Source organism: Mesorhizobium sp. M3A.F.Ca.ET.080.04.2.1 (assembly GCF_003952525.1).
Taxonomy (GTDB): domain Bacteria; phylum Pseudomonadota; class Alphaproteobacteria; order Rhizobiales; family Rhizobiaceae; genus Mesorhizobium.
The window spans coordinates 2,367,577-2,425,247 of the sequence record NZ_CP034451.1 but is presented as its reverse complement, the minus strand read 5'-3'; the positions used below and the strand labels follow the sequence as shown (position 1 = coordinate 2,425,247).

General features: G+C 64.2%; 41 protein-coding genes and 1 pseudogene (2 of these 42 only partly in view). 20 read left to right on the top strand and 22 right to left on the bottom strand.

Annotated features, from left to right (window positions below; all coding sequences use genetic code 11):
• From EJ074_RS11655 to EJ074_RS11645, 3 genes are all read right to left on the bottom strand, one after another.
• Window positions 1–598, bottom strand: partial view of a penicillin-binding protein activator gene (locus EJ074_RS11655; RefSeq protein WP_129553403.1) — the 5' portion only. Its footprint begins 704 nt before the window's first position; only the first 598 of its 1,302 coding nucleotides appear in the window; it begins with the start codon at window positions 596–598; its stop codon lies off the left edge, out of view.
• A 33-nt stretch (window positions 599–631) separates the two neighbouring features.
• Window positions 632–1,000 (bottom strand): hypothetical protein, encoded by a 369-nt coding sequence (locus EJ074_RS11650; protein ID WP_095807939.1) that lies wholly within the window; start codon window positions 998–1,000, stop codon window positions 632–634.
• A 72-nt stretch (window positions 1,001–1,072) separates the two neighbouring features.
• Window positions 1,073–9,394, bottom strand: coding sequence for a tandem-95 repeat protein (locus EJ074_RS11645; protein WP_129553402.1), 8,322 nt, complete (start codon window positions 9,392–9,394; stop codon window positions 1,073–1,075).
• Window positions 9,395–9,718: 324 nt separating this feature from the next.
• Here EJ074_RS11645 and EJ074_RS11640 point away from each other — a divergent pair, with 324 nt between their 5' ends.
• Complete coding sequence (locus EJ074_RS11640; RefSeq protein WP_129553401.1) at window positions 9,719–10,684, top strand: transglutaminase-like cysteine peptidase; 966 nt, start codon at window positions 9,719–9,721, stop codon at window positions 10,682–10,684.
• Here the strand turns inward: EJ074_RS11640 and EJ074_RS11635 are convergent.
• The 5 genes from EJ074_RS11635 to EJ074_RS11615 all read right to left on the bottom strand — a co-directional run bounded on the left by EJ074_RS11635 (window position 10,674) and on the right by EJ074_RS11615 (window position 17,334).
• Window positions 10,674–11,312 carry a ribbon-helix-helix domain-containing protein gene (locus tag EJ074_RS11635; RefSeq protein ID WP_129553400.1) on the bottom strand — a complete coding sequence of 213 codons (639 nt, stop codon included), beginning with the start codon at window positions 11,310–11,312 and terminating at the stop codon, window positions 10,674–10,676. The two genes, EJ074_RS11640 and EJ074_RS11635, sit on opposite strands and share 11 nt — an antisense overlap.
• Entirely contained in the window at window positions 11,302–12,591 is a 1,290-nt protein-coding gene (locus EJ074_RS11630; protein ID WP_095809237.1) for an HlyD family type I secretion periplasmic adaptor subunit, read from the bottom strand. The genes EJ074_RS11635 and EJ074_RS11630 overlap by 11 nt, the downstream gene beginning before the upstream one ends.
• Window positions 12,592–12,605: 14 nt before the next feature.
• Window positions 12,606–14,738, bottom strand: a complete 2,133-nt coding sequence (locus tag EJ074_RS11625) for a type I secretion system permease/ATPase (RefSeq protein WP_095809238.1) — start codon at window positions 14,736–14,738, stop codon at window positions 12,606–12,608.
• A 29-nt stretch (window positions 14,739–14,767) separates the two neighbouring features.
• Window positions 14,768–16,225 (bottom strand): TolC family protein, encoded by a 1,458-nt coding sequence (locus EJ074_RS11620; RefSeq protein WP_095809239.1) that lies wholly within the window; start codon window positions 16,223–16,225, stop codon window positions 14,768–14,770.
• Window positions 16,226–16,563: 338 nt separating this feature from the next.
• Complete coding sequence (locus tag EJ074_RS11615; protein WP_129553399.1) at window positions 16,564–17,334, bottom strand: 3-oxoacyl-ACP reductase family protein; 771 nt, start codon at window positions 17,332–17,334, stop codon at window positions 16,564–16,566.
• 187 nt (window positions 17,335–17,521) lie between these two features.
• Here EJ074_RS11615 and EJ074_RS11610 point away from each other — a divergent pair, with 187 nt between their 5' ends.
• Both EJ074_RS11610 and EJ074_RS11605 read left to right on the top strand, forming a co-directional pair.
• Entirely contained in the window at window positions 17,522–18,835 is a 1,314-nt protein-coding gene (locus EJ074_RS11610) for an NAD(P)H-dependent oxidoreductase (protein WP_129553398.1), read from the top strand.
• A 95-nt stretch (window positions 18,836–18,930) separates the two neighbouring features.
• Window positions 18,931–19,189, top strand: a pseudogene (locus tag EJ074_RS11605) (type II toxin-antitoxin system Phd/YefM family antitoxin).
• A 101-nt stretch (window positions 19,190–19,290) separates the two neighbouring features.
• Here the strand turns inward: EJ074_RS11605 and proC are convergent.
• The 3 genes from proC to EJ074_RS11590 all read right to left on the bottom strand — a co-directional run bounded on the left by proC (window position 19,291) and on the right by EJ074_RS11590 (window position 22,465).
• Complete coding sequence (gene proC, locus EJ074_RS11600; protein WP_129553397.1) at window positions 19,291–20,106, bottom strand: pyrroline-5-carboxylate reductase; 816 nt, start codon at window positions 20,104–20,106, stop codon at window positions 19,291–19,293.
• Between the two features lie 72 nt (window positions 20,107–20,178).
• Window positions 20,179–21,498 (bottom strand): O-antigen ligase, encoded by a 1,320-nt coding sequence (locus tag EJ074_RS11595; protein WP_129553396.1) that lies wholly within the window; start codon window positions 21,496–21,498, stop codon window positions 20,179–20,181.
• Window positions 21,467–22,465 (bottom strand): glycosyltransferase, encoded by a 999-nt coding sequence (locus EJ074_RS11590; protein WP_129553395.1) that lies wholly within the window; start codon window positions 22,463–22,465, stop codon window positions 21,467–21,469. The genes EJ074_RS11595 and EJ074_RS11590 overlap by 32 nt, the downstream gene beginning before the upstream one ends.
• Before the next feature lie 169 nt (window positions 22,466–22,634).
• On the opposite strand from EJ074_RS11590, the gene EJ074_RS11585 reads away from it, so the two are divergent.
• From EJ074_RS11585 to EJ074_RS11575, 3 genes are read left to right on the top strand one after another with little or no spacing between them, the layout of a single operon-like run.
• Entirely contained in the window at window positions 22,635–23,807 is a 1,173-nt protein-coding gene (locus EJ074_RS11585; RefSeq protein WP_129553394.1) for a glycosyltransferase family 4 protein, read from the top strand.
• Window positions 23,804–24,598 carry a WecB/TagA/CpsF family glycosyltransferase gene (locus EJ074_RS11580; protein WP_129553393.1) on the top strand — a complete coding sequence of 265 codons (795 nt, stop codon included), beginning with the start codon at window positions 23,804–23,806 and terminating at the stop codon, window positions 24,596–24,598. Before EJ074_RS11585 ends, EJ074_RS11580 begins: the two co-directional genes overlap by 4 nt.
• Window positions 24,595–25,518 carry a DUF6492 family protein gene (locus EJ074_RS11575; RefSeq protein WP_129553392.1) on the top strand — a complete coding sequence of 308 codons (924 nt, stop codon included), beginning with the start codon at window positions 24,595–24,597 and terminating at the stop codon, window positions 25,516–25,518. Before EJ074_RS11580 ends, EJ074_RS11575 begins: the two co-directional genes overlap by 4 nt.
• 18 nt (window positions 25,519–25,536) lie before the next feature.
• Here the strand turns inward: EJ074_RS11575 and EJ074_RS11570 are convergent, their stop codons facing one another.
• Window positions 25,537–26,832 (bottom strand): lipopolysaccharide biosynthesis protein, encoded by a 1,296-nt coding sequence (locus tag EJ074_RS11570; RefSeq protein WP_095809248.1) that lies wholly within the window; start codon window positions 26,830–26,832, stop codon window positions 25,537–25,539.
• Window positions 26,833–27,031: 199 nt separating this feature from the next.
• Here EJ074_RS11570 and EJ074_RS11565 point away from each other — a divergent pair, with 199 nt between their 5' ends.
• The 4 genes from EJ074_RS11565 (at window position 27,032) to EJ074_RS11550 (ending at window position 33,162) form a co-directional block, all read left to right on the top strand.
• A complete protein-coding gene (locus tag EJ074_RS11565) occupies window positions 27,032–29,350 on the top strand; it encodes a GumC family protein (protein ID WP_129553391.1) in 2,319 nt (772 codons plus the stop codon).
• A 126-nt stretch (window positions 29,351–29,476) separates the two neighbouring features.
• Window positions 29,477–30,376: a bifunctional methylenetetrahydrofolate dehydrogenase/methenyltetrahydrofolate cyclohydrolase FolD gene (gene folD, locus EJ074_RS11560; RefSeq protein WP_129553390.1), complete on the top strand. Its 900-nt coding sequence runs from the start codon at window positions 29,477–29,479 to the stop codon at window positions 30,374–30,376.
• A 49-nt stretch (window positions 30,377–30,425) separates the two neighbouring features.
• Complete coding sequence (locus EJ074_RS11555; RefSeq protein ID WP_095809285.1) at window positions 30,426–31,388, top strand: GlxA family transcriptional regulator; 963 nt, start codon at window positions 30,426–30,428, stop codon at window positions 31,386–31,388.
• 115 nt (window positions 31,389–31,503) lie between these two features.
• Window positions 31,504–33,162 (top strand): VWA domain-containing protein, encoded by a 1,659-nt coding sequence (locus EJ074_RS11550; RefSeq protein WP_129553389.1) that lies wholly within the window; start codon window positions 31,504–31,506, stop codon window positions 33,160–33,162.
• A 61-nt stretch (window positions 33,163–33,223) separates the two neighbouring features.
• On the opposite strand, the gene edd is transcribed toward EJ074_RS11550, so the two are convergent.
• The 3 genes from edd to zwf form a co-directional block, all read right to left on the bottom strand.
• The gene (edd, locus tag EJ074_RS11545; RefSeq protein WP_129553388.1) at window positions 33,224–35,047 is read right to left on the bottom strand and encodes a phosphogluconate dehydratase; all 1,824 of its coding nucleotides are present in this window, start codon (window positions 35,045–35,047) and stop codon (window positions 33,224–33,226) included.
• 63 nt (window positions 35,048–35,110) lie between these two features.
• Window positions 35,111–35,827 (bottom strand): 6-phosphogluconolactonase, encoded by a 717-nt coding sequence (gene pgl / locus EJ074_RS11540; protein ID WP_129553387.1) that lies wholly within the window; start codon window positions 35,825–35,827, stop codon window positions 35,111–35,113.
• Window positions 35,809–37,278, bottom strand: a complete 1,470-nt coding sequence (gene zwf, locus EJ074_RS11535; protein WP_129553386.1) for a glucose-6-phosphate dehydrogenase — start codon at window positions 37,276–37,278, stop codon at window positions 35,809–35,811. Before zwf ends, pgl begins: the two co-directional genes overlap by 19 nt.
• A 410-nt stretch (window positions 37,279–37,688) precedes the next feature.
• On the opposite strand from zwf, the gene EJ074_RS11530 reads away from it, so the two are divergent.
• Window positions 37,689–38,450: an SDR family oxidoreductase gene (locus EJ074_RS11530; RefSeq protein ID WP_095809286.1), complete on the top strand. Its 762-nt coding sequence runs from the start codon at window positions 37,689–37,691 to the stop codon at window positions 38,448–38,450.
• 124 nt (window positions 38,451–38,574) lie between these two features.
• Window positions 38,575–39,870 (top strand): Mur ligase family protein, encoded by a 1,296-nt coding sequence (locus EJ074_RS11525; protein ID WP_129553385.1) that lies wholly within the window; start codon window positions 38,575–38,577, stop codon window positions 39,868–39,870.
• Window positions 39,871–39,897: 27 nt separating this feature from the next.
• Here the strand turns inward: EJ074_RS11525 and EJ074_RS11520 are convergent, their stop codons facing one another.
• The 3 genes from EJ074_RS11520 to EJ074_RS11510 form a co-directional block, all read right to left on the bottom strand.
• Window positions 39,898–40,806 (bottom strand): SH3 domain-containing protein, encoded by a 909-nt coding sequence (locus EJ074_RS11520; RefSeq protein WP_129553384.1) that lies wholly within the window; start codon window positions 40,804–40,806, stop codon window positions 39,898–39,900.
• A 258-nt stretch (window positions 40,807–41,064) separates the two neighbouring features.
• Window positions 41,065–42,351 (bottom strand): FAD-binding oxidoreductase, encoded by a 1,287-nt coding sequence (locus tag EJ074_RS11515; protein ID WP_129553383.1) that lies wholly within the window; start codon window positions 42,349–42,351, stop codon window positions 41,065–41,067.
• A gap of 135 nt (window positions 42,352–42,486) precedes the next feature.
• On the bottom strand, window positions 42,487–43,923 hold the full coding sequence (locus EJ074_RS11510; protein WP_165349912.1) for a glutamine synthetase family protein: 1,437 nt from the start codon (window positions 43,921–43,923) through the stop codon (window positions 42,487–42,489).
• A gap of 182 nt (window positions 43,924–44,105) precedes the next feature.
• Here EJ074_RS11510 and EJ074_RS11505 point away from each other — a divergent pair, with 182 nt between their 5' ends.
• Entirely contained in the window at window positions 44,106–44,819 is a 714-nt protein-coding gene (locus EJ074_RS11505) for an HAD family hydrolase (RefSeq protein ID WP_129553382.1), read from the top strand.
• Between the two features lie 55 nt (window positions 44,820–44,874).
• Here the strand turns inward: EJ074_RS11505 and EJ074_RS11500 are convergent, their stop codons facing one another.
• The 3 genes from EJ074_RS11500 to aceA all read right to left on the bottom strand — a co-directional run bounded on the left by EJ074_RS11500 (window position 44,875) and on the right by aceA (window position 47,146).
• A complete protein-coding gene (locus tag EJ074_RS11500) occupies window positions 44,875–45,252 on the bottom strand; it encodes a response regulator (RefSeq protein ID WP_245454875.1) in 378 nt (125 codons plus the stop codon).
• Between the two features lie 307 nt (window positions 45,253–45,559).
• Window positions 45,560–45,802, bottom strand: coding sequence for a hypothetical protein (locus EJ074_RS11495; RefSeq protein WP_095809259.1), 243 nt, complete (start codon window positions 45,800–45,802; stop codon window positions 45,560–45,562).
• 54 nt (window positions 45,803–45,856) lie between these two features.
• Complete coding sequence (gene aceA, locus EJ074_RS11490; protein WP_129553381.1) at window positions 45,857–47,146, bottom strand: isocitrate lyase; 1,290 nt, start codon at window positions 47,144–47,146, stop codon at window positions 45,857–45,859.
• A 248-nt stretch (window positions 47,147–47,394) separates the two neighbouring features.
• Between aceA and EJ074_RS11485 the strand changes: the two genes are divergently transcribed.
• The 6 genes from EJ074_RS11485 (at window position 47,395) to EJ074_RS11460 (ending at window position 54,375) form a co-directional block, all read left to right on the top strand.
• Window positions 47,395–48,843 carry a helix-turn-helix domain-containing protein gene (locus EJ074_RS11485; RefSeq protein WP_129553380.1) on the top strand — a complete coding sequence of 483 codons (1,449 nt, stop codon included), beginning with the start codon at window positions 47,395–47,397 and terminating at the stop codon, window positions 48,841–48,843.
• Window positions 48,844–48,978: 135 nt separating this feature from the next.
• Window positions 48,979–49,929 (top strand): DMT family transporter, encoded by a 951-nt coding sequence (locus EJ074_RS11480; protein ID WP_129553379.1) that lies wholly within the window; start codon window positions 48,979–48,981, stop codon window positions 49,927–49,929.
• Between the two features lie 305 nt (window positions 49,930–50,234).
• Entirely contained in the window at window positions 50,235–51,332 is a 1,098-nt protein-coding gene (locus tag EJ074_RS11475; protein ID WP_129553378.1) for a polyamine ABC transporter substrate-binding protein, read from the top strand.
• A 111-nt stretch (window positions 51,333–51,443) separates the two neighbouring features.
• Window positions 51,444–52,583, top strand: coding sequence for an ABC transporter ATP-binding protein (locus tag EJ074_RS11470; protein ID WP_129553377.1), 1,140 nt, complete (start codon window positions 51,444–51,446; stop codon window positions 52,581–52,583).
• A gap of 11 nt (window positions 52,584–52,594) precedes the next feature.
• Complete coding sequence (locus EJ074_RS11465; RefSeq protein ID WP_165349911.1) at window positions 52,595–53,560, top strand: ABC transporter permease subunit; 966 nt, start codon at window positions 52,595–52,597, stop codon at window positions 53,558–53,560.
• The gene (locus tag EJ074_RS11460; RefSeq protein ID WP_095809265.1) at window positions 53,557–54,375 is read left to right on the top strand and encodes an ABC transporter permease subunit; all 819 of its coding nucleotides are present in this window, start codon (window positions 53,557–53,559) and stop codon (window positions 54,373–54,375) included. Before EJ074_RS11465 ends, EJ074_RS11460 begins: the two co-directional genes overlap by 4 nt.
• A 73-nt stretch (window positions 54,376–54,448) precedes the next feature.
• Here the strand turns inward: EJ074_RS11460 and EJ074_RS11455 are convergent, their stop codons facing one another.
• The gene (locus EJ074_RS11455; RefSeq protein WP_095809266.1) at window positions 54,449–56,329 is read right to left on the bottom strand and encodes an AsmA family protein; all 1,881 of its coding nucleotides are present in this window, start codon (window positions 56,327–56,329) and stop codon (window positions 54,449–54,451) included.
• 264 nt (window positions 56,330–56,593) lie between these two features.
• On the opposite strand from EJ074_RS11455, the gene EJ074_RS11450 reads away from it, so the two are divergent.
• On the top strand, window positions 56,594–57,671 hold the 5' portion of the coding sequence (locus tag EJ074_RS11450) for an acetoacetate--CoA ligase (protein WP_129553375.1). It continues 881 nt past the right edge of the window; 1,078 of the gene's 1,959 nt are visible here — the first part of the coding sequence; it begins with the start codon at window positions 56,594–56,596; the stop codon falls past the right edge of the window.

Here is a 57,671-nt window from a genome sequence, read left to right as displayed (position 1 = left end):
CGGCGAAATTGTCGGCCAGCGCCAGCACCGGCGGCCGCGTCGTGCCGGAGAGCTTGGCCAGGTGCTGCGCAGCTGTGAGCTCGGCCGGCCCGATGACGGCCTTCGCGCCGCCCGACGTGATCGCCTTCACCGCCAGGTCCTTGGCATAGGCGCTGTCGCCGCGCGTGTCCTCGATCGTCAGCGTCAGCAGCTTGTCGCCGAGATCGGCCATTGCCAGGCGCGCCCCGTCATACATCTTCCGGCCGTTTTCGCCGGCGCTTCCCGGGGCCGAGAGCGGCAATAGCATGGTGATCCGGGTCGGGCCGGTGCCGAGCGTCTGGCTGGCCCTGGCGGTGGTGGCCGCGGCGGGACTGCTGCCAGTCATCTGCGCGGCGGTCGTGCTGGAACTGCCGGCCTGGGCTGCCGGCGTTGCGATCGCCGACGGATCGAGCACATCCGACGCGCCCGTCTTGGACTGGCAGCCGGGCAGGGCTGTGGCCGCGACGAGCGCCAGCGCCAGGACTTGCGTGCGACGCTGCTCGAAACGCGGCGCGGCGCCGGCCTGCGAGGCGACCGGCGCCGGGCACGCGGAGGCGATTGCCTCCGCCGATGCTCTCATCACGATCATTGCGGGCCGGACGGCACGCTCAGCTCAGTGCATGTACTCGACCATGCGGTCGTGGAAGCACTCGCATTTGTTGAGGTAGTCCTCGTCCTTGTAGTTGGTCTTCAGGTAGCCATAGGCCTTGCCGCAGGCGACCTTGGCTTCCGACGCCCACACGAAGGCGGGCCGCGACGAGTTGATCCATTCCGGGCTGTTGGCGACGGCGACGGAGTCGTCCATCAGCTTCACCACCTTGTCCTTGAGCTCGACCATGTTGTCGGTCAGCACCAGGTCCGAGGTGCCGACGGTGCGGCAATAGTTCACCGCCGGCTCGCCGATGATGTCGGCGGCAAAGCCCGTCGATCCGGCCAGCAGCAACGCCGTGGCCGAAGCCAGCAGTCTTGCGGAACGCTTCATGTAAGTCCCTCTCCAGATTACCAAATCAAGTCTCGCTAATGCATAGCATGACACTGCGACCGCGCATAAGCGCTAAATCGTGGTGGAATGCTGCGTATGGTTGTTGTCGTCGTAGAGGATCGTGATGGTGCCGGCCGCAGGTGCGTTCTGCAGCACTGCAACATCCACGAAGTTGGCGCCGCCGGTCGTGCCGTTGACGTCGACGCTCAGCGTCTTCGTGCCGGCGTCGTAGTGCACGTAGTCGGCGATGTTGCCTCCCGAGGTTTCGAACAGCGAAGACAGGTCGATCTTGTCTCCCTCGGCGCCATTGTAGTCGCTGATCAGATCCTTGATGTCGAGATGGTCGAGCTTGAACGTGTCGGCTCCCGTGCCGCCGGTCAGCGTGTCCTGGCCGGCGCCGCCGACGAGCAGGTCGTTGCCGGCCCCGCCGTTCATGATGTCGTTGCCGGCGCCGCCGACGAGCGTGTCGTTGCCGCCGCTGCCGTTGATCGTGTCGGCACCGGCTCCGCCGTAGAGCACGTTCGCAGACACGTCGCCCGTTATCGTGTCGTTGAAAGCTGACCCGATGATGTTCGGCAGGGCCACCGTCGACGTGTAGAGGTGGGAAGCGCCGGCAGCGTCCGCGGAATGATCCTGAACCCCGGTTCCATACAGCGTCACGCCGATCTCGCTCGTCGCCTTGTCGCCGTCTCCATCGACGATTTCGATAGGCAGGTTGAAGTTGACGGGATCGGTGGTCTGAACGGCCGCGCCAAATCCGGTAATGGCGAAGTCGTTGCCGCTGTCGTCGGTCGGAGATGCGTTCAGCAACTCCAGGCTGCTGTAGCCATCGGCGGTGAACGTCGAGACCGAAACGTGGGTATCGAGCACGCCCGTGATCTCGGCGGCATATTTGCCGTCACCCAGGTCGACGAAGTGAACCGTATAGGTTCTGTCCGTCAGCCCTCCCGAATTGCCTACGGTGTAGGACGTTGCCGTGGTGCCGATATCGGCAAACGACACCATCTGGGTTTCCCCGTCATAGGTGATCGCGACTGAAGTCACGGAATCATGCACGCCGTCGCCAACTGTCTTGTTGCCGTCGGTGCCGGTCGTGGCGTTGTCGTCGAAGGCGGTAATCTTGAGAAGGGTGTTGCTGGTACCGTCGCCAAACGTGAAGGTAGCGCCGTTGGCCACATAGTGGCTGTCGAACACGTGATCGCGATTGGCGGGAACACCGTAGCCGCCAGCTCCCATCGTGTTGCCGGTCAGATCCTGGACGAAATCGACCCGGATGCCTTCGCCAGCGCCGATATTTTGTCCTCCGCTGCCGCCGCCGACACCAAAGGAATTCGCATTCCCGTTGATCGTCGTGCCGGTGCCGAAGGGCGTGAAAAGCACATCTCTCGAGTCGTCGTTGACAGGTGTACCGGAGTTTTTCTGACCGGTGGGAACGAAGCCGGCCCAGGCGCCGTTGCCGCCATCGAAATCATAGGAGCCGTTGGAGAACGTCACTTGCGAGACGCTGTCCACCGTTCCGTTCATGTCCACGGAATAGGTGGCGTTCGTCGGGTCGAGCGTGACCGTGAACACCGCGACGTTGTTGGCCATTCCGTACAAGGTGTGGCCGTCCGCCGACACGTCGTAGATGATGTGCGTGCCGCCCGAGGTCAGGCCGCTGTCCACGCCGTCGAGAGAGGTCGCGAACTGCACCGTGCCGGGCCCATCCGCTCCGTAGTTGCCAGTCAACGTGTGATCTTCGTCCAGCGCGAATGTGACCGGATTGCCCGCCCCATTGGAAAGCACCGCGTAGTCCGGGACAGGCGCCGTACGCACGTCGTCGATGATGTTGATCGAGATGGTCGAAGTCGACGTGTTGCCGTAGGCGTCGGTCACCGTATAGGTGAAGACGTCCTTGCCGGTCTCGGTGTTGGTGCCGTTGTTGGCATCCGGCGAGGTGTCGAACGGCTTGGTCAGCGTATAGGTGTAGTTGCCGTTCTGGTCGATCTGCAGAACGCCGTAGGTGCCCTGCACGGTGACGGCGCTGCCGCCGACGACCGATGAGGTCGCGCCCTGGATGTTGGTGACGTGCGGGCTGTCGGGATCGCCGAGCGAGAGCGTGCCCGAGACCGTCTCCGCCGTGCTCGACGGGTTCGAGCCGGTGACCGTGCCGTGCGCGATGTCGCTGCCCGTGGTGGTGGTGTCCAGCGCCGCCTCGTTGACGGTCTGGGTCGCCGCCGCCGGCTGCGGCTGGCCGTTGGTCACCGTGATCGTCAGCGTGGCCGGCGAGGTGTCGCCGTCGCCGTCGGTGATGGTGTAGGTGAACACCTCGGTGCCCGAGGCATTCGGGTTGGCGTGGTAGCTGTAGGAGCCGTCGGCCGCGATGGTCAGCGTGCCGTAGCTGCCGGTCACCGTATTGCCGGAGGCGCCCGTCCAGGCGATTGAGGCGATGCCGTCGGCGCCGGCCGTGTCGTTGGTCTCGACATTGCCGGTCACCGTCTGGCCCGACTGCGCGCTGTTGGTGTCGTTGTGCGCCGTCGGCACGTCGTCGCCGATGTTTGCGGAGAGCGTGCCGGTCGCGTTCTGGCCGTCCTGGTCCGTGAGCGACACGGTGAAGTTCTCGAACAGGCTGTTGGTGCCCTGGCCGGCAGCATGCGCCTCGTTGTCGTTGAGCGTGTAGGTGTAGGTGACGACACCGGTGGCCGCATTGTAGCCGGTCACGTTGAGCGTGTTGCCGAGCGCCGTGGTGAAGGAGCCGGCGGTGAAGACGCCATTGGTGATGAAGGCGTGGCCGTCGATGCTGAGCGTGGCGATGCCGTCGGGCGAGCTGACATTGAAGGTGCCTCCCTGGGTGGTGCTCTCCTTCGAGGTGTCGGAACCGGCCGATTCACCGGCGCCGCGGCCGGCGAGCAGATCGTCCTCGTTGACGGTGACGTCGCCGCCCTGAGCCTGCGGCGTCAGGCCGCCGATGGTCGGCGTGGAGTTGCCGATCGAGATCGTCAGCGTGGTGTGCGACAGGTCGCCGTCGCCGTCCTTGATGGTGTAGGTGAAGACGTCGTCATGGCCGCCGGGGGTGCCGGCGTCGCGGGTGTAGCTGTAGGAGCCGTCGGCATTGAGCGTCAGCTTGCCGTAGGTGCCCTGGATGACGGTGCCGACATTGGCGTCTTCGCCGCCGGCCGTAGTGCCGGCAACGACGCCGACGATGCCGCCTGCTGGCGAGGTCGTGGCCGGGCCGTCGGCGCCGATCACGTCGTTGGCCAGCACATTGCCGCTGACCGGGCCGAACTGGCCCGACGCAATGCTGTTGGTGTCGAGATTTGCGGTCGGCACGTCATCGACGATCTGAACCGAGAGCGTTCCCGAGGAGGCATCGCCATCGGTGTCGGTGACCGTCACCGTCATGTTGTCGAAGATGGAGTCGATGCCGGCGCCGGAGTGGGTCTCGTTGTCGAGGAGCGTGTAGGTGTAGCTGACCTGGCCGGTGCCGGCGTCATAGCCGGTGATGGTCAGCGTGTTGCCGTCGGGCGTCGTCACGTCGACATGCGTGGTGCCGCTGTTGGCAAGCGCTGCCGCCGAGATGTCGGTGCCGTTGATGGTGAGCTTGGCGATGCCGTCGGGCGAGGAGATGGTGAAGGTGCCGGTGTTGTGCTCGGACGGATCGCCGTCGGCGCCTGGTGCCGCCAGTTCGCCCGAGCCTTCCGAGCCGGAGCTGGCCGGCAGGCCCTTCTCGTTGACGGTGGTGTCGCCGCCCTGAGCCTGCGGCGTCAGGCCGCCGATGGTCGGCGTGGAGTCGCCGATCGAGATCGTCAGCGTGGTGTGCGACAGGTCGCCGTCGCCGTCCTTGATGGTGTAGGTGAAGACGTCGTCATGGCCGCCGGGGGTGCCGGCGTCGCGGGTGTAGCTGTAGGAGCCGTCGGCATTGAGCGTCAGCTTGCCGTAGGTGCCCTGGATGACGGTGCCGACATTGGCGTCTTCGCCGCCGGCCGTAGTGCCGGCAACGACGCCGAAGATGCCGCCTGCCGGCGAGGTCGTGGCCGGGCCGTCGGCGCCGATCACGTCGTTGGCCAGCACATTGCCGCTGACCGGGCCGAACTGGCCCGACGCAATGCTGTTGGTGTCGAGATTTGCGGTCGGCACGTCGTCGACGATCTGGACCGAGAGCGTTCCCGAGGAGGCATCGCCATCGGTGTCGGTGACCGTCACCGTCATGTTGTCGAAGATGGAGTCGATGCCGGCGCCGGAGTGGGTCTCGTTGTCGAGGAGCGTGTAGGTGTAGCTGACCTGGCCGGTGCCGGCGTCATAGCCGGTGATGGTCAGCGTGTTGCCGTCGGGCGTCGTCACGTCGACATGCGTGGTGCCGCTGTTGGCAAGCGCTGCCGCCGAGATGTCGGTGCCGTTGATGGTGAGCTTGGCGATGCCGTCGGGCGAGGAAATGGTGAAGGTGCCGGTGTTGTGCTCGGACGGATCGCCGTCGGCGCCTGGTGCCGCCAGTTCGCCCGAGCCTTCCGAGCCGGAGCTGGCCGGCAGGCCCTTCTCGTTGACGGTGGTGTCGCCGCCCTGAGCCTGCGGCGTCAGGCCGCCGATGGTCGGCGTGGAGTCGCCGATCGAGATCGTCAGCGTGGTGTGCGACAGGTCGCCGTCGCCGTCCTTGATGGTGTAGGTGAAGACGTCGTCATGGCCGCCGGGGGTGCCGGCGTCGCGGGTGTAGCTGTAGGAGCCGTCGGCATTGAGCGTCAGCTTGCCGTAGGTGCCCTGGATGACGGTGCCGACATTGGCGTCTTCGCCGCCGGCCGTAGTGCCGGCAACGACGCCGAAGATGCCGCCTGCCGGCGAGGTCGTGGCCGGGCCGTCGGCGCCGATCACGTCGTTGGCCAGCACATTGCCGCTGACCGGGCCGAACTGGCCCGACGCAATGCTGTTGGTGTCGAGATTTGCGGTCGGCACGTCGTCGACGATCTGGACCGAGAGCGTTCCCGAGGAGGCATCGCCATCGGTGTCGGTGACCGTCACCGTCATGTTGTCGAAGATGGAGTCGATGCCGGCGCCGGAGTGGGTCTCGTTGTCGAGGAGCGTGTAGGTGTAGCTGACCTGGCCGGTGCCGGCGTCATAGCCGGTGATGGTCAGCGTGTTGCCGTCGGGCGTCGTCACGTCGACATGCGTGGTGCCGCTGTTGGCAAGCGCTGCCGCCGAGATGTCGGTGCCGTTGATGGTGAGCTTGGCGATGCCGTCGGGCGAGGAAATGGTGAAGGTGCCGGTGTTGTGCTCGGACGGATCGCCGTCGGCGCCTGGTGCCGCCAGTTCGCCCGAGCCTTCCGAGCCGGAGCTGGCCGGCAGGCCCTTCTCGTTGACGGTGGTGTCGCCGCCCTGAGCCTGCGGCGTCAGGCCGCCGATGGTCGGCGTGGAGTTGCCGATCGAGATCGTCAGCGTGGTGTGCGACAGGTCGCCGTCGCCGTCCTTGATGGTGTAGGTGAAGACGTCGTCATGGCCGCCGGGGGTGCCGGCGTCGCGGGTGTAGCTGTAGGAGCCGTCGGCATTGAGCGTCAGCTTGCCGTAGGTGCCCTGGATGACGGTGCCGACATTGGCGTCTTCGCCGCCGGCCGTAGTGCCGGCAACGACGCCGACGATGCCGCCTGCTGGCGAGGTCGTGGCCGGGCCGTCGGCGCCGATCACGTCGTTGGCCAGCACATTGCCGCTGACCGGGCCGAACTGGCCCGACGCAATGCTGTTGGTGTCGAGATTTGCGGTCGGCACGTCATCGACGATCTGAACCGAGAGCGTTCCCGAGGAGGCATCGCCATCGGTGTCGGTGACCGTCACCGTCATGTTGTCGAAGATGGAGTCGATGCCGGCGCCGGAGTGGGTCTCGTTGTCGAGGAGCGTGTAGGTGTAGCTGACCTGGCCGGTGCCGGCGTCATAGCCGGTGATGGTCAGCGTGTTGCCGTCGGGCGTCGTCACGTCGACATGCGTGGTGCCGCTGTTGGCAAGCGCTGCCGCCGAGATGTCGGTGCCGTTGATGGTGAGCTTGGCGATGCCGTCGGGCGAGGAGATGGTGAAGGTGCCCGTGTTGTGCTCGGACGGATCGCCGTCGGCGCCTGGTGCCGCCAGTTCGCCCGAGCCTTCCGAGCCGGAACTGGCCGGCAGGCCCTTCTCGTTGACGGTGGTGTCGCCGCCCTGAGCCTGCGGCGTCAGGCCGCCGATGGTCGGCGTGGAGTTGCCGATCGAGATCGTCAGCGTGGTGTGCGACAGGTCGCCGTCGCCGTCCTTGATGGTGTAGGTGAAGACGTCGTCATGGCCGCCGGGGGTGCCGGCGTCGCGGGTGTAGCTGTAGGAGCCGTCGGCGTTGAGCGTCAGCTTGCCGTAGGTGCCCTGGATGACGGTGCCGACATTGGCGTCTTCGCCGCCTGCCGTGGTGCCGGCAACGACGCCGACGATGCCGCCTGCCGGCGAGGTCGTGGCCGGGCCGTCGGCGCCGATCACGTCGTTGGCCAGCACATTGCCGCTGACCGGGCCGAACTGGCCCGACGCAATGCTGTTGGTGTCGAGATTTGCGGTCGGCACGTCGTCGACGATCTGGACCGAGAGCGTTCCCGAGGAGGCATCGCCATCGGTGTCGGTGACCGTCACCGTCATGTTGTCGAAGATGGAATCGGTGCCGGCGCCGGAGTGGGTCTCGTTGTCGAGGAGCGTGTAGGTGTAGCTGACCTGGCCGGTGCCGGCGTCATAGCCGGTGATGGTCAGCGTGTTGCCGTCGGGCGTCGTCACGTCGACATGCGTGGTGCCGCTGTTGGCAAGCGCTGCCGCCGAGATGTCGGTGCCGTTGATGGTGAGCTTGGCGATGCCGTCGGGCGAGGAGATGGTGAAGGTGCCGGTGTTGTGCTCGGACGGATCGCCGTCGGCGCCTGGTGCCGCCAGTTCGCCCGAGCCTTCCGAGCCGGAGCTGGCCGGCAGGCCCTTCTCGTTGACGGTGGTGTCGCCGCCCTGAGCCTGCGGCGTCAGGCCGCCGATGGTCGGGGTGGAGTCGCCGATCGAGATCGTCAGCGTGGTGTGCGACAGGTCGCCGTCGCCGTCCTTGATGGTGTAGGTGAAGACGTCGTCATGGCCGCCGGGGGTGCCGGCGTCGCGGGTGTAGCTGTAGGAGCCGTCGGCATTGAGCGTCAGCTTGCCGTAGGTGCCCTGGATGACGGTGCCGACATTGGCGTCTTCGCCGCCGGCCGTGGTGCCGGCCGCCACCCCAACGACCGTCACATCGTCGGCGCCCTTAACATCGGCGCCGGCGGCATTGCCGTCGCTGCCAGCGCCGGTGATGACATTGCCGTCGATCGCGGCGTGCGAACCCGACGGCACGACGTCGGTGTCGGCGACCGCGGTCGGTGCGTCGTCGATGATGTTGATGACCAGCGATCCGGGAGGAGTCGCATCGCCGTCGGAATCGGTTACGCCAACCGCGAAACTCACGCTCGTGTTGTCGCCAGAGGTGTTGTCGAGCAGCGTGTAGGTATAGCTGATCGAGCCGGTGCCGGTTGCCGGGTCGTAAGTGTAGCTGGCCGTCAGCGAGCCGGTGGCGTCGGTGAAGGTCTGCGGGGCGCCGGTCAGCACATGGCCGCCGAGCGTAACTTCCGATACGCCATCCGGTGAAGTGAAACCGATCGTGCCGGACGTGGTCTCCGAATTGGAGGCGGAGTCCGAGCCTTCCGGTTCACCGTTGCGCGCCGGCAGACCGGCTTCGTTGACGCTTGCTCCCCCTATGGTTCCGATCGAAGGCGTCGAATCCGGTTTGAGGAGGCTTGGGAACAATTCGCGGTTATCCGGCTGGCCGAACTGCAGCGCCGTCGGCGGCAGGAGTGACGTCAGGCCGAAGCCGTCGCCGATCCCGCCGGGAGGAACCTGGAAATTTCCGCCGGCGCTGTTCGGCGAGCCATTTCCGCCGGCCGAAATCGAGCCGTCGGCGCCGAAGGCGACATCGACATGGCTTGCCTCGAGCGCGGCGATCAGCGCAACGCGTGGCACCTCGACATCGCCGATGATGAAGGTCGGCACGTTCAGCGCGCCATCCTTGATGACGATCTCGGATCCATCCGGCTGCTGCAGAACCAGATTGTGGCCATCGACCTTAATGTTGTCGATCGACACGTTGGCCGGGAGCTTCACGACATTGCCGGCCTCGGCGTGGTATTCATGCGTAACGTTGGAGGCCGCTGTGTTCGCTGCCGGCGCGTTTGCCGCCGGCGCATTGGCCGTACCCTGTGCCGCGGCGCCGCTGCCCACATCGACCGGCACCGGTTCACCGGCTGGCTGTGCTGCCTGGCCCGTGGCGGCCTGAGCAACTTGAACACCCGCTGAAATCGGATGCTCGCCAACAGCCGATGGCTCGTCCGTGGAATTAGGAACGGCGTCGAATTCGATACTGGTCGTCATAGGTCAAGCCCCCTTCGGCATTTCTCGGCAAAAGACATGCGAGGCCGGAGCTTTGCAACTGACCTTCAACGCTTTGCATATAAGATAATATGTGAAGATTCGTATTTTTTGCGCTTGGTAAATTGCGACAATATATTTGATTATGCATGTGCCCGACCGACGCTTCATGTGTCGGGGAGACCGGCGCCGTATCGGCAAGTGGAAGTATAAGTTTGAATCAAATTTGATATAAAACAGAATAGAGTGATTCGATGAAAGTTACCCACCTTCCTTTCCGATAATTTGAGACAAGATCGGTAGCGTCCACAGTCAAAGGTGGGCGTCATGAAAATACAAAAAGTTGCCTTGGGGTTGTCGGGGATCAGGGTTTTCCTGCTGGCAGTCGGTATCGCCGGCCAGTCCAATCCCTCATCGGCCAGTATGATGTCGGTCGGTGATGCGGTGCCGCAAACCGTTGCTTCGCCGACCATCCTCGGCGGCATCTCGCTGACCAGACTCCAGCCCTGGCGGCCCGTCGCGGCCTATCGCATGATCGCTGTCGCCAGCGCCTATGGCCCGCTTGAAACCCGCGCAGCGGTCGATGGTTCGAGCGTGCTGGCCGCTCCCGGGATCGATCCGATCCAGACCGCGGCGATCATCCCGGGCGTGTTCGGCTCAGTGGCGCTCTCGATGCACAACTTCCCTGTGGCGGCGCGCTGGTCGCCCGTCTACAAGGCGATCGTCGATTGCTCGTCCGGCAGCGCCTGCGACCACGAGAACGCGGCCTTCACCGAGATTGTCGACATCGCCGGCAGCAAGGGCTTCCGCGACAAGCTTGCCTTCGTCAACAGCAGCATCAACCGCCTGATCGCCTACCGCAAGGACAGTGTCGTCTACGGCAAGCTCGACTATTGGGCCAAGCCGTCGGAGATCCTTGAGCATCGTGCAGGCGACTGCGAGGATTTCGCCATATTGAAGATGACGGCGCTGCTGCGGGCCGGCGTCCCGCCGCAAAGCATGTCGCTCGTGGTGCTGCAGGACCGCCGGCGGAAATTTTTCCACGCAGTCCTGTCCGTGAGCACCGGCGAAGGTGCCTTCATCCTGGACAGCCTCAGTAATGTTGTGGCGATGGACCGCGATCTTCCCGATTACGTCCCGCTCTATTCTTTCAGCACCGATCGGGCCTGGATCCACGGGTCGAAGTCCGGCGCGCAGATCGCCGACATCGCCGGCGGCTTCTCGACTGTCGCTCCCGGCGAGGGCTCCTCGCCTGACATGACGCTGACCAGGGCGAATACCGCTAGCCGTTGAAGACGAACGCCATCAGCAGTTCCGGTTCGGCCACCGGCGCGCGCACGGCGCTGAGCTGACCCCGATAGCGGCGCTCGCCGGCGCCGATGACGAAGCCGGTGGTGACCGGTGTCTCGCCGTTGGCGTCGAGCCGGGTAAATATGTCGGTGACGTTGAGGTCCAGTGCCAGTTTCAGGTCCTGGCGTCCGTCCTCGCCGGGTGCGCTCGGCAATTGCCGCTTCACCAATTGCTGGAACGGCGTGTTGAAGGCCAGGATCTTCTTCGACGACGACAGCGCGAAGGCGGGCGAGGGGCACGCGACGAGGATCGCGTTGATGGTCCGGATCGAGGCGAGCTTGCGCAGCTCCATGCTCTCCTCGATGAGGCCCCGCATGCATGCGACCCGGATCGCCGAGGTGAGATTGCCCTCGGGATGATTTTCGGCGATCTCCTCGACCAGCATGCCGATCGTGCATTTGCGGCTTTCGGCCATCTGCTTCAGCGATACCCAGAAAGCGCGCTCGAGCCGAATGCCTCGGCGCACGCCGCCGCGGGCCACGACGCGGAACTCCGGACCGAAATCCTCCGCCGCGAGCGACGGCAGCAGCCGTTCGCGCTGGGTGTCGGGGCGGGCGGCGCTATCGCTCACTCATCGCCTCCTGACGCGCCTTGTTGATGGGCTTCAAAAGGTAGTTGAGGATCGTCTTGCGTCCGGTCTTGATGTCGACCGAGCAGATCATGCCCGGGATGATCGAGTAGGTCTTGCCGTTCCTTTGCAGCGTTGATTTCTCGGTCGCGACGCGCACCTGATAGTAGGGCTCGCCCGTCTTCTGGTCGACAAGGCTGTCGGCGGTGATGTTCGAGACCTTGCCTTCGATGCCGCCGAAGATCGAGAAATCGTAAGCCGTGACCTTGATCAGCGCGTCCTGGTCCGGCTGGATGAAGGCGACATCGCGCGGTGAAACCCGGGCTTCGACCAGAAGCGTCTCTGAAGTCGGCACGATGCCGGCCACGACCGCGCCCGGCTGGACAAAGGCGCCGAGCGTGTTGACGTCGAGCGTGTTGACAATCCCGTCGACGGGCGAGCGGATGTCGGTCCGGGCCACCTTGTCGGTGGCGCCCCTGATGGTCTCGTCCACCACGGACAGATCGGCGAGCGCCTGGGTCAGGTCGCTCAGCGCCTCCTGCTGCAACTGCAGCCCGAGCTCGTTGACCTGCAGTTGCGCCTCGGTGATCGCCGCCTTGGTTTTCTTGATGGTCTCGCCGGCAAGGTTGAGCTGGCCATGCAGATCGGTCTGCTCGCGCTCGACGCGGATCTGTTCGGTCTTGGCCATCAGGCCCTTCTTGACCATGGATTCGACCAGCGCCGTTTCCTGATCGCTGACCGCCAGGCTCTTGGACAGGCGATCGGCATTGGCGGTGGCCTCGTCCAGTTCCTTCTCGCGCTGGTCGAGGCGCGACTTGAGAACCGACAGCTTGACCTCGAAGTTGTCGCGACGCGCAACGAGCAGCTTCTGCTCGTTGTCGCAGATCTCCGGCGCCACCTTCTGGATGTCGGTCGGGCACGGAAACGCTCCCTCGACATTGCCGCTTTGCTCGAACTTGAGCCTGGCGATGCGCGCCTGCAGCGCCCGCGCCTTGGCCTGTTCCTCGCCGAGGCTCGAAGCGTTGCCGCTGTTGTCGAGGCGGATGATGAGGTCGTTCTTCTTGACCGTCTGGCCGATCTTGACCGCGATCTCCTGGACGACGCCGGCTTCGCTCGCCTGGATGATCTGGGTCTTGGAGGCGGGAATGACCTTGCCGTCGCCGCGCGCGATCTCATCGACCTCGGCGAAGGATGCCCAGGCCGTGAAGGCCACGAAAAGGGCCCCTATGATGTAGACGGACGCCGAGGCGAAGAGTGGCGGCCTATCTTCTTTTGCAAGCATTTCCCATGATCCAATCAGGCACTCGGCTTTTGCAATGCCTGGATGACTCTTTCCTTCGCCCCGTCGGCAACCACGCGGCCCTGGTCTACGACAATGAGCCGGTCGACGAGTTCCAGCATGCTGTAGCGATGCGTCGACACGATCAATGTCGTGTCGCGGTCGATCGCTACCTTCAGCTGCCTGATCAACTGCCGTTCCGAGGCAAGGTCCATCGAACCCGACGGCTCGTCCAGGAAGACGATCTTGGGCTTGGTCAGAAGCAGGCGTGCGATCGCCACCGCCTGACGCTGGCCGCCCGACAGGTTGGTGCCCCGCTCGCCGACATTCATGTCGTAGCCGCGCGGGTGGCGCGAGACGAAGTCGTCGACACCGGCTGCCTTGGCGGCTTCGATGATCTCCTCGTCGCTCGCGTCCGGAGCCGCCATCAGGAGATTCTCCTTGATGGTGCCTGAAAACAGGTCGCCGGCCTGCGCGACGATGCCGACCGCGGCGCGCACTTCCGAGGGGTGGTATTGGCGAATGTCGATGCCGTCGATGAGCAATTCGCCGGAGGTCGGCAGGAACAGCCGGCCAATCAACCGGCCCATCGTTGTCTTGCCCGAGCCGATACGGCCGATGATGCCGACGCGCTCGCCCGGCCTGACCGTGATGTTGAGCCCGCTCAGCACCTCGTTTTCGGTTCCCGGATAGGTGAAGCCGACATTCTTGAAATGCATCGCGCCGCTTCGGATCGGCCGATTGACGAAGCCGACCGTATCCGGCCGGTCCTCAGGCTGCGACATGATCGTGTTGATGATCCGTAGCGACAGCATGGCCTGACGGAACCGCGCCAGCGTGATGGCGATCTGGCCGAGCGGCGCCACCGCCCGGCCCGCCAGCATGACGGTGCCGATGATGGCGCCGGTCGAGATCTGGCCGTCGGAGAAGGCATAGGCGCCGGCCACCACCAGGGCGACTGTCACAAACTGCTGGATGGCGCCGGTGATGTTGCCGGCGGCGGCCGAAAGCTCCTTGATTTTTTCCGACGTGTTGGCCGCGTTCTTCGAGTGCTCGCCCCACTTGCGCAGCAGATAGGCCTCGGCACGCAGCGACTTGATCGTCTCCAGCGTCGAGATGGATTCGACCAGAAGCGCCTGGCGCTGTGCCGCTTCGTTCATCGAAGCGGCGACCCGTTTGCCGATGCGCCGTTGCGTGACCAGGCCGACAACGACGGAAATCACGAAGGCCAGCGCCGGTATGATCACCAGCCAGCCGCCTATGGCGTAGATGACCAGCAGGAAGACGAAGACGAAGACGGTGTCGATGAAGACGCTGATCGTGTTCGAGGTGAAGAACTCGCGTACGAACTCGTATTGCGTGACCCGGTTGGCATATTCGCCCGTCGAGCCCGGCCGCGCCGACAGCGACGAGTTCAGCACCTTCTCGAATAGGAGGTAGGAAATGCGCAGGTCCGCCTTGCGTCCGGCGTAATCGATCAATGCGGCGCGGGCCGTCTTGAGCAGCAGGTCGAACAGAATGGCCGCGCCGATGCCGAGCGCCAGAACCCAGAGCGTCGAGATCGCTTTGTTCGGCAGGATCCTGTCATAGACGTTCATGGTGAAGATCGGCGACGCGATCGCCAGCATGTTGATGAAGACCGCCGACAGCACCACCTTCGAATAGGTGCGCCAGAACGCCCCCATCGTTCCGGTCAGCCAGTGCCGCCGCTCGATCCTTGGCGCCGACCCGACCGTCATCTCCTCGGCCGTGTTGGCGTAGGTGATGGAGAAGGAGGCGCCGCCGGTGATCGGGCCCTCGGCGAGCTCCGACCGGCTGATCGTGGTGCGGCCGTTTTCCTGCGGAGCGGTCAGATACTGCCCGCTTTCGATCTCAGCCAGCAGCGCGACGGGCAACTGGCTGAGACGAAACACGATTGCGGGGAGATCGATACGACCCCGCATGAAATCGCGCTGGCTGAACTCCTGCGCCTCGAGCCCGATGCGTTCGGCCAGATGCCTGATGTCGTCCGGCTCGATCCTCGTCTCCGAAATCGGCACGCCGGCAAACAGCACGGTCTCCGCGCTCGGCCTGCCGAGATAGGCTGCGATCGCCGAGAAGCAGGCCTTGAAAGCCTCCTTGGGCGACAGGATATGAGGTTGCTGGTTCACGACCCGCCCCGGAGGACCATGATCGATGCTTACATCGGCTGCTTTTTCCTGACCGGCGCGAGGATGTCGAACGGCAGATCGTTCTTCTGCTCGGACGGCGTGCGCGCATAGGTTTCGGTGTCGGCCGTTGCCGGCACGCCGAATTCCGTTCGGGCGTAGGCGGTGGACTGCTTGGCCGGCGCGATGTTCATCGTCTTCAGCAACTGTCCGGTCGCCGCGAGCAAGCGGTACTGTGCGAACAGCGATGCGTAGGCCGAGGTGTCGGCCAGCGTCGCGGTGTTGAAGCGCGTGTTTTGAGCATCGAGCACGTCGAGCAGAGAGCGCTGTCCGACCTTGAACTGCTCGCGATAGGAAGCGACCAGCTTTTCGTTGGTGGCTGCCTGCTGCCGAAGCGTCTGCGCGAGTTCCGCCTGGCGGAAACGGCGATCCCAGGAGATGCGGACGGCTTCCTCGATCTCGCGCAGCACCTGATGCAGCGCAAGGCGTTGCTCGCTGGTGCGGCGGACCTGCTCCTGCTCGTTCGCCTTGTCGATGCCGCCGCGATAGAGGTTCCAGCGCAGCACGACGCGAGCCTGCAGGTCGTTGGTGTCGCCATCGGCGCCGTCGATGTCATATCCGCCGCGGGCGACACCCTCGGCAGTGATCGTGGGCCCAAATTTCGCCCGTGCCGCGTCGACCAGCGAAGCGGCTGCATCGATGTCGCTGTTGGCCATGTGGACGCGCGGATTGTTCTGCCGGCCGAGCCCGATCGCCTCGTCCAGCGACCGCGGCAGAGCGCGGGAGACGTCGCCTGGCCTGGATGCGTTGGTCAGCGGCTTGCCGACGGTCTTGAAGAAGCGGATCTTGGCCGCCTCCAGTTCCTCCGTGGCCTCCTGCATCCGCGCCTTGGCGGCAAAGAGCCGTTCCTCTGCCTGCTGCTGGTCGGCATCGTTGAGCGCGCCGCCGGCGATGCCCTGCTTGATGTCGCCCAGGATAGACTGGTGGAAGGCGAGGTTCTTCTTCGCCTCGCTGACGATCGAAGCCTGCAGCATGTATTCGAGGTAGTCCTGGACGACGGAAAGCCCGATGAACTCGGACCGTTCCAGCACCCTGAAGGAAGCCCCGTCGACGCGCGAAGCCTGGCGGTTCAATTCGGCGCGCCGCGCCCCGCTGTCATAGAGCGTCTGCGAGACCGTCAGGTCGGCTTCGTTCGGGTAAAGCGCGTCATGGTCCTCGTCGAGCGCGCGCCGCGATTCGTTGTCCAAGCGGCGAACGCCGGTCGAGGCTTCCAAATCGACGCTCGGAAGATAGAGCCCCTTTGCCTGGCGCAACTCGAATTCGATCGCCTCGCGGTTTTCGATCGCCTGTCCAATCTCCGGATTGGACTCCACCGCCACTGCTATGGCTTCCTTGAGTGTAAGTGCGCTGGCGCTGCCGCAAGCCAGCATTGAAACTGTCATGGCAAGCGCAACGCGCCAGCCGACGGTGACTTTACCCGTCCTGGTCATATTTACCCCGTGACTATCCCCGCGCCCTTTTATTTTTTGTCAGCGCATATTTGCCCAAGCCTGCCACCGGAGCTTGCGAGCACTACTATCAGATTTTTCGAGGATGTGAGTCCCTAATGGGCTAGAGACTTATAAAAGCGTGGTTTCTCGCCATTAGTCTCAAGGGCTGTAGCAAAAATGGCACATAACGCTACGCGTCAGTGGAGAGCATTGAGCCGGAAGCGGACCGCAATCAGGGATTGCCGAAGACAGTCGGCCAGTTTGCACAGCGAATCGCGCCGTTCGGCACATCGCAGCACTGCCCGGCTGGTGCTGGCCTTCGCATCCAGGCTTGTTGCCTAGGCGACCGACCAGCCGCCGTCGACCAGAATATTGGCCCCGGTGATCAACGAAGCGGCTGGCGAGGCCAGGAACACGACGGTGCCGGCCACATCGATCGGATCGCCGATTCGGCCGAGCGGAATGTGCCGCAGCACCTGGGCGTGAAAATCCTTGTCAGCTAGCGACGGCTTTGTTCCATCGGTCCAGATGAAGGTGGGCGCGACGCTGTTGATGCCGATGCCGTGCTGTGCCCACTCGGCCGCCAGGCAGCGCGTCAGATGATTTATGGCAGCCTTGGTCATGCAATAGATGGCCTCGCCTTTCAGCGTCACGGTGCCGGCCTGCGAACTGATGTTGACGATACGCCCGGATCTCTGGGCGATCATCAGCCGCCCGACCGCTTGGGTGGTGAAGAAGGTGCCTTTGAGGTTGACGTTGACGGTGAGGTCGAAATCCTCCTCCGTCACGTTCTCGGCAAGATTTTCCGGCCCAAGACCGACATTGTTGACCAGCACGTCGATGCGGCCGAAGGCGGCGTGCGCTTCGGCGATGGCGCTGCGCACCGTGGCGAGATCGGTCAGATCCATTCGCACGGCGAGCGCTTTGCGGCCGCTGCGTTCGATCTCCGCGACGAGGTCGGCACCGTCTCTCGCGTTTCGCACACCCACTATCAAGTCAGCGCCCGAACCGGCGCATGCAAGCGCGCAGGCCCGCCCGATGCCGCGCGAGGCGCCGGTGACCAGCACCACTTTGCCGGCCAGGTCGAATTTAGGCGTGAACTCCGTCATGTCAGGCCTCCCGACTTCTAGGCCATTATTAGCTCGCCGCACGGCGAAGGCTAGGTGCGGATTGCTGCGAAGAATCTGCTCCGGTTTTGCAAGGCATGCACCGGAAATTGCCACGCCTGACCGGTTTTGTTGGCAAAGGGGAAGCGTTCCCTGTATTGCGGGCTGAAATCAAAACGGACTTTCTTGTATGACAAATGTCGCCCTGACGGGTCTTGCCCGCGATCTCGCCCGGCGCGCCGCCGAGGGCAAGCCCGTGCGCATCGGTGTCATCGGCTCCGGCGAGATGGGCACCGATCTGGTGACGCAGGGCATGCTGATGCCGGGCATTTCGGTCGCGGCCATCTCAACCCGTCGCCCGCACACGGCTCGCGAGGCGATCCGCATTGCCTATGGCGACGAGGCAATGGCGGCGGAGGCCGAAACCGCCTCGAAGGTCAGTCAGGCAATCGAGAGCGGCAGGATCGCCATCACGTCCAACGAGATGCTGGTCACCAATCCGCTCATCGACGTCGTCATCGATGCGACCGGCAAGCCCGGTGTCGCTGCCGATTTCGATCTGATGGCCATGGAGCATGGCAAGCATCTGGTGATGATGAATGTCGAGGCCGACGTTACCATCGGCTGTTATCTGAAGCAGCAGGCGGATCGGCTCGGCGTCGTCTATTCGGTTGGCGCCGGCGACGAGCCATCGAGCTGCATGGAATTGATCGAGTTCGCCTCGGCGCTCGGCTACACCATCGTCTCGGCCGGCAAGGGCAAGAACAATCCGCTCAACCACGACGCCGTGCCCGACGACTATCGCGAGGAAGCCCTGCGCCGGAACATGAACCCGCGCATGCTGGTCGAATTCGTCGACGGCTCGAAAACCATGGTCGAGATGTGCGCCATCGCCAACGCCACCGGGCTGGTGCCCGACATCGCCGGCATGCACGGTCCCAAGGCCGATCGTGACCAGCTTGCCAAGGTGCTCATCCCGCGCGCGGACGGCGGCATCCTGTCAAAGAAAGGCGTCGTCGACTACACCATCGGCAAGGGCGTGGCGCCTGGCGTCTTCGTCATCGTCGAGGCCACCCATCCGCGCGTGGTCGAGCGCATGGACGACCTCCATGTCGGTCACGGCCCCTATTACAGCTTCTTCCGGCCTTACCATTTGACCTCGCTCGAGGTGCCGCTGACCGCGGCTCGCATCATGCTCTACGGCAGGCCCGACATGGTGCCTTTGCCAAAACCGGTGGCCGAGGTCTGCGCGGTGGCCAAGCGCGACCTCGCCCCTGGCGAGACCTTCGATGCCATCGGCGAGACCTGCTACCGCTCCTGGACAATGGACATCGCCGAGGCCCGCGCCAGTCGCGCCGTTCCGGTCGGGCTGCTCGAGGGCGGCAAGGTGCTGAAGCCGGTCAAGAAGGGCGAACTGCTGACGGCGGAAAATGCCGCGCCTGACCACACGACGAAGGTGTTTGCCTTGCGTCGGCTGCAGGACGAGATGCTCTACGGCGCCTGACGCTTTCGCCGGATCAAAGATGTCCGCATTCCAACCTTGGCCGGTAGCACTTCGGTCGACCAATTTGCGGTCTATATCTGGTCAAAGGAGACTGGATCCCTGAAGTTGTCGGAACAGTAAAACCCATCAGCTATATCAAGGCGCACGCACCAGAAATCATCCGAGCGCTCGCTGACAACCGGCAACCTGTGGTCATCACGCTGCACGGCGAGGCGAAGGGCCGTGCTTCAGGACGTTGCGCAATACGAAGAGACCCAGGAAACGCTGGCGCTTTTGAAGGTACTGGCGATTACCAACCAGCAAGTGGCGGAAGGTAAGGTCCGAACCGCCGCCGAGTCTGTCGTGGCTGATTAGGTGGCGAGCCCGTGTCGTGACTGCGAAAGAGTCGCGGAATGTCCCTGCTCTGCGAGAGCGCAGTTATTTTCGTATGCCGACCTCGCGTGAGCGGAACCGGCTTACTTCCCAAGCTCTATAGACCGCCGCCGCGCCGCCTCGACCGCCTCGCTCAGCAACTTCGTCAGCCGGTCCTCGCCCATCAGCACAGCAAGAGCCGCCGCGGTGGTGCCGTTGGGGCTGGTCACCTGCTGGCGCAATACGCCCGGCTCCTCCTCGCTTTCGGCGGCGAGCGAGGCAGCACCATAGACGGTCTGTGTGGCCAGCAGCCTGGCCGTCTCGGCCGGCAGTCCGGCCTTCTCGGCCGCGACCGTCAGCGCCTCGATGAAATGGAAGATATAGGCCGGACCGGACCCGGAGACCGCAGTCACAGCATCCATCAGCGCCTCGTCGTCGATCGTCGTCACGACGCCGCTCGCCGAGAGCAGCTCGGCGACGAAGCGCCTGACGTCGTCGGATACCAGCGGGTTGGAAAACACCACCATCATGCCCTTGCCGATCGCAGCCGGCGTGTTCGGCATGCAGCGGATGATCGGCGCGAGGTCGCCGAGGATTTCCTCGAAGGTGGCGACCGGTGTTCCGGCGGCGATGCTGACGAAGGTGGTCCTGCCGTCGGCGAAACGCTTGTAATCCGCCACGACATCGCGGATGACCTGCGGCTTCACGGCAACGATGACGAGATCAGGTGCTGCATCTGCTGGAATGCCGGAAGCGCCGGCAGCTGCGCTGCACCCGAGATGCTCGGCGCGCTTGCGCAATTCGGCATTCGGTTCGACTACGAATACCGCCGAGGGCTTGAGCTTGCCGGATTTCAGCCAGCCCGCAAGCATGGCGTAACCCATATTGCCGCAACCGGCGAGAACCAGCCTGATCGTCATGGAAGCCTCCGCAAAGCGCTCTCATTAGACGCTGGACGGGCGACGGGAAAGTCCCATCGCGGCGATTGCGGATCAGGGCGAGGGGCGAACCGGGATCGGCCGCAGCGAGACTTGCCTCAGGCCAAGCACGCCGAGCACGAAGAACAGCCAGACCGGGTCGCCGCGGTGGAAGAAGAAACTTTCGAGGAATGCGTTCAGCGCCGTGAACAGCACCACCATCATGAAGAAGTCGCCAAGGAAGATGTTTTCCTTGCGCGGCGGGATTCGCATGTAATCGCGTAAGGGCGCGATCAGGAAGGTGTAGATCGCCACGCAGAGCGCCGGGATGCCCATCAGCACGGCGATATCGAGATAGCCGTCATGGCCGTGCACGATGGTGCGGATGTCCCAGGCGCGGTCAAAAGGCTGGTCCTGGTTGAGCAGCAGTGGCGTTCCCCAGAAGCTCTCATAGCCGTACCCGGTCCAAGGCCTCTTCGCCAGCATGTCGCCGGCGAACTCCCAAAGCGTGGTGCGGCCGGTATAGGTGAGGTCCGGGAAATAGATTGCCGCCAGATGCTTGACCGGCGGGATGAAGACGATGCCGAGCGTGCCGGCCGCCGTCGCGATGATCGCGGCCAGGAACAGGATCGGGGTGCCGAGCCGCATTCCGATGAGGCTCGGCAGCACCACGATCAGGATCGAGAACGGCACCAGCCCGGCGGTCGTCTTCGAGCCGGTGTGCAGCATGAAGACCATCGCCGCGCAGAAGATGCCGGCTCCCCACCAGCGCTGCCCGCGCCGGAACAGATAGAGCCCTGCGAAGCTGAAGCACGCCATGACCGGCCCGGCGATGTTCTTGTGGGTGAAGACGCCGCGCCACAGGCCCGCATGCTCGGGCTCCTGCGAGTCCGCCGTGTGCAGCGCCTCATGCGGAAAAACGATGAGGCCGGCATAGGAGAGGCCCATGACGACCACGGCGGTGAAGATGACGACTCGCGCGAAGGAGTCTGCGTCGCGCGGCAGGACCAGGATCGCCGCCATGGTGATTATGCCGATCATGGTGAAGGAGGCCGCGCGCATCGCCGCGGGCGGGTCGGTCGCCATCACCACCGACAGCATGAAGAAGCCCAGCATCAGCAGCCAAGATGGACTGAGTATCGAACGCACCAGGCGCGGGTCGGCGAAGGCGAGCAGCGCGAAAATCGAAAGCGCGCCGAGCGAGCCGAAGCCGAGCTGGTTGACGATGTCGCCGCCGTCGCCGGTGAGCTCGGCGCCTGCCGGCTGGAAGGGCCGGAACGAGACGATGATCACGGTAAATAAGAGCGCGGCGATCGCCGTTGCGACGCCCTCGCGCGAAAAAGCCGCGCTGAGCGGCGCGCGCTCAGTTCTTCTCAGGCTGTCGGTACTGCTCATTGGCGTATCCGAATTCGGCCAGCACCCGGCCAAGCGCGACATAGACGGGATAGAGGCCCGTCGCCAGGGAGCCCGTCCGCGCCAGCCGGATGGCGCCGCGCAGCGGGGAGGCGGCAAGCAATGCCAGGCTCTTCAGAACGACCTTGCCCCGGCCGAAGGGCGTGCCGGCCCGCTTCTTCTTTTCCACCAGCGTGGAGATGACGCCGTTGCGCAGGCTGCGGGCGCGGATCCAATCGGGCTCGACCCGCCGGGCAGGAACCGTTTCATTCACCCTTGCCTGCGCGCACCAGCCGAGCACGAAGCCCTTCTGCGCGGCGCGGCTCAGAAAATCCGAATCGCCGCCGCCCATGAAGTTGAATCTGAGATCGAGGAAGGGCGGCCCCATGGCCGCCAGCACGTTGCGCCCGACCAGGAGATTGCCGGACGAGTAGAGCGCCGGCACCCGCCCTGTTTCCCTGTAGGGTGGCGCGAAAACCGGATGATTTGCCCATCTGCCGTGGCTCGGGTCGGCAAAGACCGGCACTTGCGGCCCGCCGACAATGTCGGCGCCAAGCGTCTCGGCCGCCTTGCACATGCGCTCCAGCCAGTCGGGGTCCGCGGTCTCGTCGTCGTCGATGACGAGCAGATGCTTGAAATTGGGAAATTGCAGCATCGCCGTTTGCCAACCGGCATTGTAGGCGCTGCAATTGCCCCGCTCATGCGCAACGATCACCAGGCCCGTCATTTCGCCGCGTTCGAACAGCGGCAGCGCCGCCTCGGCGCCTTCGCGCGCCTCGGCCTCGTTTTCGATGACGATGACGGCGAAGGCTCTCCCGGTGCGCTGCCTGCTAAGCGACGCCAGCGTTTCGAGCAGTTGCTGCGGCCGCTTGAAGGTCGGCAGCGTGACCACAGCTTCGACGCTCTCCGCGGCGAGCCCTGGAGAGCGCCCCGCGATCGATACCGAAGCGTCCGATGGCAAAGGGATCATCCGTTTCCAGCCGCATAGGATTTTGTCCCTCGATAGCATTGCGGTGATAACGTTTCGTTAATCACCTTGGCGCTCAAAGGCGGCAACCCGGCGATGCAAGTCCGCAATCGTCGCCACTTAATCAAGGGTTCACTCCGCCTTGCTATGGGGTCGGCGCTGGATAGGTGAGATGCATCTTCTGTTCGCCACATCGATCGTGCCCGACGGCGCTCTCGCTTCGGGCTACGAGATCGCCAACGCTGCGATCATTGCCGCGCTGCGGCGTGCCGGCGTGCGCGTCACGGTGATCGGTTTCACCTGGCCGGGGAAAGCTCCTGTCGACCCTGAAAACACCATCGTGCTGGGCGCCGTCGACGTGCGCACCGAAAGCGCGTCACCGTTTCAAAAACTTGCCTGGGTGGCGAAGGCCTTGCTTGCCGGCCTCACCTTTTCCTCGGTCAAGCTGCGCGTCGTTCAGGGCAGCGAAGTCCGCGCCGCCATCGAAAATGCCGGTTCTTTTGATGGTTATGTCCTGAACTCCGTGCAGTTCGCCGGCGCGTTTGAGGAGCTCTTCGGCGACCGGCCCTCCATCTTCATTGCCCATAATGTCGAGCACCGCTCGGCCGCTGAAAACGCCGCCGCAGCCGGCAGCGCGCTTCAGCGCTGGCTGTTTCGCCGCGAGGCGAGGCTGCTCAAGCTGATGGAAGAGCGCCTCTGCCGCGCCGCGCGCTTCGTCTTCACGCTCGCCGAGGAGGACCGCGCAGCACTTGGTGTCGCCTCCGACGACCGTTCGGCGGTGCTGCCGCTGGTGACGCGCGCCGAGGCGCCGGCCAAACGAGCCCTACGCCGCATCGATTGCGATGCGGCGCTGATCGGCACCTGGACCTGGCAGCCGAACCGCATCGGGCTGGACTGGTTCCTCGCCAAGGTCGTGCCGCATCTGAGGCCCGATTTCCGCTTACGCATCGCCGGCAATATGCCTTCGGGCATCGTCTCGACGCATCCCGGCGTCGAATTCGTCGGCCGCGTTCCGGACGCCCAGGCATTCGTGCGTGGCGCCGCCGTCATCCCGCTGATCAGCACCGCCGGCAGCGGGGTGCAGTTGAAGACGATCGAGACCTTCGAACTCGGCTTGCCGTCCGTCGCCACGAGCCGCTCGCTGCGCGGCATCGGCTATCGGCCGGACAATTGCATGGTGACCGATGACCCGGTCGCCTTCGCCGCCGCGCTCGAAGCGGCAGCGGCCGACGCGCGGGATGTCGACGGCAGCGCCTTCCATCGCCGCCAGATACAGGCGCTCGATGCCGCGATGGAACTGGGTCTCGGCAAGCTCGGCGCTGTCCGGCGGGAGATCGCGGCATGAACATGCACGCCACCCGCACCGCCTCCGGCGCCGACACGCTGAGGACCATCCTCGGCATCTCGGTGCTCGCCATCCGCTGGGATGAGGCAACCGCGCTGCTCAACCGGCTGATCGCCGAGCGCCGCTTCACCAAGGTGAGCTTCCTCAACGCCCACAACGCCAATATCGCCTACACCGACCCGGTCTTCGCAGAAGCGCTTGACGACTTCCTGGTGCTGCCGGACGGCGTCGGCGTCGACATGGCAGCGAAGCTGCTCTACGGCGCGCCGTTCCCCGACAACCTCAACGGCACCGATTTCGTGCCCGCCTTCCTGAAAGCCTCGGCCCGGCCGCTCACCGTCGCGCTGCTCGGCGCAACGCGCGTCAATGCCGAGGCGGCATCCGCCAAGCTCGCCGCGCTCGCCGTGCAACACAAATTCGTGGTCATCCATGATGGCTACTTCTCCCCGGCCGAGGAGCCGGAGATCGTCGGGCGCATCGCCAGGCTGCGGCCGGATGTGCTGCTTGTCGCCATGGGCGTGCCGCGCCAGGAATTGTGGATCGCGCGCCACATCGAGCCCGGTCATTGCACGCTGCCGATCGCCGTCGGCGCGCTGCTCGATTTCCTGAGCGGAACGGTGCCGCGGGCGCCGTTGTGGATGCGCAGGATGAGGCTGGAATGGCTGTTCCGCCTCTGGGTCGAGCCAGGCCGCCTGTGGCGCCGCTACGTGGTCGGCAACCCGCTGTTCCTCTGGCGCGTCCTCAAACAGAAATTGATTGGCAAGCCGCAAGCCGCGGAGGCGAGCCGTTGAACAGCCGCTTCCTGCCCGAAGCCGCCACCGGAATGGCTCCGCTGCCGCGGACGCCGTCGGCGGCGATCGTCACCGCCAGCTATGCGCCGGATTTCGAACGCTGCCGGCTGCTGTGCGAGACCATCGACCGCCATGTCGAAGGCATGGCGCGGCACTACATCCTGGTCGAGCATCGCGACGTGGCGCGGTTTCGCCGACTGGAAGGCAGCCGGCGCACCATCGTCGACGAAAGGGATCTGCTGCCGCGCTGGCTGCGCGCATTCGACGATCCGTCCAGCCTGTTTCGCCGCCGCGTCTGGCTGAGCCTCAGGACCCAGCCGCTGCGCGGCTGGCACGTGCAGCAGCTGCGCCGCATCGCCATTGCCGCGCATGCCGCAGAAGACGTTCTCGTCTTCTGCGATTCCGACGTCGCCTTTCTCAAGCCGTTCGACACCGGAGCCTTCTGGCATGACGGCAAGGTGCGGCTGTTCAGGCGCGGTGGCGTGTTGGCCAAGGACGGCCACGACGAACACCGCATCTGGTCGAAAAATGCCGGGCTGGCGCTCGGCATCGCTGCTGCGACGGCCTCGACCCATGACTACATCTCGACGCTGATCGCCTGGCGCCGCGAGACGGTCGCGGCGATGTGCGAACGGATCGAAAAGCTGCACGACCGCGACTGGGTGAGCGTCGTCGGCTCGGCCCGAAAGTTTTCCGAATGCATGCTCTACGGCCGCTATGTCGACGAGGTGCTGGATGGCGCCGGCCATTTCCACGGCTCGCAAGAGTTCTGCCGCGTTTACTGGAACGGCAAGGCGTTGTCGGATGAGGAGTTCCGGCATTTCGTCGATGCCATGGCGCCGGAACAGGTGGCGATCGGCATGCAGTCCTTCATCGGCACCGATGTCGGCCGCATCCGCCGGCTGATCGGGCTCGACTAGGCGCGTCCTTATCCCAATCTAGATTGCCTTCGCGGGGCGGCGCATCGCCGAATAGGTGAGCAGCATCGAGGCGAGATAGAGCAGCAGGAAGACGACGTTGAGCGACAGCACCAGATCGGATGTGTCGGGAATTGCCGTCAGCACATAGGTAAGCAGCATCGCCTTCAGGCCGGCGAGCAGTCCGAGGTTGAGCGCCCGGACGGCGGTCTGGCCGCGCGCGAACAGCAGCTCGGCCTGGTATTCGACCAGATTGCGCAGGCCCGGCACGCAGACCGCCAGCGCCACCAGGGGCGCCGCCTCGGCGACATTCTTGCCCAGTGCATTGGGGAAGAGGTGCAGCACGATGCCGAGGGCCAGCAATGCGAGCGTCGATACCAGGAACACGCCACCTTCGATGCCGCTCTTGACCGCGAGCCGCGACAACAGCTCCGGCGCCCGCATCATCCGCTGCACCAGCATCATCGAGAAGGTGCGGATCGGGATCGCGGTGAGGTCGACCAGCCGCATGATGATGGCGTAGATGCCGGCGAGGTGCGGTCCGCCGATCGACAGCACCAGGAGCTTGTCGAACTCCATCTGCAGGTAGAACAGCACCTCGGCGCCCGCCACATAGACCGAGTCGCCAAGTCGCCGGAGATAGAGTTCGCTGCGCATCCTGAGTCGCTGGCGAGGATAGAAAAAGACAAAAGCGATGAGCAGCGAGACGGCGTTGGCGGCAATGTAGTACGAGGCCCAGACGCCGACGCTGCGTTGTGCCGCGAACATGAACAGCACCGCGGCCACGGCCCTCAGCGCCGTCGCCATGATGGCCAGCACGGCAGCGCGGCCGAACTTGCCGAGGCCGTTGTTGACGATCAGTGCCACCTCGACCGGCCGCCACAAGAGCGCCTCGGCGAACACGACGGCGGCGAATACGGAGAGCGGCACGGTGTCGGCGAAGAATATGAGGTAGACGACGTAGGAGGCGGCAGCCAGCAACGGCAGCGAGGCGATGGCGAGCAGCAGGAAGCCTGCCGTGAAGGTGCCGATCAGATTCGGGCGGATCGTCGCCGTGCGATAGAGCGCGGAGATGAAGCCGAAGGCGAGAATGCGCGACAGCATGACGCCTGCCGCCGAGGCGGTGGCGAACATGCCGAACTCGGCGATAGAAAGCGTGTTGGCCAGCGCCACGAAATAGGCGAGCGAGAACACCAGCCGCCCGCCGGCGCCGCTGATCGCCGAGAAATAGTCGAGCACCAGCTTCCGGCGCGCGGCCACGAAGTGGCCGATCCGGGCGAGGGGACGCCTCTGCGGTATGTCGCTGGTCTGGGTCATGTGTCGGCCGGAACATAGGCGGGAAAGCTTAACGTGCCGTTCTGGAAGCGCTCGGCGGGACCGCTGGAGCGATACATCAATGCGAGAAACCAGCTTTTCCTGCAGCCAAAATTAACTTTTTGTTTCCTATGCCTGTTTAGCGTGGCTTAACGATTGGCCCAACCGCTCCCAAGCCGCCAGAGAAGCAAGTTCCAAGACAATGGTCGACAGGGATAACCGTGACGATTGGAGGCGCGAGCGCTCGCTGCTGGCGCTTGGCCAGGCCATGCGCGGCGAAGACGACGCATCGCTGGTGTCGATTGGCGACAAGGCAAATCAGTCATGGCGCGACGACGCTGCGGAGCGTCATCGCGCCGCGCGCGCGCAGCGCGAGGCGCGGCTCAATCCCTCGCCCGAAAATGCGGGGGAGCCCAGCCGCGATCCGCCTCGAATAGTTTCGGATGAGTCGCATCCCGACTGGGCCGCGCTAGACGTCTATCCTCAGGCTCGACTGGACCAAGAGAGCGGTTCCGCGGGTTCCCAATCGCAGGCCGGATATGAACCTCGCTATGCCGAGCCTTCCTATGCACGGCGGGCACTGGCAGAAGACGGGCCCGATTCGCAGGAATGGAAACCGTTGATCGACCCGATGCAGGTCGTTCGCGGCATCACCCGCTCCAAGGCGCTGATCCTCTCCACGACCATATTGGGCGCCGCGCTTGGCATCGCCATCGCGCTGTCGACGCCGAAGAAATACGAGGCCACCACCGACGTCATCGTCGACCCCCGCGATCTCAAGCTCACCGATCGCGACCTCACGCAGAACGTGGTCGCCTCGGATGCGACGCTCGCCATCGTCGAGAACCAGACCCGTATCCTTACCTCGGGCACGGTCCTCAACAGCGTCGTCGACAAGCTCAATCTCACCAACGATCCCGAGTTCAACGGCCAGGGCAGGGGCGGCATCGGCCTGATGTCGATGCTCCGGTCGATCCTGTCGCGCCACGATGCGCAGGGCTCCGCCGACGAGGCGCGCAGGCGCGCGCTGGCGGTCGGCAATCTGGCGAAAAGCCTGGACGTCGAGCGCGGCGGCAAGACCTTCGTCGTCTCGGTGACCGCAACCACGCAGAATCCCGACAAGTCGGCGCTGATCGCCAACACGATGATCAAGGCTTTTCAGCAGGCGTCCAGCGAAATCCAGTCCAAGACGGCGGGCCGGGCCACCGAAGAACTCACGGCGAGGCTCGACGAACTGCGCAAGGGCGTGGAGACGGCCGAGCGCAAGGTCGAGGATTTCAGGGCGACCCACGATCTCGTCGATGCGCAGGGCCATTTAATCAGCGACGATCAGATGCTGAAACTCAACGAGCAGCTTTCCGTCGCCCGCGCCCGCACGCTGGAGCTCAACGCACGCGCCGCATCGGCGCGGTCGCTCAACGTCAGTTCAGTCCTCAACGGCACCCTGCCGGAAGAAATCAACTGCAACACGATGGGCGAACTGCGCTCGCAATACGCGGCGTTGAAACAGGAGGCGGATCGCGCCGCGGTGAAGCTCGGGCCGCGCCATCCGGAGCTGCAGGCGCTCAATGCCCAGCTCGCCGGCGCGCGCGAGCGCATCGGCGCCGAATTGCAGCGCATCGCCTCTTCGCTGCAGGTCGACTTGAAGCGCTCGGTGCAACTCGAGCAGGACCTCGCGTCCCGCCTGGCGCAGGCCAAGGTGCAGAGCGGCGACGTCAACAACGATCTCGTTTCGCTGCGCGAACTGGAGCGCGAGGCCGCTGCCAAGCGCTCCGTCTACGAACAATTCCTGCTGCGCGCCAAGGAAACAGGAGAGCAGAAGGACATCAACACCGCCAATATCAACGTCATCTCGCCGGCCTACGCTCCGCTCGAAGCCAAGGGACCGTCGCGTGCCGTGGTGTCGCTCGCCGGCCTCTTGCTTGGCCTGTTCGCCGGCATTGGCCTGGGCGCGCTCCGCGGCGCCTATGCAAGCCTGCGCGAGACCGCCAACGCCCGCTCGCGCGGCAGCGTCAAGGAATATAGCCCTGCCTTCGAGGACAGGGCCCACCAAGCCGCTGCGTTGATGCCCGTTGCCGCGCCACCAGCGGCAGTCGCCGAGACGGATCGCCCGGGCTTGGTTGGCTCACTGATCTCGTCCGTGCGCCGCCTGATGCCGCGAAAATCGCAGAAATCGGCTGACATGGGACGAATCCCGGCAGGCGGTGCGGTCAGGTCGCCTGTATCAGAGGCTCGCCAGCCGCAGCCCGCGACGCCAGCCCGAATCGACCGAGGCTCCAAGCTGTCGCATGGCGATCCCGCTGCGCGGCAACCGGGCTACGCGCAGCCCGCGCGACAGCTTGTCGATCCCAAAGTCCCGCCTGTGTGGCCGTCCGATCCACGGCCACCAATGGCTGACACGAGCCAGGCCTTGCAAGCCGACCAGCAGCAACAGATCGACGAGATCCGGGCCAGCCTGCGCGAATTCCGCGAGGCCGTGCGCGAGCTGACTGAAAGCCGCTCTCGCCGCCGCTATTTCTAAAACGCTTTGTCGCGGATAAAAGCATGCCGGTTTCGAGTTTACGGCATGTGACGGCGCTTTGGCGGGATTGCCCGGCCGAATTTTCGTGAAAATGCCGCCCAAAACGAACGGTATCGAAGGTGGTTCATGGCCGAAGTAATCGACGGAAAGAGTGTCGCTGAGGATGTGGTCAACAAGGTCAAGGCGCTGACCTCGGAACTTTCGGCCAGGGGCGCGACCAAGCCCGGCCTGGCGGTGGTGATCGTCGGCGAGGATCCAGCAAGCCAGGTCTATGTCGCCTCGAAATCGCGCACCGCCAAGGAATGCGGCTTCCATTCGCTCCAGCACACGCTGCCGGCAGAGACCACCCAAGCCGAATTGCTGAAGATCATCGACGATCTTAACGCCGACTCCACCATCCACGGCATATTGGTGCAACTGCCGCTGCCGGGTCATATCGATTCCGGCAAGGTCATCCAGGCGATCGCGCCGGAAAAGGATGTCGACGGCTTCCACTTCATCAATGTCGGCAAGCTCGGCACCGGCGAGCTCGAGACGGCTTTCGTGCCCTGCACGCCGGCCGGGTCGATGCTGTTGATCGAGCGCGTGCGCGGCAAGGATCTCTCCGGCCTCAACGCGGTCGTGGTCGGCCGTTCCAACATCGTCGGCAAGCCGATGGCCAACCTGCTGCTTGCCGCCAATTGCACAGTGACCATCGCCCACAGCCGCACCAAGGACCTGCCGGCGCTTGCCCGCACCGCCGACATCCTGGTTGCCGCTGTCGGCCGCCCGGAAATGGTCAAGGGCGATTGGGTAAAACCCGGCGCCACCGTCATCGATGTCGGCATCAACCGCGTTCCCGCACCTGAGAAGGGCGAAGGCAAGTCGCGGCTGGTCGGCGACGTCGCCTATGCCGGGGCGGCGGAAGCAGCCGGCGCCATCACGCCGGTTCCCGGCGGCGTCGGACCGATGACCATTGCCATGCTGATGGCCAACACTGTAGCTTCCGCCTACCTCGCCGCCGGATTGAAGCGACCGTCCTTCTGATCAGAAAGCAGCGTCCTTGCCGAACCATGTTCCTCTCGAACGGCCGGTCATGAACGATCCCGTTCAGGGCGGCCGGCAGTTCGGGTTCCTGCTGGTCGACAAGTTCTCGATGTTCTCGCTTGCCGCGGCGATAGACTGCTTCCGCTCGGCGAACCGTCTGCTCGGCCGCGATTTCTACGGCTGGACGACGATATCGGCGGACGGCGATGCGGTGATGGCCTCAAACGGGCTGCCGCTGAAGATCGACTACTCCGTCGCCGACATGCCGCCGGTGGACATCCTGTTCGTCTCGGTCGGGCTCACCACCGAATTCCCCGGCAAGAGCAAGGTGCTGGCGGCGCTGCGCAGTTGGGGCCGGCGCGGCAACGCGCTCGGCGCGCTGTCGGTCGGTTCCTACCTGCTCGCCGAGGCCGGCCAACTCGACGGCTATCGCTGCACCATCCACTGGGAGAACCGCGCCGGCTTCATGGAGCGCTTCCCCGATATCAACTGCACCGGCAATGTCTTCGAGATCGACCGCAAGCGCTACACCTGCGCCGGCGGCACCACCTCGATCGACCTGATGCTGGAGATCGTGCGCGGCGATTTCGGCTCGAACCTCGCCAACGGCGTCGCCAACCAGTTCCAGCACGAGCGCATCCGCTCCGCCGGCGACCGCCAGCGCGTCGGTCCCGAGCGCGATCTCACCGGCAAATCGGAAAAGTTGCGGCGCATCGTCGAGCTGATGGCCGATCATCTCGACGAGCCGCTCTCGGCGGTGCAGCTCGCCAAGTCGGCGGGGCTGTCCGTGCGCCAGGTCGAACGCCTGTTCCTGCGTCACCTCAACGTGACGCCGGGCCGCTACTACATGCGGCTCAGGCTCGAGCGGGCGCGCGAATTGCTGCGCCAGACCAACATGCCGATCCTCGATGTCGCGATCGCCACCGGCTTCACCTCGCACTCCTATTTCGCGCAGAGCTACCGGCTGCAGTTCGGCCGCCCGCCGTCCGAAGAGCGCCGCACCACCTATTGATATTCGGGCTGAACAAGTGAGTATCTGCACAGGAAGCGCCACCCGCAGGCTTGTATCCTGACTCTGCGTCAAATAGCTTTCCGGACGCGGACGGGGGTTCACTCAGGAGATTTTCATGGCGGGACTGGCACGGAGCATCGCTGCGGCGATCCTCCTTTTGTCGATGACGACGTTTGGCTTTGCCGCCAGCAAGGTCATCATCATTCTCGACGCATCGGGCTCCATGTGGGCCCAGATCGACGGCAAGCCGAAGCTCGAGATCGCGCGCGAATCGCTGCGCACCGTGCTGCAGTCGGTGCCGGGTGACGACGAGATCGGATTCATGGCCTATGGCCATCGCCAGAAGGGCAGCTGCGAGGACATCGAGTTGATCGTGCCGCCGCAGGCCGGTTCCGCAAGCGCGATTTCGGCGGCCGCCGACAGCATGAAATTCCTCGGCAAGACGCCGCTCACGGCTGCCGTCAAGCAGGCTGCGCAAGCGCTGAAATACAGCGAGGAGAAGGCGACCGTCGTGCTCATCACCGATGGGCTGGAGACCTGCGGCGGTGATCCTTGCGCGCTCGGCAAGGAACTGGAGGCCGCCGGCGTCGACTTCACCGCCGACGTGGTCGGCTTCGGGCTCACCGCCGACGAAGGCAAGCAGATCGCCTGCCTCGCCGAAAACACTGGCGGCAAGTACATCCAGGCATCGGACGAGAAGGCGCTGCAGGAGGCGCTGGTCGAGACTGTGGCGGCGCCAGCCCCGGCGCCAGCGCCCGAGCCGGCCCCCGCCCCGGCGCCCGAGCCGGCCAAGCCCGAATTCAATTTCATGCCGACAGTGGTGCTTGCCGAAGGCGGCGATCCGATCACCGACGGCAACGCCTGGGAAATCTACAAGGCCGCCTCCGATGGCGCGCGCGGCGATTCCGTCGCCACCGAGTACGGCGCCTACAAGGGCAATCTGGAGCCGGGCGACTACATCGTCGTGGCGCACAAGGGTGAGGCCAGATCCGAGCAGAAGGTCAAGATCGAAGCGGCGCAGGTCTATAAGCCTCTGTTCATCTTGAATGCCGGAACGCTCATCATTCATCCGCGGCCAAGCGAAGGAGCAGACGTTGTCGATGGCGCCGCCGTCGTCATCGACTATCCGGGCGCTGACCATCCTGCGACCTACTATGGGACCACCAAGGTCGTGCTGCCGGCCGGCGACGAGAACGTGACGGTCAAGATCGGGCAGGGCGAGGTGACCGAAACGATCCCGGTCGCCGCCGGCAAAACCGTCGAAAAGGACATGATCGCCGGCGTCGGCCATGTCGTTGCCAATGCCTACTATGTTGCCGGCGGCGACAAGGCGGACGCTTCGGGCATTGGCTTCAAGGTCCTGAAGGCCAAAAAGAAGATCGATGGCACCAGGGAAGAGGTGACCTACGCCTACGGCCCCGACAGCAAGTTCGATCTGCCGCCCGGCGACTACGTGTTGATCGCGACGGTCGATCTCGCCGTCGTCGAGCAGCCGTTTACTGTCAAGGTCGGCGAACTTCAGGATGTGAATGCCGACATGAAGGCAGGCGTGCTTGCGATCACCGCGCCCGGGGCCTCGAAGATCGAGGTCTTCGAGATGGAGAAGGACATCAATGGCAATCGCAAGTCGCTTGGCTATGCATACGACCAGAAGTATCAGGCGGCGATACCGGCGGGCGACTACACGGTCGTCTCGGAAAAATCGGACAACAGCTCGAAGGAAGCCACAGTGACGGTCAAGGCCGGCGAGCGAGCCGAGCTGACCGTGCAATAGAGAGCACGTGGCGATCCAAAAAGGGCGGCCGCAAGCCGCCCTTTTTGTAACAAGACGTCCTTCAGCCGTTTGCGAAGGCGGCGGCGCCGTGGTCGGCGCGGCCGACCAGTTGCCGGAACCCGGCGAACAATTCGCGGCCGAAGCCGAACTCATTGCCGATGAGATCGGCGTCCGCCGTGCGGCGCAGCGCGAATTCCGTGCCCGGCACCAGCACTTCGAGCGTGCCGGCATCGGCGTCGAGGCGAATGATGTCGCCGTCGTGAATGCGAGCGATCGGCCCGTCCTCGACCGCTTCCGGCGTCACATGGATCGCCGCCGGCACCTTGCCTGAGGCGCCCGACATGCGCCCGTCGGTCACCAGCGCGACCCGCTGGCCGCGATCCTGCAGGATGCCGAGCACGGTGGTCAGCTTGTGCAGCTCCGGCATGCCGTTGGCCTTCGGACCCTGGAAGCGGATGACGGCGATGAAGTCGCCGGTGAGCGTGCCGGCCTTGAAGGCATCATTCAGCGCCTGCTGGCTGTGAAAGACCTTTGCCGGCGCCTCGATGACCCGCCGCTCGGGCTTCACGGCCGAGGTCTTGATCACCGCGTGGCCGAGATTGCCCGACAGCACTTTTAGACCGCCGGTCGGCTGGAACGCCTTCTTGAACGGCGCCAGCACCTTCTCGTCGCCGCTTTTCGGCGGCGCCGCCTCGCGCACCACGCTGCCATCGGCGCCGAGCCTGGCCTCGACTGCGTAGGGCCGCAGGCCTTCGCCCCAGACCGTCTGCACGTCCTCATGCAGGATGCCTTCGTCGAGCAGCTCGCGGATCAGGAAGCCGAGCCCGCCAGCGGCATGGAAGTGGTTCACATCCGCAAGCCCATTGGGATAGACGCGCGCCAGCAGAGGCACGGCTTCCGACAGATCGGAAATGTCCTGCCAGGTCAGCGCGATACCGGCTGCGGCGGCCATGGCGATCAGATGGATGGTGTGGTTGGTCGAGCCGCCCGTGGCATGCAGGCCGACCACCCCGTTGACGATCGAGCGCTCGTCGATCATGCGCCCGACCGGCGTGTAGGCATTGCCGAGCGCGGTGATGGCGAGAGCCCGCCTGGCTGCTTCCTTCGTCAGCGCGTCGCGCAGCGGTGTGCCCGGATTGACGAAGGAGGCGCCGGGCGTATGCAAGCCCATGATCTCCATCAGCATCTGGTTGGAGTTGGCGGTGCCGTAGAAGGTGCAGGTGCCCGGCCCGTGATAGGATTTCGATTCGGCCTCAAGCAGTTCGGCGCGGCCTGCCTTGCCTTCGGCATAGAGCTGGCGGACCTTGGCCTTCTCGTCGTTCGGCAGGCCCGACGTCATCGGCCCGGCCGGGATGAATACCGCTGGCAGATGGCCGAAGGTCAGTGCCGCGATCACCAGGCCCGGCACGATCTTGTCGCAGACGCCGAGGAACACCGCGGCGTCGAACATATTGTGCGACAGGCCGATCGCCGCCGCCATGGCAATGACGTCGCGCGAGAACAGCGACAGCTCCATGCCCGGCTGCCCCTGGGTGACGCCGTCGCACATCGCCGGCACGCCGCCGGCCACCTGGGCGATGCCGCCGGCCTTGCGCGCCGCTTCCTTGATCAGCGCCGGGAATGTCTCGAACGGCTGATGCGCCGACAGCATATCGTTGTAGGAGGTGATGATGCCGAGGTTCGGCACGCGGTCGCCGCCGAGCGCGATCTTCTCCGAGGGGCTGCAGACGGCAAAGCCGTGAGCGAGATTGCCGCAGGACAGCACCGCGCGGTTGGCGGCGCGGCCGGATGCCTCCGCGATGCGGCCAAGATAAGCCTCGCGCCCGGCTTTCGAGCGTTGGCGGATACGGTCCGTGATGGCTTCGATGTCGCGTCTGGCTGTCATGGTCTGTCCTTTCGAGCCCCGGAGAACGTCCTCCCCTGTTCGCCAGGGCCTTTTTCAGTAAAATCAGGGTGCCCAGAACACCTCAACCGGTATCGGCGCGGCTTCGAGCACCTTGCGAATGGGCTTCGCCGCGCCCGGTCCCATTGCACCCTCGAAGGCAGTCCGCTTGTCCTCGCCTTCGATGTGGAGCGCGAGGAAGTCGGCGGCGATGATCCTGGCCATCGTCAGTGTCAGCCGTGGCTCGCCGGCGCTTTGCGCATGCACCGGCAGCACGATCCGCTGTGCGGAGGGGTCGAGCAATGCTGACAGATTGTCGGCGTCGGGAAAGAACGATGCAGTGTGACCGTCGGCGCCCATGCCGAGAATGGCGACGTCGAGCGGCCAGGGCAGCGAATTCAGCGCCTCGCTATCCGATCCCGCCGCCTCCTCGATGCTTGCCGCCTCATGGTAGAGCGGTACGAAACGCGCTGCCGCAGCCTTGTTTTGCAGCAGGTTGGCCGCAACCAGTCGGGCATTCGAGCGCGGCGAAGACGGAGGAACGAAACGCTCGTCGATCAGCGTTACCGTGACATTGTCCCAGGCGATCGGCATCAGGGAGAGCGCGGCGAAGAACTTTGCCGGCGTGGTACCGCCGGAAACGGCGAGCAGCGCCGTGCCGCGCTTCGCGATCGCGCTGGTCAGCCGGGCAGCGACTTGGCCGGCAAGGGCTGCCGCCAGCTGCTGGCGGTCGCCAAAGCCGTTCCAGCTGTAGGCGGGCTGGTTCAATTGCTCTCGTGCCATGTCCGTCCGTCACGCTCGATGAGCGCGATGGAGGCCGATGGCCCCCACGTGCCGGCCGTGTAGCCCTGCGCTTCCTGCCTGGCGCTTTCCCAGGCGTTCTGGATCGGATCGATCCACTTCCAGGCCGCCTCCACCTCGTCGCGGCGCATGAACAGCGTCTGGTTGCCGCGCACCACATCCATGATCAACCGCTCATAGGCGTCAGGCGCGCGGCCGTCGAAGGATTGCGCGAAGCTCATGTCGAGCGAGATCTGGCGCAGCCGCATGCCGCCCGGCCCGGGATCCTTGATCATGATGTATTGCTTGACGCCCTCGTCCGGCTGCAGACGGATCACCAACTGGTTGGCGAAGATCGGCCCAGCGCTGTCGCCGAAGATCGAATAGGGGATCGGCTTGAACTCGATGACGATCTCGGAAACGCGCGTCCCCAGCCGTTTGCCGGTCCGCAGATAGAAGGGAACGCCGGCCCAGCGCCAGTTGCCGATCTCGGCCTTGATGGCGACGAAGGTCTCGGTGTTGCTGTCCTTGCCGAGTTCCTCGACATAGCCCTTGACCGGACCGCCGGCCGAGGCGCCGGCGCGATACTGGCCGCGCACCGTCTGTTTCGGCGCCTCGTTGCCGTTGATGCGCTTGAGCGCCCTCAGCACTTTCAGCTTCTCGTCGCGCACCGCATCGGCGTCCATCGACGACGGCGCCTCCATGGCCACGAGGCACAGAAGCTGCAGCATGTGGTTCTGCACCATGTCGCGCAGCGCGCCCGCCTTGTCGTAATAAGTGACGCGGTCCTCCAGGCCGACGGTCTCGGCGACCGTGATCTGCACATGGTCGACATTGGCCGAATTCCAGAGCGGCTCGTAAAGCGCATTGGCAAAGCGCAGCGCCATGAGGTTCTGCACCGTTTCCTTGCCGAGATAGTGATCGATGCGGAAGATCTGACTTTCGTGGAAGTCGTCGCCCACCGCATCGTTGAGCGCGCGCGCCGAGGCGAGATCGCGGCCGATCGGCTTTTCCAGCACGATGCGCGAGTTCGGCGTGATCAGCTGGTTTTTCTTGAGCTGATGCGAGATGTCCCCGAACAGCGCCGGCGCCACCGCGAGGTAGAACGCGCGGATGCACTGGCTGTCGCCGATCGCCCTCTTGAGCTCCTCGAAGCCTGCCCCCGTCGTCGCGTCCGCCGGGACGTAGGACAGCCGCGCAAGGAAGGTTTCAACCTCTTTCGCATCGATATCCGCCGGCTTGACGTGGTCGGAGATCGCCTGCTTGGCGAAGGCCTGGAACTCGCCATCGGTCATCTTTGCGCGCGACGTGCCGATGATGCGGGTTGGCTCGGAGAACTGATGGCCGCGCTGGCGGTGGTAGAGCGAGGGCAAAAGCTTGCGTTCCGACAGGTCGCCGGTGCCGCCGAAGATGATGAAGTCGAATGGCTCGACGGGAATGATCTGGCTGGTCATGGTCAGTCCAATTTGATGCCGGTCGCCGTTAGCGAGCCCGGATATAATCTAATCGATTTAAATCGTCCAGTGTCATGGTGTCACATCCAGGGGCGGATCGCATTGAGACCGGTTCGGTCGACATGTCTCCTCAATACTGGCGCTTGACACTGGCGCAACCGGAAGGCTTGTCGGCAAGTGATTGCTTCCGGCAGCACTCGCGGCTGCAAGCTAAAGCGTGAATGTGACGAAAGCTAATGCATGCCGCCCAAAAATGCGCAGCGGTTTTGGAGAACGACATGTACCGAAACAGAGACTTGGAGCACGTCGACTGAATCCGTTCCGCGCGACGCGCCTTTGAGGCAGAAGTGGCAGGCGCATGACGTCCGACGCCGGGCATGCTTCCGATGCAACTTGCGAGGTGATCTTCAATGACCGGGACAACCAAGCGTCTGGAAAACAAGGTCGCCATCGTCACCGGCGCGGCGTCGGGATTCGGCGCAGGCATGGCGAAACGTTTCGCTGAAGAGGGCGCGCGGGTCGTCGTCGCCGATCTCAATGCCAAGGGGGCCGAGCATGTGGCAAAGCAAATCGGCGACAGTGCCATCTGGACCCAGACGGATGTCTCTCTTCGCTCGGAATTCGACGAGATGGTTTATGCCGCCACGAGCGCCTTCGGCCGCATCGACATCATGGTCAACAATGCCGGCTATACGCATCGCAACGGCGACATGCTGAGCGTCGACGAAGAAACCTTCGACCTGATCACGACCGTCAATATGAAGGCGATCTACCATTCGGCGCGCGCCGTCGTGCCGATCATGGAACGTCAGGGCGGTGGCGTGATCCTGACCACGGCCTCGACGGCAGGCATCCGCCCGAGGCCGGGCCTCACCTGGTACAACGCCTCCAAGGGATGGGCGATCACCGCGACCAAGTCGATGGCGGTCGAACTCGCGCCGAAGAACATCCGCGTCAACTGCTTGTGCCCGGTGGCTGGCGAAACCGGCATGCTGGAGAAATTCATGGGCGCGGACACGCCCGAGATCCGCGAGAAGTTCCGCGCCTCGATCCCGCTCGGCCGGCTCTCGACGCCGCTCGACATTGCCAATGCAGCCCTTTGGCTGGCCTCAGACGAAGCCGCCTTCATCACCGGCGTGGCGCTGGAGGTCGACGGCGGGCGCTGTATCTAAGCAATTCCTGGTGCGCGTCATCCGGATTTGCGCCGAGACCCGGGTGGCTGGGCTGTAGCGCTCCCGTTTGACTTCACGAACCGGCGAGAGGCATAACGGCGAAGGCTCTTGGATTGGCGGGGCGATGAACACCGGATTGCGGAGGATTCGCGAAGCGCTGACGCGACGCTTCAGGGTCTATCGAGCTAACCGCGCGCGTGCGCGAAGCAGCGCGATCTTCATCGGCATCACCGGCAGTTCCGGCAAGTCGACATCGGCAAGCCTGCTTGGCCGGGTTCTGGCCAGCCACGGCACGGTCCACACCCAGGTTCTGGCCAACACGATGAAGTCGCTGGTCGCCACGCTGTACAAGCGCATGGGGCGAGCTGGCAAAGTCGATTACGTCGTCTTCGAAGCCGGAGCCTATGGCGTCGACACGATCAGGCCGATGGCGGAAATGCTGAAGCCGCATGTGGCCGTGGTGACCATGGTGCGGCTCGAACATTTCGCAAGCTTCAGGACTTTGGAAAATGTGGCGCGGGAAAAACGCGCGTTGATCGACGCACTGGAGCCTGGCGGGCTCGCCGTCCTAAATGCCGACGATCCGCACGTCATGGGCATGGCCTCGGGCCTTCGACACCGCTTCATCACTTTCGGTGTTTCCGAAATTGCGGATTATCGCGTGAGCGATGTCGGTGCAGCCTACCCGGACGGGCTGGCGCTTTCGATCCATTGGCGGAGCGGCAAGCTCGAGCTGAAGACACACCTTCCGGCGGAACATTTCTGGCTGCCGGTTGCTGCGGCGGTGGCCACCGCGCTTGAGCTTGGCGTGCCGAAGGAAAATGTGCAGGCCGCGGTGGCGACGTTTCAGCCGCTGCTGAACCGCTGCGAGGTCGTGTCGGTCGAAGGTGGGCCGAGATTCATCGTCGACTCCGCCAAGGCGCCCTGGCATTCGATCAATCTTGCCCTCGAGATGATTGCCAAGGCGACGGTCCAACGAAAGCGCATCGTCCTTGGCCAGATCTCGGATTATGGGGGTTCCACCCGAAAATATGCGCAAGCCTACACGGCCGCGCGCGAGATCGCCGATGAGATCATCTACACCGGCGACAACGCGCATCGCTCGCGGGCGCCGCAGGCTGACCGGGAATGCGGCCGGTTCGTTGAGCTCCGCACGCCGAAGGACGTCTCGGATCACATCAAGAAAACTGCCGTGCCTGGCGAACTCATACTCCTCAAGAGCGCACCGAACCTTCATCTGGAAAGAGTGGCGCTGGCCTGGAAGCACGACGTCAAATGCTGGATCCCGGCCTGCGGCAAGAAGGAAGGCTGCCAGGACTGCGGTTTATTCGAAGTGCCGTTCGAAGAGCATCGCGAGTTTACCAGGAATCGCAGACTCGAACGTCGCCGCCAACGGTTCCGCAGGCTCTTTGGCGGCTGAGGGCTGAGCCCGTTGGTGCGGGCGAGATCAGGCGCCGGTCTTGACGTAGGTCTTGTAGACCCAGCCGCGCTTGCCGTTGTAAACGATCTCGCACCACTTCTTGCAGTTCACCACCTGCACCGAGGTCTTGGCGGGTATCGTGACGATTGCGGCAGCGCCTTTTTTCGGACCGGTGCGCATGGTGACTGCCTTGACGATGCGACCACTTTCGGCAGCGCTCGCATCAGGCGTGGCCGGGTCTTCGCTTTCGCTCGCTGCCGCTTCGGCCGCCGCGACTTGCGGCTTTGATTGAGGGATGGCTGCGGTGCGGGCGCTATCCGTGTCGTCTGCCGCCGGCTGGTCGTCGGCCGCTTGATCGTCCGCCGGTTTGTTGTCCGCTGGCTCAGGCGCCGCCACTTGTGACAGGGCCTTCGAAGCATCGCTTTTTGCATCGGTTTCGGCAAAGGCGGCTGCGGCTTCTTTCGGTTCGGGCGGCTGCTTGGCGGCCTGATCGGATGAGGCCGGCGCAGTCTCGGCCGGGACAGAGGCGGTTTCGGTGCTCGGGCCCGTCCAGCGGGGACTGTTGGATGCCAGCGCCGGTATGTCGGCGTCGCGGGAGACGCTGGCGGGCGAAACGGCGTCGGCCTTGCGCGCGGCCTGCGGCGCGGCCGCTACGGTCACTGCCACATTCGCTGCCGCCGGAGCGACCTTGGTCGTCTTGACCGGAACTGCCGGGACAGCCTGTGCAGCGCTCGCCAAGGCTTGCCTGTCGCTGCCCGGCAACGCCAGCCACAGCGCCACGCCGGCTACGCCAAGCAGCGCTACGGTTCCGACGGCCGCAATGACCAGATGCGCGTTCGATTGGACATTCTGCCAGAACGATGGCCGTACATCATAGCCGAACTGCACGGCAAAGAGACGCCGTTCCGGCGCACCGAAACTGAAGGGCTCGTTCACTTAGACCACCTCCAACAACGGGCCGACGTTCTTCTCGATCAGCGCCTGAAATTACGGCGTTCGACCGGCGTCGGTCCCAAAAACATACGCGGTATGCCCGCAAATCCCCGTTTTTATCGCCCTGAACCGGCATCCTTTGCCGGCGATTATGGCATCAGTGCGCCTTTTTTTGAAATTCTGCGCCTTTGTTAAGGATTCGACAACATGCCGCAGGGGAAGGAAGGTCGGGGTTTACACAGCTTCCGCCGCGCACCCGCCTCAAATCCTGTCGCGCAATGCAAACCAGTTGAGCGCCAGGAACAGCAGGGGCGCGCGCAAGCGACGGCCGCCCGGGAAGGCGGGGATCTTCAGATCTTCGATCAGCTTGAGCCGGTCGCGGTTGCCGCCTACCGTCTCGGCATAGAGCTTGCCGAAGAAGTTCGACAGCATGACCCCATGGCCGGAATAGCCGCCGATCGAGATCACGTTCGGCATCACTTGGCGCGCGAAGGGTTTTCTGGGCACGGTGATGCCGACATAGCCGCCCCAGCCATGGGTGATCTCGACATCCTTCAGAGCCGGATAGAGCTCTGCGATCTGCCGGCGGATGTGGATGTGGATGTCCTTCGGGTCGTTGACGGCGTAAATCTCGCGGCCGCCGAACAAAAGCCGGCCGTCCTTCGATTTGCGGAAGTAGCGCACGACGAAGCGGGAATCGTCGACCGACTCGCCGCCCGGCAGCACCTTGGAGTCGGCGCCGAGCGGAACGGTCGCGCCGATGAAGGAGCCGATCGGCATGATGTGCGATGCGCTCACCGTTTCCAGGGTGCCGCCATAGGCGTTGACGGCGACAAGACATTTCTCGGCCGTTATCGTGCCGCGTGGCGTCGTCACCCTCACCTTGCCGCTGCTGGAGGTGATGCCGGTCGACGGCGTCCGCTCGAACAGGCCGGCGCCGGCCGCGGCCGCCGCCTTGGCCGTGCCGGTCACCAGCTTCATCGGGTGGATATGTCCGGTCCCCGTATCGCGTGTGCCGCCGAAGTAACGCGTCGAACCCAGCCGCTCGGCAGTCTCGCTGGCATCCATGAAGGAGATGTGCGGATAGCCGAAACGGCGCGCCATGATCTCGGCATGCGCCTTGTAGTGATCGACGTAGCGCCTTTTATGCGCCACCGAGAGCTGGCCAGGCATGTAGTCGATCTCGATCCGGTTGGCGGCCGCGAAATCGAACAGATGCGCCTTGGCCTCTTCGGCCAGGTCGAACAACGCCTTGGCGCGCGAGAAGCCGTATTCGGCCTCGAGCTCCTCGGCCCAAGCACGCTGGCCCGTGCCGAGTTGACCGCCATTGCGTCCCGATGCGCCGTCACCGAAGCGATGCGCGTCGATCAGCACGACATTGGTGCCGGCCTTGGCCAGATGCGCCGCCGCCGACAGGCCGGTGAAGCCGCCGCCGACAATGACGACGTCGCATTGGCGATCGCCGTCGAGAGCCGGATACTCGGGACGAGCACCGGCCGTGTCCTCATACCAGGACCGGCCGGGGGAGATGGGGGATTGGTAGGGCATGGGAACGTCGGTGAATGGTGAATGGTGAATGGTGAATGAAAGGGGTTGCGAAAGCCACGACGCGTGCTTCACCCGTCCAAGATGAAACCATTCACCATTCACTATTCACCATTCACCACGCCACGAAGTCGCCACTCACACGTTCAGCAACAAATACTCCCGCTCCCACGGGCTGATCACTTCCATGAAGGTCTCGAACTCGGCCCGCTTGATCGCCGCATAGGTGGCGGCGAAGGATTTGCCGAGGATGGCGCCGAGCTCCCTGTCGCCTTCGAACAGGTCGACCGCTTCGAGCAAGTTGCGCGGCAGGTCGATCTCGTCCTCGTTGGCGGTGGTCAGCACCGGGGCCGAAGCCTTGACCTTGTTGGTGATGCCGATCAGCCCGCAGGCTAGCGAAGCGGCAAGCGCCAGATAGGGATTGGCGTCGGAAGACGGGATGCGGTTCTCGACGCGCCGCGCCGCGGGGTCCGATCGCGGCACGCGGAACGCCGTCGTGCGGTTGTCGTAGCCCCATTGGGTGTTGACCGGCGCCGACGCGGCCTGCGTCAGCCGGCGATAGGAATTGACGTAGGGCGCGAACATCACCAGCGCATTCGGCACATGTTTTTGCATGCCGCCGATGAAATGGAAGAAGTGCTCGGTCTCCGAGCCGTCCTCGGCCGAGAAGATGTTCCTGCCGGTCTTCCGGTCGAGGACCGACTGATGGATGTGCATGGCCGATCCGGGCTGTCCCTGGATCGGCTTGGCCATGAAGGTGGCATAAATCTCGTGCTTCAGCGCCGCCTCGCGGATGGTGCGTTTGAACATGAACACCTGGTCGGCGAGTTCGATCGGATCGCCATGGCGCAGGTTGATCTCGAGCTGGCCGGCACCCTCCTCGTGGATCAGCGTGTCGATCTCCAGCCCCTGCCGCTCCGAGAAATGGTAGATGTCGTCGATCAGTTCGTCGAATTCGTTGACGCCGGCGATGGAATAGCCGGCGCCGCCGCCGATCGGCCGCCCCGAGCGCCCGACGGGCGGCGTCAAAGGATAGTCCGGATCCGGGTTCTTGCGCACCAGGTAGAACTCGATCTCTGGCGCCACCACCGGCCTCAGCCCGCGGTCGGCGTAGGCCGCAAGCACACGCTTCAACACATTGCGCGGCGTGAACTCGACCGAGCGGCCGTCCTGGTGGACGAGATCGCAGATCACCGCCGCAGTCGGGTCCTCCTCCCACGGCACGACGGTCAGGGTGGACAGATCGGGCAAGAGCTTCAGGTCGCCGTCGTCTTCCGGATAGCGGAAGCCGTTGCCGTCCTCCGGATAGCCGCCGGAGATCGTCGTCATGAACACGGCCGAGGGCAGCGCCAGCGAGGTGTTGGAGGTGAATTTCTTCGACGGCATCATCTTGCCGCGCGCGACGCCGGCCTGGTCCGGCGTGATGCATTCGATGTCCTCGATGCCGCGCCATTCAAGCCAGGCGCTGGCTTCCTTCCAGTTCTTCACACCGCGCTGGTTTTTCAAGAAGGCAGGCGTGCGGACGCGTCCCCCCCGGTTCGACGGACGGACTTCCTTTTTTTCAGGCGGCATCATTCACCAGATTGTGTTGCGGATGTCGAAGTATAGCCGGGGCGCGCGGGGGAAGGGAAGGGGAGGCGCCTGGCGCGGGCAAGCGCCCGCTGGGCAGTCCGCCTGGTACACTGCGCTTCGTCTTCTTGCTGGCGGCGCGGCTTCGCAAGGTCTAGATGAAGCCTATCCGCAAGGCGAGTTCTGCAATGTCCGCTTCCCATCTGACCACCATCGGCTTTGATGCCGACGATACGCTGTGGCAGAACGAACAGTTCTTCCGCATGACCGAGAGACGGTTTGCCGGGCTGCTCGCCGAGCACGGCGATCAGCAGCATATATCCGCCAGGCTGCTCGAAGCCGAAAGGCGAAACCTTGCCGTCTACGGCTTCGGCATCAAAGGCTTCACCCTGTCGATGATCGAGACAGCCATCGAAGTCACCGCAGGCCGGGTGCCGGCTCCCGTCATCGCCGAGATTCTTGCTGCCGGCCGCGACATGCTCAGTCATCCGATCGAGCCGCTTCCGCATGCGCGCGAGACGGTCGAAAGGCTCGCCGGCTCCTATCGGCTGGTGCTGATCACCAAGGGCGACCTCTTCGACCAGGAACGCAAGCTGGCGCAATCGGGTCTCGGCGATCTTTTCGATGCCGTCGAAATCGTCAGCGACAAGAGCGCGGCCACCTATGCCCGTATCTTCAGCCGCCATGGCGACGGGCCGAAGAAAAGCATGATGGTCGGCAACTCGCTCAAATCCGACGTGGTTCCGGTCATCGAAGCGGGCGGCTGGGGCATCCATGTGCCGCATGAGCTGACATGGGCCGTCGAGCATGCCGAGCCGCCCGTCGCGGCGCCGCGCTTTCGCCAGATCACCGACCTCGGCGAGTTGCCGGCATTGATTGAAAGCATCGCTAAGACTGGCTGAGCCGGCAAATTTATAGCATGTCGTGAAAAGCGTGCACCCGTCGGCGCGATGCACCTTAGCGGCGGCCGACGACTCGGTCGATCACCGGCTGCAGCCTTTCGGGCGTGATCGGCTTGGCTACCACGGCATCGACCACGTTCGGCAGGCCGACGCTTTCCGGTGTGCCGGAGGCGGTCGAAAGCAGGATCACCGACGGCAACGTTTTGCCCGATGAGCGCCGCAGCGACTCTATCGCGGCCAGAAGCTTGTCGCAGTCCTTGTTGTCTGCGCCACCATCGAGGACGATGGCGGCGGGAGCGAAGGCGCTGAGCGCCTTTGCTGCGGTTTCCGGCGACTCCGAGATCGGCTTCAGTCCCGATTTCTCCACGATCTTCGAGATCACCACCCGATTGATTGACGATTTTCCGACGACAAGTACCTTGGAAAAATCCATCGGCAGCTCGGCCCCCGCCCTGCCGTGCGCCGGCGTTGGTTGCTTTTCGGGCTTGGTGTCACGATGCATCGGAGACATTGGCAGGCGGGCGCTCCTCTCAGTTTCAATGCAGGGTTGAAACTCGAGGCGCAATTGGCGTGAGGTGGCTCGCGCTGTCAAGCTGAAAAGGTTGGAATCGACAATATTGGAAGAAATTCGAAAATTTAGGAAAAGTCCAATCCAGCGCTGCGCAGCGTTTCGGAAAAAGGTGACAGTCTCCCGCAGGTATTGTGTGCGGGAGACTCTGGTGGAGATCGTTGACGTTACGTCAGCTATGGTTTTGATGAGTGACGATGACTGGGATCAGAAGGTCACCCCAGTTGCCATCGCCGCCATGATGCCTGGCCGAGCGCACCAGTTCCACCGAAACGCCGGCCTCGACTGCCTTCATCACCGATTGATTGAGCCGATGAAGGTCATTGGCGAGCATGCGGATCGTTGCCTGCTGATCGACGCTCATCGCGCTCGATTGTTCCTCGGCCCTTTCCTTGACGCGGCTGATCGATGCCATTGCTGTTCTCCTCGATGTGAATGCCCGCAGGCGTTTCCTCTGAAGTTTCTTCTGTTACTCGGCCGCCGGCCTGAACTGGTCGTGCTCGGTCGATTCGTGCATGGCGGTGGTCGAAGACTGGCCGCCGGTGATTGCCATCGACACGGCATCGAAATAGCCGGTGCCGACCTCGCGCTGGTGCTTGGTAGCGGTGTAGCCGTGGATCTCCGCCGCGAATTCGGCCTCCTGCAGTTCCGAATAGGCCGCCATCTGCCGGTCCTTGTAGCCGCGGGCCAGTTCGAACATGCCGAAATTCAGCTGGTGGAAGCCGGCCAGCGTGATGAACTGGAACTTGTAGCCCATGGCGCCGAGCTCCTTCTGGAACTTTGCGATCGTCGCATCGTCCAGGTTCTTCTTCCAATTGAACGATGGCGAGCAATTGTAGGCGAGCAGCTTGCCGGGGTGGTGCTTGCGCACGCCCTCGGCGAACTTCTTCGCCTGCGCGAGATCCGGCTTCGAGGTCTCGCACCAGATGAGGTCGGCATGCGGCGCATAAGCGACGGCGCGGGCGATGCAGGGCTCGATGCCGTTCCTGACATGGTAGAAACCCTCCACCGTGCGTCCGGCGTCGTAGTCGACGAATGGCCGGTCGCGCTCGTCGATATCCGAGGTGAGCAGCTTTGCCGCCTCGGCATCGGTTCGCGCCACGACCAGCGTTGGCGTGCCCATCACGTCGGCCGCCAGGCGCGCCGCGTTGAGGTTGCGGATATGCGCCGCGGTCGGGATCAGCACCTTGCCGCCGAGATGGCCGCACTTCTTTTCCGATGCAAGCTGGTCCTCGTAATGGACACCCGCCGCGCCGGCCTCGATGAAGGCCTTCATGATCTCGAAGGCGTTGAGAGGCCCGCCGAAGCCGGCTTCGGCATCGGCGACGATCGGCGCGAACCAGGTCTCGACCGAAAGGCCGTTGCCCTCGGAGGTTTCGATCTGGTCGGCGCGTTGCAGCGTGCGGTTGATACGCTTGACCAGTTCAGGCGCAGCATTGGCCGGATAGAGAGACTGGTCGGGATACATGGCGGATGCGGTGTTGGCGTCGGCCGCGACCTGCCAGCCCGACAGGTAGATCGACTTCAGCCCGGCCCGCACCTGCTGCATCGCCTGATTGCCGGACATGGCGCCGAGCGCGTTGACGAAGTCTTCCTCATGGATGAGCTTCCACAACCGGTTCGCGCCCATTTCGGCAAGCGTCTGGCGGATCTGAACCGAGCCGCGCAGCCGCTTGACGTCCGCTGGAGAGTACGGACGCTCGATACCGTCGAAACGGCCTTCCGGCGCGGACGGGACGAGGTTGTAAAAGTCAGTCATTTCTTACTCCAGATCGTTGATGGCTGCCTTGGACGGCGCGTCGGCGAGTTGGCTTCTGCATCCGTTGTATATGACATCATTTACATTGCGCTGCGAAACAGGCGAGAAAAACCGCGCGGCAGCCGCTGAAATAAGGGAAAAACTGTGTTGCGTTTGACAAAGGGGCGCTGTAAATTTGTCATACTTGTAAAAGACCTCGGTCACGCGATTGCGCACAGCTGCGTGTAAATTCTTGTCAAGGAGATGCGTTGGCCGACCAGAAGATTTTTGCCGGGCCGCGCATCCGGCGCCTTCGCAACGCCAAGGGTCTTACCCAGACGGCGATGGCCGAAGGACTTGGCATTTCGCCGTCCTACCTCAACCTCATCGAGCGCAATCAGCGGCCGCTGACGGTACAGCTCATCCTCAAGCTGGCGTCCGTATACAAGGTCGATCCGCACGAGTTGCAGGGCGAGACGAAAGGATCGATAGCGGCGCTGAGAGAGGTGTTTGGCGATCCGTTGCTGGTCGGCGAGCTCCCCGGCGACCAGGAGTTGGTCGACCTCGTGGAGGCCGCGCCCAATGCCTCGGCGGCGATGATAAAGCTGTTTCGCGCCTATCGCGAGCAGGCCGAGCGGCTGTCCGACCTCAACGAGCTTCTGGCGCGAGAAGGACGCGCCACCGCGCTATCCGGGACGCGCCTGCCCATCGACGAAGTGCACGAGGTGCTCGAGAGGCGGCCGAACCACTTCGCCGCCCTTGAGGAAGAGGCGGGGGCCTTCACGTCCGTGCTCGACCCCGGCGACGACCTCTTCGCCGCGCTGAAGAGCTGGCTGAAGCGCGAGCACGGCATCGTGGTCAAGGTGCTGCCGGTAGCAACCATGCCGAACTGGCGCCGACGCTACGACCGCCACTCGCAGCGCCTGTTCCTGTCCGAGCGGCTCTCGCCCTTCGACCAGTTGCGCGAAGTCGCGATGGAAGCCTGCCTCATACGCATGACAGTCGCCGTGGCGAACGAGATCAAGGCGCTGAAGCTCGGCACCGACGAGGCCCGGCGGCTGGCGCGGTTTGAGCTTGGCCGCTATGCCGCCCACGCGCTGATGATGCCTTATCAGGCCTTCCACGCCGCCGCGGTGCGTGCGCGCTACGACATCGACGTCCTGCGCTCGCGCTTCGGCGTCTCCTTCGAGCAGGCGGCAAACCGCCTGACCATGCTGCAGCGGCCAGCCCTGTCGGGCGTTCCGTTCTTCATGCTGGAAGTCGACAATGCCGGCAACCGCTTCCGCAAGGCGGGCAGCCAGGGCTATCCGCAAAGCCGCTTCGGCGGCGGCTGTCCGAAACTCCCCATCCATGCAGCTTTCTCGCAGCCGGGCAGGATTCTGGTCGAGGCGGTGGAGATGCCGGATGGTGCCGAGTTCCTCTGCATCGCCCGCACGCTGGAAGGGCCGCAAGGCGCCTTTTCCGAACGGCCGCGGCGCACGGCACTTCTGCTTGGGTGCGACATCGCCTTTCGCGACGAGATTGTCTATGGCGGCGCGCTGCCCGCAACCGTCGCCGGCAAGACCGCTCACGGTCAGCCATCGGCCACGCCGGTCGGCCCGGCCTGCAGGCTCTGCGAGCGCGTCGGCTGCCTGGCGCGCGCCGAGCCGCCGGTCACGCGTCCCCTCGGTCTCGATGAAATGGTGACAGGGTTGAGCGCTTTCGATTTCCAGGGGTAGTGCCTGCCGGGCTTGGTCCCAAATCTCGCCGGATGCTGGATCACGCCTGCGTTCCGCCTTTGCGCTACGCGAATGGACATAGTCCTGTCGTCCTCGACGTATCGAACGGCGCGCAACTCGCCGACAGTCGTGTCCATGTCCGAAACCGCCTCGCCACGCGTCGCCTTGCCTGCCGTCTCCCCGCGCGAGGAGCGTATCGGCATGCTGCTGGTCTTCCTGTCGGCGCTGATGTGGAGTTTCGGCGGCGCGATCGCTCGCTTCATCCATGTCGACGACAACTGGACCATCGTGTTCTGGCGCTCGCTCTGGGCAGTGGCCTTCCTCATCGCCTTCATGGCCTGGCGCGACGGCTGGCGGGGAATCGGGAAAGCTTTCCGGGACATGGGCCTCCCCGGGCTTGGCGTCGCACTCTGCTTTGCCACGGCTTCGACGAGCTTCGTCGTGGCGCTCTCCTATACCACGGTCGCAAACATCCTCTTGATGCAGGCCGGTGTGCCGCTTCTGGCGGCCTTGCTTTCCTGGGTTTTGTTTCGTGAACGCGTGAGCCTGGCAACCTGGATCGCCATTGCCGCCGTCATTACCGGCGTCGCCATCATGGTCTCGGAATCGCTCGGCGGCACCGTCTCCCCAATCGGTGATGGGCTGGCCTTGCTGATCGCCGTCGTGTTTTCGGTCGCGACAGTCGTTACGCGGCGCTTTGCCCATGTGCGCATGGTGCCGGCCAACTGCCTCGCCGCCTTGCTTGCAGGTGCGTTCGCCGCCACGCAGGCTTCGGAATTCGCCGTTTCCGCGCGCGACATGGGTTTCCTATTCGCCTTCGGCGTCCTCAACCTCGGAGTCGGTCTCGCCTTTTTCGCAATGGGTGCGCGGCTCGTGCCGGCGGCAGTTGCTGCGCTGCTGGGCACGTTCGAGCCAATCCTCGGTCCGATCTGGGTCTGGCTCGTCCACTCCGAGGTGCCGTCGCTGCGCACCATCATCGGCGGAACGGTCGTTGTCGTCGCGCTGCTGGTGCATATCGGCCTGGAGTTCAAGCGGCAGGCGCGCCCTCAGCGGCCCGGCGTCACGGGCCTGCCTGCCCCCAATTGATGCCGCGCGAGCCTTTGTCATTGACAACCGCGATGCTGGGCGGGCAGGCTGCGATTTCGGCAACAACAAGACAGGCGTATCTTGCCAAGTCGCTCTGCCGGCCTGACCGAGGCCGGACCACATCGCCATAGCTACACCCACGCCACGGCAAAAGCCGTTGACGACGCCGGGACGCCACCCACGGGGCAGCTTGTCTCATGGGGCTGGTGCCGATCGCCTGCAGGAACGCTCAAGAATCTGAAACAGCCGCCTCGCTCCAACGTCGCGAGACTCGGCACGGGGAACACTCACCAAAGGAGAAAAGCATGATCCGCAAAGCGCTCTGGCTTTCGGCGACCTCGGCACTTCTGACGCTCTTGACCGCAGGAGCCCACGCCGAGGATCGTGTCGTCAACGTCTACAACTGGTCGGACTACATCGACAGCTCCATCATCGATGACTTCACCAAGAAGACCGGCATCAAGGTCGTTTACGACACATTCGATTCCAACGAGATCCTGGAGACGAAACTGCTGGCCGGCGGCAGCGGCTACGACGTTGTCGTGCCCACCGCCAATTTCCTCTCGCGCCAGATCCAGGCCGGCGTGTTCCAGAAGCTCGACAAGTCCAAGCTGCCGAACATCTCCAATATGTGGGATGTCATCTCCGAGCGTACCGCCAAGTACGATCCCGGCAATGAATACTCGGTCAACTATATGTGGGGCACGGTCGGTCTCGGCTACAATGTCAAGAAGGTCCAGGCAGCCCTCGGCACCGACAAGATCGACAGCTGGGACGTGTTCTTCAATCCGGACAAGCTGTCCAAGCTGAAGGACTGCGGCGTCTATGTGCTGGATTCTCCGTCCGACCTCATTCCGGCGGCGTTGAAATACCTTGGCCTCGACCCCAACAGCACTTCGCCCGACGACATCGCCAAGGCCGAGGAAGCGCTGCTGAAGATCCGGCCCTATGTCCGCAAGTTCCATTCGTCGGAATACATCAATGCTTTGGCCAACGGCGATATCTGCCTGGCGGTCGGCTTTTCGGGTGACGTGTTCCAGGCCCGAAGCCGCGCCGAGGAAGCCAAGCAGGGCGTCGAGATCGGCTATTCCGTGCCGAAGGAGGGCGCCCAGATGTGGTTCGATCAGATGGCGATCCCGGCCGATGCGCCGCATGTCGCCGAGGCGCATGAGTTCATCAACTACATGATGACGCCCGAAGTCATCGCCAAGTCGACGAATTACGTTCTCTATGCCAACGGCAATAAGGCCTCGCAGCAATTCATCGACAAGGCGGTCCTCGATGATACTTCGGTCTATCCCGACGAGGCAACCATCAAGAACCTCTACACGGTAAACCCATACGATCCCAAGACCCAGCGCATCATCACGCGCACCTGGACCAAGATCGTCACCGGCCAATAAGCATCGAGAACGGCCCCGGCAGCCAACTGCCGGGGTCGCTTTTTTGGAGCAATTCCGGGAGAAGCGGGCACGGTATTTCGTCAGGAATTGCGAAGACAACGGAGTGGGGACATGAAATCGCTTGGCAGCATCCGCAGGGATTTCGCGCCATGGAATGATCCGGACGCCAAGCCATATATCCAGTTCGACAAGGTGACCAAGAAGTTCGGCGACTTCACCGCCGTCAACAACCTATCGCTGACCATCTTCGAGCGCGAGTTCTTCGCTCTGCTCGGGGCGTCCGGCTGCGGCAAGTCGACCTTGCTCAGGATGCTGGCGGGCTTCGAAGAACCGACGGCGGGCCGCATCCTGCTCGACGGCCAGGACCTGCGCGGCATTCCGCCCTACCGGCGGCCGGTCAATATGATGTTCCAGTCCTACGCGCTGTTTCCGCATATGACGGTGGAGAAGAATATCGCCTTCGGCCTCAAGCAGGAAGGCATGCCGGCGCCCGACATCGAAAAGCGTGTCGCGGAGATGCTTAGGCTGGTCAAGCTCGAGCAGTTCGCCAAGCGCAAGCCGCATCAGCTTTCCGGCGGCCAGCGCCAACGCGTCGCGCTTGCCCGCTCGGTCGCCAAGCGCCCGAAGGTCCTTCTGCTCGACGAGCCGCTCGGCGCGCTCGACAAGAAGCTGCGCGAGGAAACGCAGTTCGAACTCATGGACCTGCAGCAGGAGCTCGGCCTCACCTTCGTCGTCGTCACTCACGACCAGGAAGAGGCCATGACCATGGCCGACCGCATCGCCATCATGGACAAGGGCGAGGTGATGCAGGTTGCGACGCCGGCCGAAATCTACGAGGCGCCGACCTCGCGCTTCGTCGCGCATTTCGTCGGCAACGTGAACATGTTCGAGGGCAAGGTCGCCGAGCGGGCGGCCCACACCACGCGCATCACTGGAGCGACAGGGGCGCAGATCGTGGTGGAGAACGCTGCCGAAACCGCCAAGGGCGCCGACATCGTCTTCGCGATCCGGCCGGAGAAGATCAGGGTCTCGTCAAAGAAGCCCGCCGATGCGGTCAATGCGCTTGAAGGCGAGGTCTACGATATCGCCTATCTCGGCGACATGACCGTCTATCACGTCAGGCTGGACGACGGGCAGATCGTGCGGGCAAGCGCCCTGAACGCGGCGCGCGTCAGCGAGGACCCCCTGACCTGGAACGACCGCGCCTGGGTGTCTTTCCGTCCCGATGCCGGCGTCGTGCTGACGAGATAGGAGCCGGCGCCATGACCAACATCGCCGCCACCGGCTCTGCGTCGGCTGAAGCTGGGACTGGGCTGCCGACGCGACTGGCGAAGGGCTTCGTCGACCGCCTCGTCATCATCATTCCCTATCTCTGGCTGCTGTTCTTCTTCCTCATCCCCTTCGTCATCGTCTTCAAGATCTCCCTGTCGCAGACCGCGATCTCGATGCCGCCCTACACGCCGGTGCTCGATTTCGGCGGCGGCTGGTCCGGCTTCGTCGAAAAGCTCAAGCAGCTCAGCGTCGACAACTACACCTGGCTGACCCAGGACGCGCTCTACTTCAACGCCTATGTGACGAGCCTGATCATTGCGGCGATCTCGACGGTGCTGACGCTAATCGTCGGCTATCCGATCGCCTATGGCATGGCGCGCGCGCCGGCGACGATCCGGCCGACCCTGCTGATGCTGGTGATCCTGCCGTTCTGGACTTCGTTCCTGATCCGCGTCTATGCCTGGATCGGCATCCTGAAGCCGGAGGGCCTGCTCAATCAGGTGCTTCTGTCGCTGCACGTCATCGGCGAGCCGCTGGTCATCCTCAACACCTACACCGCCATCTTCATCGGCATCGTCTATTCCTATCTGCCCTTCATGGTGCTGCCGCTCTATTCGTCGTTGGAGAAGATGGATAATTCGCTGATTGAGGCGGCGCAGGATCTCGGCTGCCCGCCGATCGTCGCCTTTTGGAAGATCACCTTCCCGCTGTCGCTGCCCGGCGTGGTTGCCGGCTGCCTGCTGGTCTTCATCCCGGCCGTCGGCGAATTCGTCATTCCCGACCTTCTCGGCGGCTCGCAGACACTGATGATCGGCAAGACATTGTGGAACGAGTTCTTCGCCAACCGCGACTGGCCGGTATCATCCGCGGTGGCAGTCATCCTGCTGCTGCTGCTGATCGTTCCGATCATGCTCTTCCAGCAGGCGCAGGCGCGCGCCCAGGAGCAAGGCAAATGAACGCCACCTGGAGCCGCTTCAACATCACCTCGATCGTGCTCGGCTTTGCCTTCCTCTATTTGCCGATCGTGCTGCTCATCGTTTTTTCCTTCAACGAATCCAAGCTCGTCACCGTCTGGGGCGGCTTCTCGACCAAATGGTACGTCTCGCTGTTCCACAATCAGGGCCTGATGGACGCCACCTGGGTGACGGCACGCGTCGGCGTCATCTCCGCCACCGTGGCGACCGTGCTCGGCACGCTGGCAGCGATCACCTTGACGCGCTACACGCGCTTCAAGGGGCGGGTGCTGTTCTCGGGCATGGTCTTTGCGCCGCTGGTCATGCCGGAAGTCATCACCGGCCTGTCGCTGCTGCTGTTATTCGTCGCCGTCGGCCTCGACCGCGGCTTTTTCACCGTCACGCTCGCCCACATCACCTTCACCATGTGCTTCGTGGCCGTCGTCGTGCAGTCGCGGCTTGTGTCCTTCGATCGCTCGCTGGAGGAGGCGGCGATGGACCTCGGCGCGCCGCCGGTGAAGACCTTCTTTCAGATCACCCTGCCGGTTATCATGCCGGCCATCGTCTCCGGCTGGATGCTGGCCTTCACGCTCTCGCTCGACGATCTGGTCATCGCCAGCTTCACGTCGGGTCCCGGTGCGACGACCCTGCCGATGAAGATCTACAGCCAGGTTCGCCTCGGCGTGACGCCTGAGATCAACGCCGCCTGCACCATCCTGATCGCGGTGGTCGCCGTCGGCGTCATCATCGCCTCGATCGCCAACAAGCGCCGCGAGGTCCAGCGCCAGCGCGACGAGCAGGCGGCGCAGCGCGGATAAGCGACGGGGGCACGACTGACGCCCGCGCAGGCCTTGCGCCATTCGGACGCTGAGCCGTTGCGGGGCTCGCTCTCTATTGTCCTGAAACGCCGCGGCTGATCGGCGAGATGAACGGCGTGCTCCAATTGCCGCCGACGAAGAACAGCGACTGGTTGGGCGGTGGCGGAGCCGGCTTGGCCGCTTGGGCGTTGGCCTGCGGCTGTGGTTGCGCCGGCTGCCCGGTCGGCACGATACCGCCGGACAATGCCAGCCCGCGCCCGACGTAGGAGGCGATGCCCGAAAGCCAGATCTTGTACTGCTGCGCATTGACCTCGGCCTTGTCCAGCCGCGCCACGCCTTTCGAAATGCTCGCCTTGATCTCCGCGCCGAGGATGGGCAGCGCGCCATTGGCGACGTCGTCGAGCGCGAAGAAGCCGCCTTGCTCGTTGCGCTTGAGAAAGGCGGGCAGGTTGAGCCCGTTCAGCGCGCCTGGCCCGAACGTCGCCGAGAACGATCCGTCGGCATTCTCGAGGATGGAGTCCCAGGCCTTGCCCGGTCCCTTGAGGATGATCGAGACCGTTCCGGTGCCGATTGGCACCAGACGCGTCATCCCCGCCGCAGTGGCGAATGCGCCGCTGTCGATGTCCGAGGCCAGAAGCCGCATCTCGACCTGGGTGCCGTCAGGTTTGCGATCGAAGCGCAGGCTGCTCTGGATGTTGCCGCCAAAGGCAGACGCATCGGAGATGTCGAAGACCGCCAGCCCGTTCTTGACCTGCGCGGTCGCGGCGACGTCGGCCAGTTGGATGGGCCCCGCAGTGGCGTGCGCTGCCGACAGTCTGAGGTCGAGGTTGATCTTGTCGGCGAAGCTGGTGTCGATCTCGCCTGGGCCGGCCTCGCCGGTCGGAGCGATCGGCGTGAAGCCGGAAAGAAAGGACCTTAGATCGAGCGTGTCGAAGGCAAGCGTGCCGGAAACGACTGGCAGCGCTTCGCTGAACGACAAGTCCAGCGCTCCCATGCCGGGGTTGTTGTCCAGCGCTACCGTCGTGTTCTCGAATTTCGCTCGACCCGCCGACGCCGTCACCTTGCTGGCGACCGACACGGCGCCAATCGCAGCACCTGGCGCGATGCCGGCCTGGGACCATTCAAGCAGGCGCCTCAGCGAAGGCGCGGCAAATTTCGCCTGGCCGTCCAGATAGGCATTCTCCGACATCGAGGCGACGCCGTCGAACGAGAAGGTGGCCGGAGCTGCCTTGAAGGAGAGCGCGACAGGAGCGGCTCCCCCGGCAAACAGCACCAGGGGCTTGGCAGAGGTAAAATCGACTTGGACGCTTTCGCCGCGCCAGATCCCCGTGGCCGTCAGCGAGGCCTCGCTGTTCATCGCCGCCCAATTCACCTGGCCGGTCAGGCTGCTCAGGATCTCAGTGTCCTTGCCGTCTGCGCTCGTCACCACGCGGCCGTCGCGGAATTCGACCGTGCCGAAGGGATCCGCGGGAAGCTTGCCCAGGTCGGGCTTCTGCGGGTTCGCGGTGAGCACGCCCCGCGCGGCATCGATCGAGCGCGTTATGCGGCCGCCGGTGGGCAGCGGCGGCAGATAGAAGCCGCCTGGCGCGCGCTCGACCCTGATGGTCGGGCGCACCAGCCTGGCGGTCGAAAACGCCACGTTGCCCTGCAAGGCGGCCATGGCCGAGAGATCCACCTCGACCCGCTCTGCCTCGACCACCGGCGGCGCGTCGGCCTCAGTCCATTGCGACAGCGTCACGTCGCTGAGGATGGCCCGGAAGGTCGGCCATACCTCGATGCGTGGCGAGCCGTCGATCGTGACCCTGAACCCGCTCCAGGCGCTCAATTCCCAGGCGATGCGGTCGCGCACGATGCGGGTCGAAGCAATCAGCGGCAGGGCGGCGACAGCCAGCGCGACGACCAGCGCCGCGACGCCGATCACCCACACCCCTCGCCGGATCAAAGATGATGGCATCTTGCCCCGTATGCTTCCATTGCCGACAAATCGCTCGACGGGTGTAGCCGAGCGCCGACGCTTTTCAAGTCTTTATGGCCGTGCAATGGCATTTGCACCCCATTGGCGCCGGCCTTTCCAACAACATCTTGCTCTGCCGGGCTGCGGGATACATAAGCGATGAACCCGTCCGGCGCCCGAAACCCTGTGCCGGTTTTGGGATAACGATAACCGCGAGGTCAGGCTTTACTGCCGCGATCGCGACGCGCTTTGGGAGGAACGATCATGGCCGCCGACACCCCCTTGTGGACGCCGACGCAGGACCAAATCGCCTCAGCGCCGATGACCGCCTTCATGAACGCCGCTGCGGCGAAGGCAGGAGAGGCTTTCTCCAGCTACGCCGAGCTGCATCGCTGGTCGATCGACAACCGCGAGGCCTTCTGGAGCCTGGTTTGGGACTTTTGCGGCCTTGTCGGCGACAAGGGCGAGCGCGCGCTCGTCGATGGCGACAAAATGCCGGGTGCGGTATTCTTTCCCGACGCGGAACTCAACTTCGCGGAGAACCTTCTGAAGAAGACCGGCGGCGGTACGGCCATCGTTTTTCGCGGCGAGGACAAGGTAGAGCGCCGGCTCTCCTGGAACGAACTCCATCAGCTCACGTCGCGCCTGCAGCAGCTCTTCCTGTCGCTGGGCGTCAAGGCAGGCGACCGTATCGCCGCCATGATGCCCAACATGCCCGAGACGGTCGCCGCCATGCTGGCAGCAAGCTCGATCGGCGCGGTTTGGTCGTCCTGCTCCCCCGATTTCGGCGAGCAGGGCGTGCTTGACCGATTCGGCCAGATCGAACCCGTCGTCTTCATCGCGCCGGACGGCTACTGGTATAACGGCAAGGCCATCGAGGTCGCCGACAAGCTCGCGGCGGTCGCGGCGAAGCTTTCGACCGTCCGCAAGCTGCTGATCGTCGACTATCTCGGCACCTCGACCGATGTCGCCGCGACCATCGACAAGGCAACTGCATTCGAAGAAGCCCTCTCGCCCTTTGCCGCGAAGGCGCTGAGCTTCGAGCGGCTGCCCTTCTCGCATCCGCTCTACATTCTGTTCTCCTCGGGCACGACCGGCATTCCAAAATGCATCGTCCACTCCGCCGGCGGCACGCTGATCCAGCATGTCAAGGAACAGCGGCTGCATGCCGGCCTGCTCGACGGCGACCGCTTCTTCTACTTCACCACCTGCGGCTGGATGATGTGGAACTGGCTGGCCTCCGGCCTCGCCTCGGGGGCGACGCTGTTGCTCTATGACGGCTCGCCCTTCTATCCGGACGGCAACGCGCTGTTCGATTTCGCCGATGCCGAGAAGATGACCT

Excerpts from the sequence above, each read along its gene's own strand:
- EJ074_RS11595 (WP_129553396.1), bottom strand. The coding sequence starts at position 21,498 with ATGAGCAGTACCGACAGCCTGAGAAGAACTGAGCGCGCGCCGCTCAGC.
- EJ074_RS11480 (WP_129553379.1), top strand. The coding sequence starts at position 48,979 with ATGTCCGAAACCGCCTCGCCACGCGTCGCCTTGCCTGCCGTCTCCCCG.
- proC (WP_129553397.1), bottom strand. The coding sequence starts at position 20,106 with ATGACGATCAGGCTGGTTCTCGCCGGTTGCGGCAATATGGGTTACGCC.
- EJ074_RS11585 (WP_129553394.1), top strand. The coding sequence starts at position 22,635 with ATGCATCTTCTGTTCGCCACATCGATCGTGCCCGACGGCGCTCTCGCT.
- EJ074_RS11565 (WP_129553391.1), top strand. The coding sequence starts at position 27,032 with ATGGTCGACAGGGATAACCGTGACGATTGGAGGCGCGAGCGCTCGCTG.
- EJ074_RS11645 (WP_129553402.1), bottom strand. The coding sequence starts at position 9,394 with ATGACGACCAGTATCGAATTCGACGCCGTTCCTAATTCCACGGACGAG.
- EJ074_RS11650 (WP_095807939.1), bottom strand. The coding sequence starts at position 1,000 with ATGAAGCGTTCCGCAAGACTGCTGGCTTCGGCCACGGCGTTGCTGCTG.
- EJ074_RS11620 (WP_095809239.1), bottom strand. The coding sequence starts at position 16,225 with ATGACCAGGACGGGTAAAGTCACCGTCGGCTGGCGCGTTGCGCTTGCC.
- EJ074_RS11580 (WP_129553393.1), top strand. The coding sequence starts at position 23,804 with ATGAACATGCACGCCACCCGCACCGCCTCCGGCGCCGACACGCTGAGG.
- EJ074_RS11630 (WP_095809237.1), bottom strand. The coding sequence starts at position 12,591 with ATGCTTGCAAAAGAAGATAGGCCGCCACTCTTCGCCTCGGCGTCCGTC.
- zwf (WP_129553386.1), bottom strand. The coding sequence starts at position 37,278 with ATGACCAGCCAGATCATTCCCGTCGAGCCATTCGACTTCATCATCTTC.
- EJ074_RS11470 (WP_129553377.1), top strand. The coding sequence starts at position 51,444 with ATGAAATCGCTTGGCAGCATCCGCAGGGATTTCGCGCCATGGAATGAT.
- aceA (WP_129553381.1), bottom strand. The coding sequence starts at position 47,146 with ATGACTGACTTTTACAACCTCGTCCCGTCCGCGCCGGAAGGCCGTTTC.
- folD (WP_129553390.1), top strand. The coding sequence starts at position 29,477 with ATGGCCGAAGTAATCGACGGAAAGAGTGTCGCTGAGGATGTGGTCAAC.
- EJ074_RS11515 (WP_129553383.1), bottom strand. The coding sequence starts at position 42,351 with ATGCCCTACCAATCCCCCATCTCCCCCGGCCGGTCCTGGTATGAGGAC.
- pgl (WP_129553387.1), bottom strand. The coding sequence starts at position 35,827 with ATGGCACGAGAGCAATTGAACCAGCCCGCCTACAGCTGGAACGGCTTT.
- EJ074_RS11615 (WP_129553399.1), bottom strand. The coding sequence starts at position 17,334 with ATGACGGAGTTCACGCCTAAATTCGACCTGGCCGGCAAAGTGGTGCTG.
- EJ074_RS11475 (WP_129553378.1), top strand. The coding sequence starts at position 50,235 with ATGATCCGCAAAGCGCTCTGGCTTTCGGCGACCTCGGCACTTCTGACG.
- EJ074_RS11500 (WP_245454875.1), bottom strand. The coding sequence starts at position 45,252 with ATGGATTTTTCCAAGGTACTTGTCGTCGGAAAATCGTCAATCAATCGG.
- EJ074_RS11460 (WP_095809265.1), top strand. The coding sequence starts at position 53,557 with ATGAACGCCACCTGGAGCCGCTTCAACATCACCTCGATCGTGCTCGGC.
- EJ074_RS11505 (WP_129553382.1), top strand. The coding sequence starts at position 44,106 with ATGTCCGCTTCCCATCTGACCACCATCGGCTTTGATGCCGACGATACG.
- EJ074_RS11510 (WP_165349912.1), bottom strand. The coding sequence starts at position 43,923 with ATGATGCCGCCTGAAAAAAAGGAAGTCCGTCCGTCGAACCGGGGGGGA.
- EJ074_RS11570 (WP_095809248.1), bottom strand. The coding sequence starts at position 26,832 with ATGACCCAGACCAGCGACATACCGCAGAGGCGTCCCCTCGCCCGGATC.
- EJ074_RS11530 (WP_095809286.1), top strand. The coding sequence starts at position 37,689 with ATGACCGGGACAACCAAGCGTCTGGAAAACAAGGTCGCCATCGTCACC.
- EJ074_RS11455 (WP_095809266.1), bottom strand. The coding sequence starts at position 56,329 with ATGCCATCATCTTTGATCCGGCGAGGGGTGTGGGTGATCGGCGTCGCG.
- EJ074_RS11590 (WP_129553395.1), bottom strand. The coding sequence starts at position 22,465 with ATGATCCCTTTGCCATCGGACGCTTCGGTATCGATCGCGGGGCGCTCT.
- EJ074_RS11610 (WP_129553398.1), top strand. The coding sequence starts at position 17,522 with ATGACAAATGTCGCCCTGACGGGTCTTGCCCGCGATCTCGCCCGGCGC.
- EJ074_RS11550 (WP_129553389.1), top strand. The coding sequence starts at position 31,504 with ATGGCGGGACTGGCACGGAGCATCGCTGCGGCGATCCTCCTTTTGTCG.
- EJ074_RS11465 (WP_165349911.1), top strand. The coding sequence starts at position 52,595 with ATGACCAACATCGCCGCCACCGGCTCTGCGTCGGCTGAAGCTGGGACT.
- EJ074_RS11525 (WP_129553385.1), top strand. The coding sequence starts at position 38,575 with ATGAACACCGGATTGCGGAGGATTCGCGAAGCGCTGACGCGACGCTTC.
- EJ074_RS11495 (WP_095809259.1), bottom strand. The coding sequence starts at position 45,802 with ATGGCATCGATCAGCCGCGTCAAGGAAAGGGCCGAGGAACAATCGAGC.
- EJ074_RS11555 (WP_095809285.1), top strand. The coding sequence starts at position 30,426 with ATGAACGATCCCGTTCAGGGCGGCCGGCAGTTCGGGTTCCTGCTGGTC.
- edd (WP_129553388.1), bottom strand. The coding sequence starts at position 35,047 with ATGACAGCCAGACGCGACATCGAAGCCATCACGGACCGTATCCGCCAA.
- EJ074_RS11640 (WP_129553401.1), top strand. The coding sequence starts at position 9,719 with ATGAAAATACAAAAAGTTGCCTTGGGGTTGTCGGGGATCAGGGTTTTC.